The sequence below is a fragment of the Actinoallomurus sp. NBC_01490 genome, assembly GCF_036227085.1.
In the GTDB taxonomy this organism is placed as follows: domain Bacteria; phylum Actinomycetota; class Actinomycetes; order Streptosporangiales; family Streptosporangiaceae; genus Actinoallomurus; species Actinoallomurus oryzae.
Genome location: NZ_CP109433.1, coordinates 6187046 through 6243873 on the forward strand (window position 1 = coordinate 6187046; position 56828 = coordinate 6243873).

Consider the following 56828-nt stretch of genomic DNA (forward strand, 5'->3'; position numbering starts at 1 on the left):
CGCTGATGGCGCAGACAAACGAAAAGTCCGCTAAGGAGCGGCGGGGCCCTCACCGCAGCGCGCTTCAATGCTGTCGACCACCTGCCGACTCCACGCGTGGATGGCCGAGGCCTGCTCGGGCGTGAGCGTTTCGAAGAAGTATCGGCGGATGTTGTCCCCATGCCCCAGGATGGCGTTCTCCACGGCCGTGCGGCCCTTGGCGGTCAGCCTGATCCCGATCCGGCGGCCGGACCGGTTCGCGGTCCGATCGACGAGCTCGCGGTTCTCCATCCGCGTCAGCTGGTGCGCCACGCGGCTTTTCTCCCAGCCGAGTGACTCGGCGAGCTCGCCCACGCGCATCCGGCCCTCGGCCGCCCGTTGAAGGGTCACGAGCACGCTGAACTCGGCCTTGGAGATGCCGTAGTCGCGTTGCAGATCGCGGTCCAGCTCACGGGCCAGGAGGCGCTGCGCCTGCATCCAGCTGTTCCAAAGCTCCCACTGCTCAGGTTCCAGTGTGCGGGGCTTCGTCATGGCACGATCATAACGGCCTGAAGTTGACGTGACAACTAAGCCGCACCTAAAGTTGTCGCGTCAACTTCAGGCATGTCCGGCGCCGCCTCTCGCCTTGATGCGCCGTGCGTGCCGCCCAACCACGGCGCGCTGAGGAGCGAGAATGAATCACGCAGTAATGGTCATCGGCGGAGGGTATGGAGGGTCACTGGTCGCCAAGGAGCTGGACTCCGAGGCGGACGTCACGCTCATCGACCCCCGGGAGGCATTCGTCAATGCCGCCGCGTCGCTGCGGGCACTGACCCGGCCGGACTGGGCGCACAACGCGTTCTTCTCGTTCGCGACGCTGCTCCAACAGGGACGGGTGATCCGCGACAGAGCCGTCTCAGTGGACCCGAAGGGCGTCACACTCGCTTCGGGGGAGCGAGTCGAGGCCGACTACCTGGTCCTGGCCACCGGCTCCGGCTACACGTATCCGGCCAAACCGCACCATGCGTCGACGAGCATCGACCAGCAACTGGACGATCTGCGCGAGACCCACAGGGAGCTGGCCGGAACCGACCGCGTGCTGATCCTCGGCGCCGGCCCGGTCGGTCTGGAGCTCGCCGGAGAGATCAAGGACGTCTGGCCGGACAAGTACGTGGTCGTCCTCGACAGGGCCGATCAGTTGCTCCCCGGCTTCCTTCCCGAGGTGCGGAACGAGCTACGCCGCCGGCTGGACGAACTCGGCATCGACGTGCGGCTGAGTACCGGCCTGACCGCGTTGCCGGCGGTCGAGGCCGGTCGGGCCGGCCGCTTCGCGGTCACTACCGACAAGGGTGAGCAGATCGTGGCGGACATCTGGTTCCAGGCCTTCGGCGTCAAGATCAACACCGGCTACCTGGCCGACGGACACCTCTCGCCGCTGACCGAGCAGAAAACGGTCCCGGTCACCGAGCGACTGAACGTCCAGGGCTACGAACACATCTACGCGATCGGAGACATCGCCGCTCTTCCCGACCCCAAGATGGCCTCCTACGCGATGACACATGCCGACATCGTGGTGAAGAACATCAAAGCCCAGCTCACCGGCGACCACCCGGACGCCGTTCACACACCGACACCCGAGCGAAGAATCCTGCTTCCGCTGGGAACGCGCGCGGGCATCGGCCAGCTCCCCACACCAGACGGCGTCGCCGCGGCCACCACCGAGACGGTCTACCAGCGCAAGGGCGCCGACCTGTTCACCGCACGGTTCGCCTCCCGGTTCGGCCGCGCCTGACAGATCCGCTGGTTCCAGCTCGTCCATTCGCCGCCGGCACCGGGCGACGACGCCACGGCGGGCGGCTCCGCCACAGGCCGCCGCATCTCACGGGCCGGACACGCACTGGCCTGACCAACGGCCGGAGTGATTTCATGCGCGGCATCCCCGACGTAGGAGGAGGCCGCCCATGCCCCAGGAACCGACCGGCCGATCGATCACCGCCCGCCTGGATCGCCTCCCGCTCACCCGCTGGCACTGGACACTGATCGTCGTCGTCGGCCTGGGCAGCTTCTTCGACCTGTACGAGGTCTTCCTCGGCGGCGTGCTCGGCGCGGTCCTGACCGACGAGTGGCACCTCAGCACGAACGAGAAGTCCCTCGTCATCGCCTCCGCGTTCGCCGGCATGTTCGTCGGCGCGATCGCACTCGGCATCGCCGCCGACCGGCTCGGCCGCCGCCGCATGTTCCTGATCAACCTCGGCCTGTACTCCCTGTTCTCCCTCCTCACCGCGTTCGCCCCGAACCTGGAGGTCTTCCTGCTGCTGAGGTTCCTGGGCGGCCTGGCGCTCGGCGCGGAACTCACCCTCGTCGACACCTACCTCAGCGAATTCATGCCACGCCACGTCCGCGGCCGCTGCATCGCCTGGGCCTACACCATCGGCTTTTGCGGCGTGCCGGTCGCGGCGTTCCTCGGCGGCCGGTTCGTCGCCGACGAACACCTGCTGATCGACGGCTGGCGCTGGCTGCTGGTGTTCGGCGCCATCGGCGCGCTCATCGTGTGGATCCTGCGCGCACGCCTGCCCGAGTCACCGCGCTGGCTGCTCGCCCAGGGCCACCCCGACCAGGCCGAAGCGGTCGTCACCGCCGTCGAACAGGCCGCCGCCGTACGAGGCCCGCTGCCGCCCGTACAGGACACCCCCGACGAACCCGTCACCCGGATCACCCTCGCCCAGATGTTCGGCGAACCGTACCGCCGCCGCACCGTCATGCTGTGGGTCTTCCAGATCCTGCAGACCGTCGGCTACTACGGCTTCGGCTCCCTCGCACCGGTCGTACTCGGCGCCAAAGGCTTCGACGTCGTCCAGTCCCTCGGCTACGCCGCCCTCAGCTTCCTCGGCTACCCGATCGGGTCCGCCCTCTCCGTCCCGATCATCGAACGCATCGAACGCAAATGGCTCATCGTCGGATCCGCGCTCGTCATGGCCGTCACCGGCCTGATGTTCGGCTACGCCCGCGACGCCGCGTTGATCGTCACCGCCGGATTCCTGCTCACCTGCGCCTCCAACGTCTTCTCCAACGCCTTCCACACCTACCAGGCGGAGATCTTCCCGACCGGCATCCGCAGCAGCGCCATCAGTGTCGCCTACTCCCTGTCCCGCGCGACCTCCGCCGTACTGCCGTTCGTCGCCCTCAACGCCCTGGACCACCTCGGCGCCGGCACCGTCTTCACCGGCTCGGCCGTCATCCTGGTCATCCTCTGCCTCGACGTCGCCGTCCTCGGCCCCCGCAGCACCGGCCACCGCCTGGAGACCACCGAACGCCCCGCCCCTCACCCCGGCGGGACGTCACCCGCCTCGGAGGACCCGGCGCCCAGCAGCGGATGAGCCCGCATCGCCGCCTCCAGCTCACCCGGCAGATCGTCACGGTAACGACCCAGCGTGGACAGGTCCGAGTGCCCCAGCACCCGGCGTACCGCGTCCATGTCGGTCGCCGCGGCGAGCAGATGCGTCGCCGTGGTGTGCCGCAGACCATGCGGAGTCACACCACGGCGATGCCGCGGATCCACCCGCGCCAACACCCGGTCGATCACCGCCTGCACGTCACCGCGCGCCAGCCGCCGCCCCCGCCACGACAGCAACAGCGCACCCCCACCCGTCTCGCGGGCCCTCCGCTCGGACAGATACGCGTCCAGGACCTCCGCGACCTCACGGGGGAGCGGTACGTCACGCGTCGCCCCGCCCTTGCCGAAGATCCGCCAGTAACGCACCCCGTCGTTGACGAAGAAATGGTCGATGTCGGCGCGGACCAGCTCCGACACCCGCGGCCCGACCGTCGCCAGCAGCATCACGATCAGCGCGTCCCGCAACTCCGTGCGCTGATCGGCCCGTTTACGCCCCTGCGGTGACCCCACGGCCAGCTCACGCGCCGTGCCCAGCAGCCCCTCGGCCTGCTCACGCGTCAACGCCCGCCGCTCCGGACGCAGCCCGCCACGATGGCGCGGCACCACCGTGGCCGCCCGCATCGGGTCCAGCTGCACCCAGCCCGCCACCGTCGCGTGCCGGAAGAACGCCGACACCGACCGGCGGAACCGGCTCTGCGACGCGCCACTCTGCACGGCCTCGCCCTGACCCGCCCCAGCGGCCGAGCCGCTGCGACGCCCATCCGGCTTGGACGCGAACCGCAGCAGCACCTCGTCGACGTCCTCACCGGTCAGATCGTCCAGCACCTGGTCACCGCCGGCCAGCACCGCGAACGTCCGCACGTCACGCGCGTACACCTCAGCCGTACTCGGCGCCAGCGCACCGGTGACGGTCTTGGCACGGACCATGTCGATGTAACGGTCGACCGCCTCATCGACGGTGAGACGGCGGACGTCGGCGGGGCGCATTGTCCAGAAGTTAGCGGACCCCTCCGACATTTCCCCGGCCGAGCGCCCCGAGGCGGACCCACCAGATGAAGGAACCCGTCGGGACACGCGGGAGAGCGGCCGGCGATACAGGCGAGCGCGTGGCGGGAAGTATGGTCTCTGGCGCCGATGGACGGCGCCGTCAACGCGGAGGTGATACGTGCGCGAGGTCGGCGTCGTACGGATCTATGACGAAGCCACGGCGGGGGAGTACCGGGTGCTGGTCGACCGGGTCTGGCCACGCGGCATCTCGAAGGAGGCCGCGCATCTGGACCTGTGGCTGAAGGACGTCGCGCCCTCCACGGACCTGCGGCGCTGGTACGGCCATGACCCGGACCGCTACGAGGAGTTCCGCCGCCGCTACGAGGCCGAACTGGACACCCCACCGGCCGCCGACGCGCTGCGGCGCCTGAAGGAGCTGGCCGCGGACCGCAAGGTCGTCCTCGTGACCGCCACCAAGGACGTACCACGCAGCAACGCCGCCGTCCTGGCCTCTCTCCTGAACCTTACTACGTAAAGCAGGGTGGCGGGTTGTAACAATTCATCTCCGAACAAACAGAAAACCCACACCAGGGGAGAGGGGAGTGCTTCCGCGGGCCCGCGGACGTCGTTGTCGTCACTGGGCAGGCCGCAGTTCGGGGACAGGTGCCGCGACGTGGGCCGGGGCGCGGCGCAGATGTGCCGAGCACAGGCCCACCAGACCGGTGAACGTCGCGGCGCCGGCGCAAAGGCCGAGAGTGAGCGCGGGGCCCGCCGCCGCGGCGACATTGCCCAGGGCGTTGTTCATCGCCAGCAGCGCGGTGCTCTGGACCAGGGTCAGCAGGGCCTGCAGACGTGACAGGTGGGAGTCCGGCGTGGTGGCGAGCACAAGAGGTGCGATGTGAGCGCTGAAAACCCCGGACCCGATACCGATGATCACGGAGCCTCCCGCCGCCACGGCGGGGGAGGGCGCGAGGGCCAGGAGCGCCGTGCCGCACCCACCGATGATCAGACCGAGGGCGGCGGTCCGGCCTGGCCGCGCGCTGCCGCCCCGGCCGGCGACGAGCGCCGCGATCCCGATGACGCCGAGGCTCTGCGCCGCCGCGACGACCCCCGCCGCGCCCGGCCCCCATCCGTGGTGGCGGGCGAGCAGAGGCACCAGCAGTGAAATGACCGGCAGCAGGGACCCGGCCGCCGCCGACACCAGAACGAGCGCGGCACGCAACACCGGATCTCGCCACGCGATCCGGAGACCGTCGGCCACCTCCCGCACGGTGCCCTTCCGCGCGGCGGCCTCCGAGGCCTTCTGAGCGGGGCGGACCGAGGCCATCGACCAAAGGACGATCCCGAACGTCGCCGCGTCGAAGAGCGCGGCCCCCGGAAGGCCGACGGCCGTGACGACGAGGCCGCCCAGTGAACCACCCGCCAGCGCGACCACCTGGCCGCCCGTCTGCCGCAGGGCCAGAGCCCGGGGCAGCTTGTCCGCTCCGACCAGCCGCCGGGGCATGGATCCGGACGCCGGCAGATAGAAGGCGTCCACCGCGCCGATCAGCAAACCCGCACCGATCAGCAGCCATGTCGGCGTCTCCCACCGGAAGGCGACCAGAGCCAGCAGCACCGTCACAGCGATCATCACGCCGTCGCCGATCAACATGATCTTCCGGGCACCGAACCGGTCCCCGGCGGCACCGCCGACCAGCAGGAGCAGCGCCCGGGGCAGGTTGATCGCGGTCAGTACGAGAGCGGCGACGGACCCACCGTGCGCGGACGCGGCCCAGCCCAGCGCGAAGTAGAGGACCGTGTCACCGAGCATCGAGGCGAGCACTCCGCCCAGCCAAACGATGTAGTGGCGGGGGAGCCGCCCGCCAGACACCGGCGCCTCGCAGGAGATCATGGCCAGACCGTACGGGGAGGCGCTGACAGCGCCCGGAGGAGTCAACCGCCGCCTTGGTCGGCCTGACGTTCAGGGGAGTGGACCGATCCGCATCCGCTCACCCGGCCAAAGAGCCGCCACGGTGCCGAACGGCGCGTCGCCCGCTCGAACCGCACACATGTTCGATACCAAACAGAATCCATCTTCTGTCCGGTGTAGCTTCCGGCTTGCCGTCGGGTGGCTGTCGGGGGCAAGGCGAGAGAAGGTCTCCGGCGTACGGCTTCTGACGAGGTACGGCGCGAGCCGTGGTCGCCGGACGGATCAGCCGGATGTATTCAGGGACGTGTATCCGCAGACACTCATCGCCGTGATGACGCGGGCCGTCCCGTGGCGTTCCGTAGATGATCTTGTGCGGCCGGCCTGGACGGCGCGACGGCCGCCGATGCTTGCCCAGGCGTACACGTCTTCGGTGTCGATGCTTCAGTCGGCTGATGGCGTGCGCAGTTCCGTACGGCAGGTCCTGAGTAGGTCTGGTCCCATGCGACTCTCAGGCGGCGCGCTGACCTCTCAGATCACCGCGTTTCATGCATAATTTATATTATGCATGAAACATGGCCGCGACTCGTTTCGACAACGCACGTGTCGTCGAGGTGCTCGAACGGCGCGGTGTCGACGTTGGGGTGTGCTGAGCGAACCGGCCTCTCCCCCGACGGCGTCTTTTATCGTGTGGCGGCCCGGTGGTCGTCCTTGATGAGGGTGAGGAAGAAGCCCCGGACGTCATCGGCGAGCAGTTCCGGTACCTCCATCGCGGCGAAGTGGCCGCCGCGTTCGAATTCCGACCAGTGCCTGATGTCGTACAGCCGTTCGGCCAGTGGCCGGACCGACTGTGTGATGTCGTGCGCGAACACCGCTACGCCGACCGGTACCGGGCACGGCTCGGTCCGCCGTGGGGTCTCGCGGTGCAGCCGTGCCGAGGAGGCCGCGGTGGCGGTCAGCCAGTACAGCGAGATGTCGGTGAGCATCCGATCGTCACTGATCTGCGTGCGGGGGTCAGTCCACTGGGCGAAGCGTTCGGCGATCCAGGCGAGCTGGCCGGCCGGTGAGTCGGTCAGCGCGTAGCCGATGGTCTGCGGGGTGGTGGCCTGCAGGGTCTGGTAGGGCGGGCGGTGCGCCATCAGCTGCCTGACCTTGTCCAGGCGGGCTTGATCCGTTTCGGACAGTTCGATGTCGGCGTCCGGGACCGGCCGGGTCGGCAGGTAGTTGACGTGCACGCCGATGACCTGCTCGGGTGCCACGGCGCCGAGTGCCATTGAGATGCCCGAGCCGAAGTCGCCGCCCTGCGCGCCGTAGCGCTCGTACCCGAGCCGGCGCATCAGCTCGGCCCAGGCCCCCGCGATCCGGACGATGTCCCAGCCGCGTTCGTGGGTCGGCCCGGAGAAGCCGTAGCCCGGGATGGAGGGGATCACCAGGTGGAAGTCGCGTGACAGTGGCTCGATCACCTCGAGGAACTCCAGGAACGAACCGGGCCAGCCGTGGGTGAGGATCAGCGGAAGCGCGTCCGGCCGGGCGGACCGGACGTGGACGAAGTGGATGTTCTGGCCGTCGATCTCGGTGGTGAAGTGCGGAAGCTCGTTGAGTTCGGCCTCGTGCGCGCGCCAGTCGTAGCCGGTGCGCCAGTACTCGGCCAGTTCCTTGAGCCGGGCCAGCGGGAAGCCGTAGTCCCACCCGGCGCCGGCGACCTCGTTGGGCCAGCGGGTGCGGGAGAGCCGGTCGGTCAGGTCGTCGAGGTCGGCCTGGGGGATGTCGATGCGGAACGGCTTGATCATGGTTTCAGCTCCAGGGCAGGTCGTTCAGAGGCGAAAAACGTTCGGTCGTCTAACGTTCGTTGCCCGAACGATAACACAATCATTAGTGCTCCCAACGATTCGTTAGACTTGCCCCATGGAGGACCCATCCGAGAGGACGCCCGCCGGCTGGCAGGGACTGCCCAGCTGGCTGCTCACCCAGACCGCCGGCCACGCGCACCGGCTCGTGGCCGAGGGGTTCTCGTCCGTCCACGCCCGCGGCTACCACTACCGCCTGCTGGCGACGCTGGAGGAGTTCGGCCCGGCCAGCCAGGCCGCGCTGGGCCGCCGTAGCGGCATTCACCTCAGCGACATGGTCGCGACGGTCAACGAGCTCGCCGATCGCGAACTGGTCGAGCGCGCCCCGGACCCCTCCGACAAGCGACGCAACATCGTCTCGCTGACCGCCGCGGGCAGGCGGCAGCTGCGGCGGCTGGAGAAGCGGGTGGCCGAGAGCCAGGAGGAGCTGCTGGCTCCCCTGTCGGCCGAGGAGCGGCAGCGGTTGACCGAGCTGTTGTCCCGGCTGCTGGACCATCACAACCGGCGCACCGGCGCCGCCGACTGACAAGGTGATGCTCCGGCCGGCCGGCACGGTCACGCTGGCTCGACGATGTGATCACTGGGAGAATGCGTGCCCTGATGACACGTGTCGGTGGCGGTAGCGCTCCCCTGGGCGGTCCGGGAGGTGGCCGGTGATGTTGTTCGTGGACGCGAAGGCGGAGTTCTTGTTGTCGTTGCGGCCGGCGAAGCCGGCCGCGGGCACGGTGGCCGGGTATGACAGCGATCTGCGGATCATCGGGGGGATCGCGGCGCGGTTGTGCGATGTTCCGCCGGCGGAGCTGGGTGTGGATCGGTTGTCGGGCCGGGTGTTGCGTGCGGCGTTCGCCGAGTTCGCCGACGACCACGCGCCGGCGAGCATTCTGCGGGCGTGGTCGGCGTGGAACCGGTTCATGAACTTCGCGGTGGCCGAGGAGCTGGTGGAGGGTAATCCGATGGCGGCGGTGCCGCATCCGAAGGCGCCGTCGAAGGCGCCGAAGCCGTTCCAGGGTGATGGGACGGCGCGGACGCTGCTGGAGCGGATCGCGGCGGGTGCGCGGGAGGCGCGGGATCCCTGGGTGGAGCGGGATCTGGTGGCGTTGGCGTTTCCGCTGGTGACGGGGGCTCGGTCGGCGGAGTTGCTGGGGGTGACGCTGGGGTCGTTCGGCGGCTCCCCCGGTGATCGCCGGGTGCAGTTGACCGGTAAGGGCGGTAAGACGCGGAGTGTGCCGGTCGAGGTGCCGTTGGAGCGGCTGGTGGACGCGTATCTGCTGTCGCGGATGGAACGGTTCGGGCTGTCGAGTCTTCCGTTGAGCGCTCCCCTGCTGGTCGACACGAAGAACGAGCCGTTGCGGCGCGGTGGTCTGCAGTATCTGGTGGCGCAGTGTTACCGGTACGCGGGTGTGCACGATCGGGTGTCGCGGGGCGCGCTGGTGCACACGTTGCGTCATGAGTTCGCGACGCGGCTGGCGGAGAACGGTGCGTCGGCGCATGAGCTGAAGGAGCTGCTGGGGCATTCGTCGATCGCGACGGGTCAGCACTATGTGGAGTCGACGGCGCGTGAGCTGCGGATGGCGGCGGGTTCCAGTCCGGCGTACGGGGTGCTGGAGTCGTTGTTGGACTCCTCTCCCCCGGTGTCGGAGCGCTGAGGGGTTCCCCGGGCGGGCCCGCGGCGGGGTTCAGCGGGTGCCTCGCCGGAGCAGTGTCATGGCCTCGGTGAGCCGGTCGCGCGCCCAGTCGTACTGCCTGGTGTCGGTGTGTCCGCGGTAGACGGTCTCGATCACCAGGATGAGTGTGAGGTGGAGGCAGTACAGGCGCCGGCGTGTGCGTTCGGTCGTGGTCAGCGCGCGGTGTCCGTATCCGCGCATGAACGCCGTTGAGTCGCCGAAGGCGGGGAGTTGGGTGGCGACGAATCCGGCTTCGATGAGGGGGTCGCCGTAGAAGGCCCGTTCGTGGTCGATGACGCTGACGATGGCGCCGTCGCGGACCATGACGTTGTTGTCCCACAGGTCCCATTCGACGTATCGGGGGTCGGTGACCTCGTCGAGGCTGTCGGCGTTGGCGTCGAGGACGTCGCGTACGGCATCGTAGTCCCAGCCGAGGTCGACGGCGCGTCGTTCGCCGTCGTTCAGGACGTCTTCGACCATGCGGGTGAACACGGTGCGCCAGCTGTGGTGGCCGGGGCCGGTGAGCGGGCCGAAGGCGGTGCCGCGGATCGTGTTGAGTTCGCGGGTGGCCGCGCCGAGGGCCTCCTGGTAGGCGTCGTGGGTGGCCTGGGGCAGCGTGCCGCGGAGGGTGCCGAGGTTGTCCGCGTCGATGTACGGCATGAAGAAGTAGTCGGCGTCGCAGAGTTCGTGGCTCTGGTCGGCGAAGTGGACGGCCGGTACGGGGACGTCGGTGTGTTCGGGGATGAGCCGCAGCGCGGAGAGTTCGGTCGCCATCGCGTGCCGTTCGTAGGTCAGTACTTCGACGGTGGCGGGGGGTGCGATCTTGAGGGCGACCTGGGTGCCGTCGCGCAGGCGGATCCGGTAGGCGACGTTGAACCAGCCGTGTCCCAGTTCGGTCGCCCAGCCCGGGTCTTCCGTGGGGACCTGGTCGGGGCCGTAGGCGCGCGCGATCATGGCTCGCAGGGTCTGGGGTGGCTGGCGGTTCTTGGTGATGCTCTCCAACGGTCTTCGCTCCTTGCCGCGGCGGATCTCCAGCATCCGGCGCCGGGCTTGGGATCGTCGCGTCCGCTTCCGGCCGTGGACTCCCCCGGGCCGTCGTCACCGGCGTGACGCGGGTGACGGCAGAGTCGTTACGGGTGTGCGCGGACGGTTCGTAATCGGCGGGGCGCAATCCGCCACATGTGTCGTGACCTGCGCAAATGCGGTTTTTCGCGGGTAGGCTGATGCGCACCTTGCTGCACCGTTCCTCCGCGGCGACGCTGCCGCGGCCGGTGGATACGCGTACCTGACGGTGACGACCCCGCCCGCAGGGCCGTGTCGATGGTCCAATGGCACCGGCCGGCTTCGGCCGCACATCCCGGATGAGACCCCTGATGAAACGACTCGTGATGTTGTCCGCGGCTACCGTTCTGGCGGCGATGATGACCACCACCCCCACCTCCGGCGCGACCGCCAAGGCGGTGAGCGCGGCGCCGCGTGCGGCGCATCACGGCACGTTGATCCTGGTCGGCGGGGCGCTGTCGGACGGCAACGCCGAGATCTACCGGCGGATCGTGCAGGCGTCCGGTGGCGCGCGTGCCCGTATCGGTGTGATCACCGCCGCGTCCGTCCCGCCCAGTCAGGATCCGCTGGCCGGCCGGGCCGGTGCGGCGAACAGCGTCGCCAACGGGCGTTTCTACGTCGACATTCTCAGAAGGTACGGGGCGGGGTCGGTGCGGTGGATCCCCGTCGACCTGGATCATCCGGGCGCGGCCGACAGCCGTGAGGTCGCCGCGGAGGCGGCGTCGATGACCGGGTTCGTCTTCGGTGGTGGTGATCAGTATCGGCTGGTCACGACGTTGCTGCACGGTGCCGCGCACACCGATACGCGGTTGATGGCCACGATCCGGGCCCGGTACGCGCAGGGTGCTCTGGTCGCGGGTACGAGCGCCGGCGCGCAGATCCAGTCCGGGCCGGACATGGTCACCGGCGGGGCGAGCTATGAGGCGTTGCGTGATGGGAGCCGCGCGGGTTACTTCCGTGATGACAGTGTGCTGGCCGATCTGCCCGCGGGTGGTTTTGGGTTCTTCACCGACGGGCTGATCGACACGCATTTCTCCGCGTACGGGCGTTTGGGGCGTGCGGTGCGGCTGGCCGCCGACACGGGGCATCGGCGGGTGTTCGGGCTGGATCCGGACACGGCGTTGGAGGTGACGCCGGCGGGTGGCGGTGGTCACACGCTGCGGGTGCTGGGCCGGCATGGCGTGTCGGTGCTGGATCTGCGTGGCGCGAAGGTCGGTTCGCGGGCGGGTCACTGGTCGATCAGCGGGGTGCGGTGGAGCTATCTGACGGACGGTACGGTCTATGACCCGGCGAGGTGGACCGTCCGGATGCCGTCCGGTGCGGTGCCGTTGGCGGCGGCGGATCATGCGGCGGTCTCACCGGTGGAGGACGTGTTCGACGCGGAGGCGTCCGACCAGGGGCGTTTCGGTCTCACGGGGGCCGCGGTGGATCTGGCGGAGGCGGCGCGGTCGGTGACGGTCGTGGGGCACAGTGCGCAGAGCGCGCCGGTGTACGCCGTTGTTCTGCGGAAGGCGGGTGGGTTCGCCGCCTACCGGATCGGCACCGCCGTCGCCTTCGTGGGGTTGACGGTGGAGATGTACGCGCTGCCGGGGTCGGCGCCCGCGGGTCGGTGATCGGTGCGGGGTGATCGGTGCGGCGTGGATGGCGCATAATCTCCGGTGTCATCCGCCTGTTGTGACCCCCGCAGACGCTAACCGAATAAAGGGAGCCCGTGAGCGACACCGTCCGTTACGAGACGAAGGACCGTAAGGCCTACCTGACCCTCAACCGTCCCGACCGGCTCAACGCGATCGACGATGAGCTCGCCCGCGCGCTGCCGCGTGCCGTCGAACGCGCCGATGAGGACCCTGATGTGCACGTCATCATCGTGCGGGGTGCCGGTCGTGCGTTCTGTTCCGGTTATGACCTGAAGGACTATGCCGAGGGTGGTGCCGGGACGCAGGAGGAGGTCTGGGATCCGGTCAGGGACTACCGGATGATGAAGCGTCACACTGATGAGTACTTCTCGTTGTGGCGTTCGCTGAAGCCGACCATCGCGCAGGTGCACGGGTACGCGGTCGCGGGCGGGAGTGACATCGCCTTGTCGTGCGACATGGTGGTGATGGCCGACGACGCCCGGATCGGTTACATGCCGTCGCGGGTGTGGGGGTGTCCGACGACGGCGATGTGGGTGTACCGGCTGGGGGCGGAGCGGGCGAAGCGGATGTTGCTGACCGGTGACACCATCGACGGCCGGCAGGCCGCGGAGTGGGGGCTGGTGCTGGAGTCGGTGCCGGCGGAGCGGCTCGGTGAGCGTGTGGAGGCGCTCGCCGACCGGATCGCCGGGGTGCCGGTGAATCAGCTGGTGATGCAGAAGCTCATGATCAATCAGGCGTACGACAACATGGGTCTGCACGGCACGCAGATTCTGGCGACGCTGTTCGACGGTATCGCCCGCCACTCCCCCGAGGGTCGCTGGTTCCAGCGGTTCGCCGCCGAGCACGGTTTTCACGAGGCCGTACGGTGGCGTGACTCGGGCCGGTGGATTCCCGAGGGTGGCGGTCCGGTTCCGTCCGCGCGTGATCTGGAGGACCCGCGGTGATCACCGAGTCGTACTGGCCGGCCGACACGTCGCGGCCGGTGCTGGAGTTGACCGCGGGTGAGCTGCTGCGTCGTGCGGCCGCGGCGGATGCCGGTCGTACGGCGCTGGTGGAGGTGGCTCCGGTGGGGTCGGCGCTCACCGGTGCGGCGCGTACGGATCGTCGTTGGACGTACGGGGAGTTGCTGGCGGACGCCGAGCAGGCGGCGGCGTGGCTGGGCAGCCGGTTCTCCCCGGGTGAGCATGTCGCGGTGTGGGCGCCGAATGTGCCCGAGTGGGTGATCCTGCAGTACGGTGCCGCGCTCGCGGGGGTGGTGCTGGTCACCGCGAATCCGGCGTTGCGTGCGGCGGAGCTGGAGTATGTGCTGCGGCAGTCCCGCAGTGTCGGTGTCGTCCATGTGGACGCGTTCCGTGGTACGGACATGGCGGGGATCGTCGCCCAGATCCGTGGGCGGTTGCCGGATCTGCGGGAGACGGTCAGTTTCACCGGCTGGGCGGAGCACATCCGGGGTACGGCGCCGCGGCAGTTGCCGCGGGTGGGGCCCGGGGATCCGATGCAGATCCAGTACACGTCGGGGACCACGGGGTTTCCCAAGGGGGCGGTGCTGGACCATCGCGGCATGGTGACGAACGCGTCGTATGTCATCGCGCGGGCGGGTTTTCCCGAGGGTGGGGTGTGGGCGACGGCTCTGCCGCTGTTCCACACGGCGGGTTGTGGGCTGTCGGTTCTGGGGACCGCGTCGGTGGGCGGCACGCTCGTGCTCGCCCAGTCGTTCCAGCCCGAGTTGGTGCTGTCCGCGTTGGAGGAGTGGCGGGCCGGGCTGTTCGCGGGGGTGCCGGCGATGTATTCGGCTCTGCTGGCTCACCCGCGTTTCGAGGACTTCGATCTGAGCGGGTGCCGGATTCTGGCGTCCGGTGGGGATGCCGTGCCGCCGGCGCTGGTCGAGGCCGCCGAGCGGCGGTTCGGTGCGCGGTTCACCACGGTGTACGGGCAGACCGAGCTCAGTCCGATCCTTGCGCAGACCGCCACCGATGATGCGGTCGCGGATCGGCGGGAGACCACGGGGCGGCCGTTGTGGCAGGCCGAGGTGAAGATCGTTGATGGGTCCGGGGCGGTGCTGCCGGTCGGTGCGGAGGGTGAGATCCTGGCCCGCGGCTACCAGGTGATGCGGGAGTACTTCGCGATGCCGGAGGCGACCGCGGCGGCGATCGACGCGGACGGCTGGCTGCGTACCGGTGATCTGGGTGTGATGGACGGGCGTGGTTTCCTGCGTGTCACCGGCCGTCTCAAGGACATGATCATTCGTGGTGGGGAGAACATCTATCCCCGGGAGATCGAGGTGGCGCTGACCCGTCATCCCGGTGTCGCCGGGGCGGCGGTTCTCGGTGTGCCCGATCCGGACTGGGGTGAGCAGGTCGCCGCGGTGATCGTTCCGGCCGGGCCGGTGCCGGCGGCGGCGGATCTGCACGCGCATCTGCGGGCGCTGCTCGCCCCGCACAAGACGCCCCGGCACTGGTATGTCGCGGAGGCGATCCCGGCCAATGCGATGGGCAAGGCGCAGAAGTTCCTGCTGCGGCGGCGGATCGACGCGGGTGAACTCCCGGTGCTGGCCTGACCGCTCAGGTCTGCCGGTCCTCGGGCCGGTCTTCGGCGGGCCGGTCCAGTGGCTCGCCGAAGATCCGGGCGTACAGGTCGGCGGCGTGCGCGGTGGGTGAGGGAGCTCCCGGGGTGAGACGGAACGGTCGTTGGCCGTTCTCGCCGCGCGCGGCGAGGAGGAACAGGCTGCGGGCGGGCCGTTCGGTGAGCATCCGGTGGGCGAAGTCGTGAAGGTGGGTCACGAACAGCACGCGGACGCCTGAGTCGGTGAGGGCCTGGACGATCTCGGCGGCGATGGTGGAGCCTTCGCGTTCGTTGGTCGACATGAACGACTCGTTGCACAGCAGGAGGTCACCGGGGTGCAGGGCGTCGGCGACGGCGCTCATGCGGATGAGTTCCTCCTCCAGTTTGCCGCTCGCCATCGCGTGGTCCTCTTCGCGCCGGAAGTGGGTGTGGAGGCCGCCGGTGACCGAGGCGGTGAGGGCGCGGGCGGTGACGAACATTCCGCTTTGCATCATCAGGTGGGCGACGCCGACGCTGCGCAGGAAGGTGGTCTTGCCGCCGCCGTTCGCGCCGGTGATCACGATGAGGTCGGTGGCGTCGGCGGTGATGTCGTTGCCGACGGTGGGGCCGCGGCGTCGCAGGGCCAGGCATGGTTCGTGCAGGTCCTGGGCGGTGAGGGCCCGTTCGGCGGGTGGGCGGGGGGTGGGCAGGCAGATCGGCAGTCCGCTTTCGGCCAGGGTCTCGGCGAGGTTGAGGCAGCCGATGTAGAAGCCCAGTTCGTCGCGCAGGGCGGTGAAGAAGCCGCGGACGTTGCCCGCGGACTCGGTCGCGGCGTCGGCGATCACCTGCAGGACGCGGCCGCGGAAGGAGGTCAGGGCGCGCCAGTCCGCCTCGTACTGGCCGCGGATGGTGCAGCTGAGGCCGGAGCGTTTGAGGCGCCGGTGGGCGGCGGAGCCGCGGCCCTTGCCGGAGGGTGGTTCCTGGAGCCGGAAGCCGACGCTCTTGTTGCCCTCGCCGAGGTGGGCGGTGGCGATGATGCCGTGGTCGAAGCCGATCCGGCGCAGGAGCGTCTCGAGTTCGCCGAGGTATTCGCCGGTGAGCTGTTCTCGGATCAGCCGGCACAGCCGGGTGAGGGCGGCCGAGCCGAACGCGTGTGCGTGTTCGGCGGTGAACGCGCTGAGCCGCCGCAGGTGGCCGCAGAACAGTTCCAGGGCGCGCAGTGATTGGTTCAGCAGGACCTCGGGGTTCCTGGCGCCCACGCGGGTGATCTGCTGGTCGGCGGTCACCGCCTGTTCGGCCAGGTCGTACAGGGCGCGGGCGGTGGTGGTGTCGCGGAGGCAGTCGGCGAGGACGTCCTGGCGGTGGGTGATGGCGGCGGGGTCGGTGAGGGGGGTCAGGGTCGCGGTCCGGGCGATCAGGTGCAGCCGGCCGTCGCCGCGTGCCATGCCGTCCCACAGCTCGTGGAGTTCGAGGTCTTCGACGAGGTCGTGGTGGGTGTCGGGGGCGGCCGGGGAGAAGTCGGCGTCGGGGAACATCAGCCGTGGTCTCATCGGCCCACCCGGGTGGTGAGCTGGGTGTAGGTCAGCCGGTGTTTCTCGGCGATCGCGAGGGCGTGGGCGTGTCCGTCGGCGGGGCGGCGTACCAGTTTGTAGGTGCGGGTGCCGTCGCCGGTGACGGTGCTGACCATGCTCACCGTCTTGGGGTCGAGGCGGGACAGTTCGTCCAGGAAGCTGACCCACAGGCACTGGGTGTCGAGGCGGGACAGGCGGGTGAGTACCGCGGTGCTCAGCGCGAGGGCGTCTTCGCAGGTGGTGGAGCTGAAGATCTCGTTCAAGACGATGACGCTGTCGGGGGTGGCCTGGTCGAGGATCCGGCGCAGCCGCAGGAGTTCGTCTTCGAGTTCGCCGGTGAGGGTGGCGAGGTTCTCGGTGCGGGGATAGTGGGTGAGGATCCGGTCGGGCAGGAAGATCCTGGCCTGGCGTCCGGGGACGGGGCAGCCGAGGGCGGCCAGGTGGTGGAGCTGGCCGAAGGTGCGGGACAGGGTCGTCTTGCCGCCCTGGTTGGGTCCGGACACCAGCAGGATGCGTTCGCCGTCGCGCAGGTCGATGTCGTTGCCGACGACGCGTCCGCCGGCGGGGGTGAGGGTGGCCGCGAGGGCGAGGTCGAAGACCTCGCGGGCGAGCAGGCCCTTGTCGGTGGTGGTGACCTCGGGGCGGCAGAACGGCAGTCCGGCTTCGCGCAGGGGGGCGAGGAACCGCAGGTAGCCGAGGTAGAAGCGGAGCTCGCGGTCGATCTGGAGGATCTGGTCGTCGATGAGGTCGTGGGCTGCGGCGCGGAAGGCGGCGAGGTCGTCGAAGACGTGGGGCGTGAGTTCGACGACGAGGTCGAGCACGGCGGCTTCGAGGGTGTCCAGGCCCATGTCGGTGGGAGGTTCGTCCGGCCGGTCGGGTGGCGGGTCCGGGCGGAACCGGTCGAACGCGGTGAGGATCCGTTCGGCGAAGTCGAAGCGGTCGGCGGGGTCGTGCCCGGCGATCGTGATCTTGTCGCCGCGCAGCATCAGGTCGTAGTGGATCTGGCCGAGGCGGTCGCGCAGCCGCCGGGCCCGCTCCCCCGGTTCGGTGAACCCGGGGGTCGCGGTGTGTTCGGACAGGTCGTCGTGGAGGGTTCGCAGGCCTGGTGCGGTGGCCGTGCGCAGGGCGTCGAGGAGTTGCAGGACCGTGGTCTCGTACTCCAGGACGATCTCCAGGAACCAGCGGCCGGCCTGGGGCGGGTGTTTCATCCGCTCGACGGCGCCCAGGCGCCGCAGGGTCCGGGCCATCGCGGTGGTGAAGCGTTCGGCGGCCTGGTGCAGCGCGGGTGCCTGCAGGTCCTGGAAGATCTCCTGCCGGAACCGGACCAGTGCGGGGTCGCGTAGCGGCAGGTGGAAGTAGGTTTCCAGGTCCGAGCCGGGGTGGCGGCGGGCGATCGGCGAGATGATCTGGTCCAGGGCCAGGTCGTGGAGGTGTTCCGGTTCGGGTACGGGCCCGGCCGGGGGGTCGTGGTGTGCGAAGAGCAGGCTGTGGATGGTCCTTGCCTTCCGCTCGGGCGGGTTCGTGGCCTGGGGCCGGGGATTCGGATTATCGCTCAGAAGCGGAGGCGTGACGCGTGCCGTACCTGTCCCCCGGCCCGGCCGCGCGTGCGGGGCCGGCGTCGTCGAACAGGGCCGCGGCCCGGGCCGCGGCGCGCAGGGCCCGGGGCCCGGTGCTGACCAGGCCCAAGGCGATGATGCCGGCGCCGAGGGCGAGCACCAGCCACCACACGCGGTGTTCGGCGCGGGTGTAGGCGGTGCCGCCGTGGGTCAGGGACGATCCGAGGGCCGTCCCGGCGATCGCGACGCCCAGAGTGGTGCCGATCTGCCGACCGGCGGAGGCCAGTGAGGTGGCCACCCCGGTCATCGAGCGGGGCATCCCGGAGACCGCCGTGTTGGTGATCGGCGGGTTGACGGTGCCCAGGAAGACACCGAACAGCGCGTAGGTGGCGAGTACCGCCGGCAGCGGGGTGGCCGGTCCGAGGCGCAGCGACGCGGCGCCGCCCAGGGCCAGGGCGGCACCGGAGATCACCAGCGGCAGGCGGGGGCCGCGCGTGCCGACCAGCCGGCCGGTGAACGGCGACAGCACCAGGACCAGGGCCCCGACCGGGAGCAGGCACAGCCCGGCGGTGAGCGCCGGCAGGCCGCGGACGTCCTGCAGGTACTGGGTGGTCACGAACAGGAACGCGCCGAACCCGCACAGTGCCAGCAGCGCCATCACGATCGCCGCGCTGAACGGGACGCTGCGGAACAGGCGCAGCTCCAGCAGCGGGTCGGTACGGCGTGGTTCGTAGCCGAGGATGCCCACGACGCCCAGGACGGCGGCGGCGAGCAGGCCGAGGATGAGCGGTGAGGTCCAGCCCAGCGACGGGGACTCGATGGTCGCGTAGACGACGCCGCCCAGCACCAGGACCATCAGGGCCTGGCCGGCCGGGTCGAACCGGCGTGCGCGGGCGCCGCGGGACTCCGGTACGAACCGTGCGGTGCCGGCGATCGCGACGGCCACGATCGGCACGTTGATCCAGAAGATGGAGTGCCAGCCGAGGCCGTCGACGAGGGCGCCGCCGAGGATGGGTCCCAGCGCCAGCGCCAGGCCGCTCATCGAGCCGAACACGCCGATGGCCCGGGCCCGTTCGGCCGGGCCGGGGAACGCGTTGGCGACGATCGCCAACGCGACCGGGTTGAGCATGGTGCCGCCGGCGGCCTGCAGCGTGCGGGCGGCGATGAGCCAGCCGATGCCCGGGGCCAGGCCGCACAGCAGCGAGCCGAGCCCGAAGGCGGTCAGGCCGAGTTGGAAGACGCGCCGGCGGCCGATCCGGTCGGCGGTGGATCCGGCCAGCACGAGGAAGCCGGCGAGTACGAGGGTGTAGGCGTCGATGGTCCACTGCAGGCCGGACGTCGAGGCGTGCAGGTCGGCGCGGATCGACGGCAGTGCGACGTTGACGATGGAGATGTCCATGACGACGACGATCATGCTGGTGCAGCAGATCGCGAGGATCAGGACGCGGCGGCGGCTGAGGTCGCCGGCGGTGGTGTCCGGCGGTGTCGGGGAACTCATGATCGACGACGCTAGGATTTAGAGCGTGCTCGAAGTCAACCCGGCGTTCCGGGCGCGCCCGCTGCCGCACGAACCGCCGGGGCGCTGGAAACCCCGTTTCCGGGCGTGCCCGGACGCCGATAACGTGCGGGCCATGAGTACGAGCAGCTGGTTCGACCGCCCGCCGCTGGCCGGGGACCACGTCCGCCTGGAACCGCTCGGCCCCGAGCACGCCGAGGGGCTGTACGAGGCGGGCAAGGACCCGGAGGTCTGGCGGTGGCTGAACGTGCCGCAGCCGGCCGACGTCGCGCAGACGCGCCGCATGATCGAGGCGGACCTGCGCGCGATGGACGCCGGCCGGCTCCTGCCGTGGGCGCAGATCGACGCCGTCACCGGGGAGGTCGCCGGCACGACGTCGTACTACGAGATCGAACCCGCGCACCGGGGCCTGTGCATCGGCCACACCTGGATCGGCGTCCGCTGGCAGCGTACGGCCCTGAACACCGAGGCCAAGCTCCTGCTGCTCGAACGGGCGTTCGAGGTGCTGGGGGCCATCCGGGTGGGCTGGCACACCCACCACCGCAACGAACGCTCCCAGCGCGCGATCGAACGCCTCGGCGCGCGCCGTGAGGGGGTGCTGCGCAGCCACCGCATCCGGCCCGACGGCTCGGTCCGTGACACCGTCTGCTACTCGATGCTCGCCGCGGAGTGGCCCGCCGCCCGCGACCGGCTGCGCGCCCGCCTCGCCTCCGCCTGAGCCCCGCGTACGGTCCCGGCGGAGGCGAGGCGGGTCTCTCAGGCGCCGACGTAGGTCGCGAGGTGCTCGCCGGTGAGGGTGGAGCGGGCGGCGACGAGGTCGGCGGGCGTGCCCTCGAAGACGACCCGGCCGCCGTCGTGGCCGGCGCCGGGGCCCAGATCGATGATCCAGTCGGCGTGCGCCATGACCGCCTGATGGTGCTCGATCACGATGACCGACTTGCCGGAGTCGACGAGCCGGTCGAGCAGGCCGAGCAGATGCTCGACGTCGGCCAGGTGCAGGCCGGTGGTCGGCTCGTCGAGGACGTACACGCCGCCCTTGCCGCCCATGTGGGTGGCGAGCTTGAGCCGCTGCCGCTCACCGCCGGACAGGGTCGTGAGCGGCTGGCCGAGGCTGAGGTAGCCCAGCCCGACGTCGGCCATCCGGGTGAGGATCTTGTGCGCGGCGGGTGTCCTCGCCTCCCCGGCGCCGAAGAACGCCGCGGCCTCCTCGACCGGCATCGCCAGTACCTCGGCGATGTCGCGGCCGCCGAAGGTGAAGTCGAGCACCGAGGCCTGGAACCGCTTGCCCTCGCACTCCTCGCACACCGTGGCGACCCCGGCCATCATCGCCAGGTCGGTGTAGATGACCCCGGCGCCGTTGCAGCCGGGGCAGGCGCCCTCGGAGTTGGGGCTGAACAACGCCGGCTTGACGCCGTTGGCCTTCGCGAACGCCTTGCGGATCGGGTCGAGCAGGCCGGTGTAGGTCGCCGGGTTGCTGCGCCGTGAGCCTTTGATCGCCGTCTGGTCGACCGCGACCACCCCGTCCCGGCCCGACACCGAGCCGTGGATCAGTGAGCTCTTTCCCGACCCGGCCACACCGGTCACCACCACCAGCACGCCGAGCGGGATGTCGACGTCGACGTCCCGCAGGTTGTGGGTGGCCGCGCCGCGTACCTCCAGCACGCCCGACGGCGCCCGCACCGAGGGTTTGAGGGCGGCGCGGTCGTCCAGGTGCCGCCCGGTCAGCGTCCCGCTGGCCCGCAGCCCCTCGACGCTGCCCTCGAACACCACCTCACCGCCCGCGGTGCCGGCGCCGGGGCCGAGGTCGACGACGTGGTCGGCGATCACGATCGCCTCCGGCTTGTGCTCGACGACCAGCACGGTGTTGCCCTTGTCCCGCAGCTGCGCCAGCAGGTCGTTCATCCGCTGGATGTCGTGGGGGTGCAGCCCGATCGTCGGCTCGTCGAAGACGTAGGTGACGTCGGTGAGCGAGGAGCCCAGGTGACGGATCATCTTGGTGCGCTGGGCCTCACCGCCCGACAGCGTGCCCGACGGGCGGTCGAGGCTGAGGTAGCCCAGCCCGATGTCGACGAACGAGTCGAGGGTGCGCTGCAGCGTCGCCAGCAGCGGCGCGACGGACGGTTCGTCCAGGCCGCGCACCCACTGGGCCAGGTCGCTGATCTGCATCGCGCAGGCGTCGGCGATGCTGATCCCCTCGACCTTGGAGGAGCGGGCCGTCTCACTGAGCCGGGTGCCGTCGCAGTCCGGGCAGGTCGTGAAGGTGACCGCGCGTTCCACGAACGCGCGCACGTGCGGCTGGAGCGACTCGACGTCCTTGGACAGCATCGACTTTTGGATCTTGGGGATCAGGCCCTCGTAGGTCAGGTTGATCCCCTCGACCTTGATCTTCGTGGGCTCCTTGTAGAGCAGGTCGTTCAGCTCTGTCTCGGTGAACTCGCGGATCGGTTTGCCGGGGTCGAAGAAGCCGCAGCCGCTGAAGATGCGCCCGTACCAGCCGTCGACGCTGTAGCCGGGGATCGTGAGCGCGCCCTCGCTGAGGGACTTGCGGTCGTCGTACAGCTGGGTCAGGTCGATGTCGTTGACCGAGCCCCGGCCCTCACAGCGCGGGCACATGCCGCCGGTGATGCTGAAGCTGCGGCGCTCCTTGACGGTCCGCCCGCCGCGTTCCATGGCGACCGCTCCGGACCCGCTGATCGAGGCGACGTTGAAGGAGAACGCCTTGGGTGAGCCGATGTGCGGCTTCCCGAGCCGGCTGAACAGGATGCGCAGCATCGCGTTGGCGTCGGTGGCGGTGCCGACCGTGGAGCGGGGGTCGGCGCCCATCCGCTGCTGGTCGACGATGATCGCGGTCGTCAGCCCGTCGAGCACGTCGACCTCGGGCCGCGCCAGCGTCGGCATGAAACCCTGCACGAACGCGCTGTAGGTCTCGTTGATCAGCCGCTGTGACTCCGCGGCGATCGTGTCGAACACCAGCGAGCTCTTGCCCGAGCCGGAGACCCCGGTGAACACCGTCAGGCGGCGCTTGGGGATCGCGACGCTGACGTCCTTGAGGTTGTTCTCCCGCGCGCCGTGCACGCGGATCAGGTCGTGGCTGTCGGCCACGTGCGGCGCAGGCGACTGCGTGTCGTCCATGCTCATCGTGTCCCCTCTGTCAGGCGGGGCCGCCCTCGCGGCCTCCGCCGGTGTCGCCTGGCTCGGTCTGACCAGCGTCGATGAGAAGTATGTCGGTTCTCCGGCGCTTCGGCCCATCGGCCCGTCGGCGGCCGAAGCACCCGCGGCGGCCGGTCGTCGACGGTGGCGGCCACGCTAGCCGTGGCGCGCCGGCCCGTGCTTCTCCGATCCTGACCGATGAGGTCACCGGCTTCCGCGGCTCCGACTCCTCGCGTCCTCGTCGCCGTACGAGCGCCGGAGCCGGCCGTGGCCCCGTGGTGAAGTCAGTCGTGCGGGGGAAGATGGCCGAGCTGATGGTCGGCCACGCTCAGCGCCTCGTGCACCAGACGCTGAATGTGGCCGTGGCGCAGCGCGTACACGACCCGGCGGCCGTCCTTGCGCGTGGTGACCAGCCCGGCCAGGCGCAGGCGGGCCAGATGCTGGCTGACCGAGGTACGGCTCGCCCCGCACGCCTCGGTCAGCGTGCTCACGTCCGCCTCCCCGTCGCACAGCCGGCGCAGCAGGACCAGCCGGGTGCGGTCGGCCAGCAGGCCGAGCACCGCGACCGCCGCCTCCACCCGCTCACCGGCCGGTACCTGCGAACCATGCGCACCTGATAGATGCATGCGTGCGCTCATATGCACATAATGGGGTCATGGCCGGTACGGTGTCCAACCGGCCGCCGCCGATCGTCCACAGCCGTCCCGCGCGTCTTCCGCCACCCGCCCCCGCCCCTGGACACTGGAAGTGGGCTGGAGCCCCCGGGCGGGAGGGGCGTGGGTGCGTCCGCTCGCGCAGAAGGGGCAGGTGCCAACGTGTGCGAGACCCTCGCCGGCGGCCCGCCGGAGCACCGGCCGCCACGCCACCACGCCGGGGCGGCCGCCCACGACCACGAGCACGCGGCCGCACCTCATGACGTCGATGCCCATGGCCCTCTGGCCGATCACCACGTCGGTGCGCATGACCACGACGGTGGTGGTGGCGGTGGGTCCGCCGGACGCGGGCATCCGCACGGTCACCATCTCCACGGTCACCGCCCGGACGCGCACGCGGCGGGGCGGGGGCATCGCCACGACGGGGCCGGGCGTGCGGCGCGGCTGGGGCACCGGCTGCGGCACCTTCTCCTCCCCCACGGTCACGAGGCCGCCGACAAGGTCGACGGCGCGATGGAGTCCTCCGCCGAGGGCATGCGGACCCTGTGGGTCTCCCTCGCCGTCCTCGGGCTCACCGCCGCGCTGCAGGCCGCCGTCGCGGCCTGGTCCGGCTCGGTCGCGCTGCTCGGCGACGCGTTGCACAACGCCGCCGACGCGCTGACCTCGCTGCCGCTGGCGCTGGCGTTCGTGCTCGGCCGCCGGGCGGCCACGCGCCGGTTCACCTACGGGTTCGGGCGCGCCGAAGACCTCGCCGGCGTCGTCATCGTCGCGGTCATCGCCGCCTCCTCGGTGCTGGCCGCCGTCACCGCGATCCACCGGCTGACCGGCCCCCACGCCCTGGCGCACCTGCCGGCCGTCGCGGCCGCCGCGCTGATCGGGTTCGCCGGCAACGAGTGGGTGGCGCGCTACCGGGTCCGCACCGGCCGCAGGATCGGCTCGGCCGCCCTGGTCGCCGACGGCCTGCACGCGCGCACCGACGGGTTCGCCTCCCTGGCCGTCCTGCTCGGCGCCGGCGGCGCGGCCCTGGGCGTGCCCGTGGCCGACCCGATCGTGGGCCTGCTCATCACCGTCGCCATCGCGTTCGTGCTCAAGGACGCCGCCCGGGAGGTCCTGCGGCGCCTGATGGACGCCGTCGACCCCGCCGTCGTCGACCGGGCCGAGGCGGCGCTGCGCGCCGTACGGGGCGTCCAGGACGTCGCCGAACTGCGCACCCGCTGGATCGGTCACCGGCTCCGCGCGGAGGCCACCGTCGTCCTGGACGGATCACTCACCCTCCACGCCGCCCACCACATCGCCGTCGAGGCCGAACACGCCCTCCTGCACGCCGTGCCCCGCCTGACCGCCGCCCTCATCCACGCCGACCCCGCCCGTACGGGCGCCGAGGACCCCCACGCCGCACTGGCCCACCACCGGCCCTGACCCCTTACCGGCCCCGCACGGGCCGGTGAGCGGACGTTCGGCAGGGACGGGCCCCCTCGCTCGGATGCGGGGTGGTGATCTCGTGGCGGAGGTTCGGGCCGTCTGGGTGGGGAAGCCGTGGTCGCGGAGTCGTTGCAGCATGGTGTCGAGGGGCTGGGCGGCCCGACGGCCAGGGAACAGCCATCGCGCGTGGAAGTTGGTGGCGGTTTCCATGGCTGTTGGGCGGGCGGCGTCAGCCGGGCATGCGGCGGTTGTTCATGGCCCAGAGCAAGAACGCCCGAAGGACGCGGCGGCGGTGCTCGCCGTGCGTGGCGTTCCAGGCGTCGAGGTCGGCCTGGGTGAAGGTGGCCAGGGTGAAGTCGCGTTCGTCGAGCCAGGTCGGGAACTTGCGGGCCGCGGTGAATCGCTCACCGGCAAAGCGGCCGACGTTGGGTGTGAGCGGTCGCCGGCGGGCCCGGTCCCGCAGCCGGGGCGGCACATGCCAGGTGGCGAACCGGTGCAGCGTCTGCTGGTGCGGGTGGCCGTCGAGTCCGGCGAGGCGGTGCATCAGCCAGGTCTCAAATGCAGCAACTGCTTGTCGACGGCAGGCAGGACGCCGCTGGCCATGAAGAGTCGGCGGCTACTCCTTCCAATTGCCTGACCTGCCTGGGGGGCTTGCGGCCGCTGCGCGACGAGGACGCCGCCGAGGAGTGACGAGCCGCGGCGGGCGGGGAGCTGAGCTCTCCCCGCCCGCCGCATGGGCCGGCTTGCCCGCGGACAGAGGACTGTGCGAGCCTCTTACGTCATCTCTTGAAAGGGCTGGTCGTGACACTCGGCATGGTTCTCGGCGACTTCTCCTCTCGCGCTTCGACGCGGGAGCGGTAGCCCTACCTGTCCTGACACACGCCCGTGCCGTAGCACGGGCCGTTTGCCCTGCTCCTCGTCGAAGTGCTCTTCGTGCCCCTGCACGTTCGATCACGAGGAGTACGTGGTGTCCACGATCCACTGGACCGAGACGAACACCCCCCGTTCCGCCCACTGGCATTCCGAGAGCGCGACCCCGCCTCCCCGCCGGGTCATCAGTGCGGACGACTATTTGAAAGCCGACACCGCCTACCGTCTGGCCTGCGAAGGCACTGCTCTACTGTGGCGAGGCGACTTCCACAACGCACGTCAACTACTGCAAGCGATGAGTCGCCGCATCGACCGGAAACCTCCCCGGCAGGCTGACAACCCGGCAGAGTCCTTCCACCTGCACCGCCGGTCCCGCAGCCACCGTGCCCGCGTGCTGGGCAGGCTCGTCGTTCTGCTGGAAGACGACTACTGCCTCAACCTGCGCAGAGCCCCCGACGTGCGCCAGGCATGCACCGAAGCGTACGGTCCCCCGTCCGAGCCAACGGCCGTCTCGCTCACCGAACTGCTGGGCGTGATCGGAGCCCACCAGTGGCGCACGAAGGGTGTGGACGTACCGGCCCTCGGCGCTCGAATTCACCCGCACTACGGCGTGTTCTCCCCAACCAGGGGCGAGTACGTCGACCTCGTCGCACATGCGCCGCTGCCCGCACCGGCGGAGCACCGCGCGGGTCCCCGCACCGCGTTCGACCTCGGTACGGGGACGGGAGTGCTCGCAGCCGTCCTGGCCCACCGGGGAGTCGACCACATCGTGGCCACCGACATCAGCGCGCGGGCTCTGGCCTGCGCACGCGCGAACGTCCGCCGACTGAACTTCAGCGGGCGCATCGACATCGTGGGCCCCGACCTCTTTCCCGACGGGCGCGCGAACCTCGTCGTCTGCAACCCGCCCTGGATTCCAGCCCGGCCGACCTCCGCCCTGGAGCAAGGCGTCTACGATCCGGGCGGCGCCATGCTCCGCGACTTCCTGGCCGGACTCGCCACGCATCTCGAACCGGGAGGTGAAGGATGGCTCATCCTGTCGGACCTGGCCGAGCGCCTCGGGCTCAGGACACGCGGTGAGCTGCTGGCCGGCATTGAGGCAGCGGGCCTGCGCGTGGTGGACAGGACTGACACCGAGCCGCGGCATCCACGAGCGAGGGACACTGCTGATCCCCTGCACACCGCCCGGGCTGCGGAAGTCACTTCGCTTTGGCGTCTCGCCGGCGATTGACGTTCGGCGGCGGCTGGCGTCGGCAGCGAGCAGGCTTGTGACCTCGGCGATCGCCTCGGGGAGGAACGGTAGTGAACACTGTGGGGCATGGAGTTCTTCTGCTACCACCGCGACCGGCCCGGCTCCATGGCGCTGCGCCACGGGCTGCTGGAAGAACACTGGTCCTACATGGACCGATACGAAAAGGAGCTGATCGCCCGCGGCCCGACCTTCGCCGGCGACACGCTCACCGGCAGCGTGCACATCGTCGACCTGCCCGATCCCGCCGCCGCCCGCGCGTTCGCTTTCGACGAGCCCTGCTACCAGGCCGGCGCGTACCGGGACGTGCTGCTGCGCCGGTGGCGCAACATGCTGGGGCGCACCATGGCGGATTTCCCCGGTGGCCGGACCGGTGGCGACCGGTTCCTGGTGCTCGGCCTCGGCCCGGAGAAGGGCGCCGACCTCGCCGTTCCGCCGGACCAGGACGAGCTGATCGCCTACGGGCCACTGCTGTCCGACGACGGTGCCACCTGGCTGGGTACGGCGGCGCTGGTCAGGGCACCGGATCCGGACACGGCACGCGCCGTCCTGGCCCCGGGCCGGTACGCCGACATCGAGGTCCACGCGTGGGAGTTCGGCGGACGCCGGTAACGCCGTCGTCCGCGCCCGCTTCATCACCAGCCATCGGTCGGCTTGTTCAGGACGATCCCGGCGCTTGATGCCGAGGGCCTTGGCCGGTTCGGCCGCTGCTCAAGCCCCGCCTCCGGCTCGAGCGCGGCGACCATCCCACTGCCCAAGGCTCCGTTACGGTGGCTGAGATGGCTGAGTCTTCCAGCAAAGATCGACTCGCTGCGGTGCGGGCTTACGCATCTGAGGCGATGGGCCGGGCCTTCTGAGGCCGTCACTGCCGTGACCCCGTTCGAGGACGGCAACCGCCACGCGGTACACCGGGTCTCCTTTCGCGACGCATCAGATGGCATCCGGGACGTTGTCGTCAGAGTCTCCTTCGACGGTGACGCCTCCGAGCTCGCCCATGCTGAGCGCGAGGCCGCGGTCCTTGAGAACGTGGGTGGCGTCGCAGCCCCCGAGCTGTACGACTTCCGCCGCACGAGCGATTGGTTCGACACGCCGGCGATGTGCATGCAGTTCCTTCCCGGCCGCCGGCAGGATTTGCCGACGGTGGGCTCGGCACAGATCGGGCAACTCGCCTCGCTCGTGGCCTGGGTCCATGAGCGCCCCGTCGACGGCCTGGGCGAGTCGATGGGGACGAGGACCACGATCGCCTCGTATGCCGGCGACCGGCTTCGTGTGATCCTGTCGACCCTCGCGTGGGCTCGTGACCCATTGCCTGAACCGCTCCAGGACCGGTTGCGCAGCGCCGCCGGCTCGCTGGCAGACAGCTTCGAAGCCTCCCGGGACTCCGGCGGTTTCGACTCCGGTGAGACCCTCGCGCTCCTGCACGGTGACATCGGTCCGGGAAACGTGCTCTGGAACCCCGGCCCCTGCCTGATCGACTGGGAGTACACGCGGCTCGGAGACCCCGCCGACGAGCTGGCGTACACGTTCGACCAGAACGCGCTCACACCATCCCGGCGCCGGGCGTTCTGGGACGGGTACCAGCAAGGCATGGGCAGCCGCTCGCGACTGGCCCACATCATTGAACGCGTCAACTGATGGGAACCGGTGACCCTGCTGGGTTCCGCCCTCTGGTGGGTCGAACGATGGGTGCGCCGCACAGAACTCGACACCGAAGGCAAGGCCGATCCGGGAGTGCCGCGCGAACCAGGCTACTACTTCGGCCACGTCATCAGCCGCATTGATCGGCTGGATACCCTCCTGAGCCCGCGCCGTGCCCCGGACCGGGACCCCGGCCGCCGCCCGAACGGCGTGTAGGCCCCGTGACCTGGGAGGTGCTGGGTACCAGCCTGCTCAATGCCAGCGAGGGCTTCTCGCGCGTGTGGCCCACCGTGGCGTGCCTCGTCGCCTACGCCGGGTCCTTCCTCGCCCGGTCGGTGGCGCTCGCCCGGGGCATGCAGGTCGGCGCCGGGTACGCCGTGTGGTCGGGGCTGGGCACCACGCTGATCGTCGTGATCGGCGCGCTGTTCCTGCACGAACCGGTCACCGTCGCCAAGGCCCTCGGCGTCGCGCTGGTGATCGCCGGGGTCGTCGTGCTCAACCTGGGCGGCGCGCATTGACCGGCCGCCGTGATCCCGAGGGGCGGCGCCGTGCCATCATCGAGGCCGCGTGCGCGCTGATCCCCGAGGTCGGCGTCGGCGGCCTGACCCATCGCGTGGTCGCCGCCCGCGCCGGCGTGCCGCTGGGGGCGACGACCTACTACTTCACGAGCCTGGACGACCTCAGCCAGACCGCCCGGTCGGCCGCCGAAAGCCTGCGCGCCTGGCGCCGGTCCCTGCGCGCCGGCGACGACGTCGCGGACACCATGGCGGCGCTGACCGAGGAGTACCTCGCCGACCGCGGCCGCGCGCTGACCGAGACCGAGTTGTACCTCGCCGCGGTCCGCCGGCCCGAACTGCGCCCGCTCGCCCGTACCTGGTTCGACGGTCTGGTCGGCCTGCTCGGCGAGTACGCCGATCCGGCCGCGGCCGCAGCCGCGGTCTTCCTCATCGACGGGGCCCTGCCGCGCGCGCTCGGCGACCAGCAGCCCCTGGACACCGCCGGGCTCGCCACCGCCCTGCGAGCCGTCCTGCGGCCCGCACCCTGACCGGCGGCCGCGATGGTTCGAAAAGTGCCGTGGCGGGACCTGACGACACCCTGCTCAACGGGCCGTACGACCAGTGCGGCGAACTCCCCGGCCCGTCGGAGCGGCCGGTGACGCCGCCCTCATCACGGTCATCAATCGGGAAGGACTCCGTCGACCGGTGCACCTCACAGCCTGGGGCGTTGCGGGTTTTGCATTTTCGTCAGCAGCGCGAGCAGGGTGTTCTGTTCCTGCGCGTCGAGACCGGTGAAGAGGCCGGAGGCGTGCAGCCGCGTTCTCAGCGCCTCCCACAGTTCGTGCCCGTGTTCGGTGAGGGCCAGGGTGCGCTTGCGGCCGTCGGCGGGATGAGGCTGACGGGCGACGAGTCCCATGCTCTGGAGTTTGTCGGCGGCGAGACTGACCGTGGAAGGGTCGCAGCGCAGGCGAGCCGCCACATCCCGCATCGTCGGCGGCTCGGTTCCCGGGGCCAGCGCCCACAGCGTGCCGGCGACGGAGGCCGGGACCCCGAACTCGCCGAGCACCTGGGCCACGACCGCGTCCGCAATGTTCGCCACCTCCACGAGAACACGGACGATCTCGGACTTCCGCTCGACGTCCGCACGGTCGGTCGCCGGTGCCTCCGCGCCACTGCCCATGGTCATGAGGCCATGATACGCTCCCAAATATCAATGAGAAACTCAATGATTTTGGGGGATAAATGGACTCCGGCCACGCCGGCCAGACGGTGCTTGTCACGGGCGGAACCGGCAACCTGGCCGGCTGGGTGATCGCGGGCCTGCTCCAGCGTGGCTACCAGGTGCGCACCACAGTGCGCAGCCTCGACAAGACGGGGCAGGTGCGGGCCGCCGTCAGCGAGCAGGCGGGCGAACGAGCCGCCGGGAAAATCGAGTTCGCGGCCGTTGACCTTCTTCGCGACGACGGCTGGGACGAGGCGGTCGCGGGCGCCGACTACGTGCTGCACACCGCCTCGCCGATGCCCTTCGACTCGGGCGCGGACCTCATCACCACCGCACGTGAGGGCACCCGCCGCGTCCTGGGCGCCGCCGCGCGCGCCGGGGTGCGGCGTGCCGTGTTCACGTCCTCCGGCAATGCGGCCGGCAGCGCCGACCCGGACACGCCGGTGACCGAGACGATCTGGAACGAGCCGTCCGGCACCCCGCCTCGGGCCTACCCCGACTCCAAGATCCTCGCCGAGCGCGACGCATGGGATCTGGCCGACGCGACCGGGCTCGAACTGACCGCCGTCCTCCCGACGTTCATGTTGGGCCCCCTGCTGGGCACACCGAACAGGCCGGGAACGGCCGTGGTCATCCGCCGCCTGCTCACCCGCGAGATCCCCGCCGTGCCGAACATCGGATGGAACGTCGTCGACCTCCGCGACATCGCCGAACTCCACATCCTCGCCATGACGAGCCCGGCCGCCGCAGGCCGGCGCTTCCTCGGCTCGGGCACCTTCCTGTGGTACCGGGACATCGCCCGCATCCTGCGCGAGAAGCTCCCGGACGACGCCGCCAAGGTGCCCACGCGCGCCATGCCCGACTTCATCGTCAAGCTGCTCGCGCGACGGAACCCGCGGATAGCGATGATTCGCCCCGAACTGGGCCGCACGAGGCTCGTCGACAGCGGCAAAGCACGCACCGAACTCGGCTGGCGTCCCCGCCCCACCGAACAGACGATCATCGACACCGCCATCGCGCTCATCGCCAACAACGCACTGGGCGGGTAGCCGCCGTCAGCGCGACCTGGTTCCACGGCAGGGAGTCGCTCGGATCGTCATCGTCGGCGCGCGTAACCCCGTTCTTCGGAGCCGGATCCGAACCCCCGCATCCCCACCGAGTCAGGGGTCATCCCCACCGCCCTCGGCGAGGCGATCGCCTCCTACGGCCGCATCGCCAGGACCCCGCACGTCTGCACCCTGGCCACCGAGGAGCCCTACCGCCGCGACATCAACGCCATCCGCAACCTCCAGGAGGGCCGTCACGCCCTGGCCGCAATCGCGCGGAGGGTCAGGTGGTCCATCGGCTGTCGTTCTCCTTTGGGCGGTGCGGCATGGTGATATCCCCTACCGCGGCCCGGATCTCCTCAAGGAGGAGGGCGAGGTCGGCTTCGGCGGTGTCGGGATGGAGAATGCAGGCGCGCAGGGCGGCCGTGCCGGATAGACGGGTACCGCTGATGAAAGCGCGTCCGCGCCGCTGCACGGCGGCCGGGATCGCCTGGTTCAGCGCCTCCGCTGTTCCTTCGTCCAGGCCCGCGGGCCGATACCGGAAGGCGACGATCGAGGTCATGGCCGGAGTGATGAGCTCGAAGTCGTCAGAGGCGTCGAGCATGGTGGCCAGCGAGCGGGCCAGCCCAGTGGTGTGCCGCACCCGGCGTACGATCCCGTCCCGTCCCAGGTGGGCGATCGTGGCCCATACCCGCAGGGCTCGGAAGGGGCGGGTCTGCTCGGGGCCGTACTCGGAGAACCAGCCCAGCTCGTCCGCGCCGTCCTCGCGCAGGTAGGGCGGCACGAGGCTGAAGGCGTCCCGTGGACCGGCCGGATCGCGGAACAAGACGCAGCCGGCGTCGACCGGGACACCGAGCCATTTGTGCGGGTCGAGGGCGAGGGAATCGGCCAGCTCCATCCCGGCATAGGCCCGGCGGGAGTCTGGGGAGTCGGCGAGGACGCCGAGCGCACCGTAGGCGCCGTCGACGTGGAACCACAGCCCGTGCTCACGCGCGACCTCGGCGATGTCGCCCAGGGGGTCGATCGCCCCGGTGTTCACCGTGCCCGCGCTTGCCCCGACGGCCAGGGGCCGCGCGCCCGCCTCCTGGTCCGCCCGGATGAGATGGCGTAGTGCATCGATGTCCATGCGGAACGCTCGGTCCACCGGGACCGTGCGGATGTACCGGCCGCCGAGACCGAGGAGCTCGGCCGCCTTGTGCACGCAACTGTGTACCTCGGCCGACACATAGATCGCCAGCGGACGGTGCCCGTACAGGCCGGCCTCGCGTACGTCACCGACCGCCCGCTGCCGGGCCGTGGCCAGCGCGATGATCGTGGCCATGGACGCCCCGCTGGTGAGCAGTCCGGCCCCTGGAGGGTGTGGGAAGCCCACGAGTTCCGCCAGCCACCGCACAGCGGTGCGCTCCAGAAGGGCACCGGCGTGCTCTCCTCCGGCGCAGCTCGGGTTCATCGCCGCGGCCAGCGGGGCGACCAGTACTCCGGCCGGTGAGGGCGGGGAGTTGACCCAGCCGAAGAACCGGGGATGCCCGTTTCCCATGGGGTAGGGCAGCACGCGGTCGCGCACGTCGTCCAGCAGGTCGGCCATGGGACGGCCGGCGGCGGGCAGTGGCTGCCCGGTCAGCCAGCGGCGGTCCGTTTCGGCGACCGGCTGCCACACCGGCCGGCTGGGCACGGCGGCCAGGTGGTCCATCGTCGTGTCCGCAGCAAGCCGGGCCGCCCGGCGCAGGTCATCCATCACGGCCTCCATGACCGATATGGCGGCGTCCGTCACCCGGTCGGTCCAGCGTCATGACCAGGTAGTACACGCACGGGTCGGCAGAGTCGTTGGCGAAGGCGTGCCGGCGGTTGCCGGGGAAATAGGCGGCGTCCCCGGCTTCCAACCGGTACGGCACGCCGTCCACCGTCAGGCGCAGGCGCCCGGTCTCCACCACGGTGTACTCGTGCGATCCTGGGGCATGGGGCGAGAACTCGCCCGCGTCCACACCCGGCCCCAGCATGGTCCGCATGAACTCGAACTCGACGCCCGGCAGGACGGGGGAAAGGATGCGGCGCTCCCAGCCGGACGGATCGCGAACGACCCGTTGCCCCTCTCCGGGCAGAATCACCACATCGGGGCGGACCGGCTCGTCCAGGAGCCGGGCGATCGAGGTGCCCAGCGCGGTCGCCAGCCGGTCCAAAACCAGCACGGTCGGTGTCTTGGTGCCGCGCTCCACCTCCGACACCATGCTCCGGCTGACCCTGCTCAGCTCAGCGAGCCGTTCCAGGGCCATGCCCCGAGCCCGCCGCTCGGCCCGGATCCGCGCCCCCAACTCGGCCATGGACAGGCCACTGGACAGAGCTTCACCTTCACCCACTCTTCCACTATAGCGACATACATCCACTTTGGTGGAGGTCGACTAATCGCTCCGCCCCGGCTTCCCCCGCCGTAGAGGGGAACGCCGGCGGCAGGTCGTCGGCGTGCTTGCCATCGTTCACGCGGTCTCCCGTCGCTGCGCGCTCGATGATGGCGCTGGCGTCACAGCACGGTGAACACGATCCCGGACGGGTCATGCGACCCCTGCGGAAAAGGGTCATCGACGGGCCCCGCCTCGAGGCGATTGCCGCCGTCCTCCGGAGCGGTGGGCGCAGTCGTCCAGGGCCAGTGCAAGGCGGTCTACGGCGGTGGCCAGCGCGTGCTCGGGGATGTCGAGCGGTAGGCGTAGAGCTGAGGAAAGCAGGTTGTGCGGGCTGAACCGGGCCACATCGGTGAGGCGCAGCCCGCGGTGGTGGGCAGCGGCGGTGATCGCGGTGCTGCTGATTCCGGTTGGGAGGCGGCACCACAGACTCGGCCCGGCCGGTGCCGACGGGACGGTCAGGGTGGGAATTCGTTCGGCCAATGCGGAGGTGAGCCGTGCGGCCGCCGCGTGCAACTGTTGGCGGCGGGAATGGAGAACGTCGTCGTACTGGGCCAGGACGGCGGTGGCGGCGAGCTGCTCGAGCACTGGGGTACCGAGGTCGACGCGGGTGCGGGCGCGGGCGAGGAGTTGGGCGGTTGCGCGGTCGCTGCGGACCCAACCCACCCGCAGGCCTCCCCAGGCCGTCTTACTAAGCGAACCCACTCGCACGAGGCGTGCCGCGCGGTGTGTTGCCAGTGGCCCCGAGCCGCCTTGCTCGGTCAGGTCGGCGAGGGTGTCGTCGAGGATGATGAGGGCACCGGAGCGGGCAGCGGCCTCACACACGGACTCCTGCTGCTCGTCGCTCATGGTCTGGCTGGTCGGGTTGTGTAGCCGTGGCATGAGATAGGCGAGCTGGACGGTGGGGTCGCGGAGCCCGTCGGTGAGCGCGGACATGGACCAGGTGTCCTCGACCGGCACGCAGGTCAGCTGGGCCGGCCGTGCTCGCAGTAGATCCAGGAACCCTGGGTAGGTCGGGGTCTCGAGGAGTACCCGGCCGCGACCTTGGACGGCTTGCTCGAGGAGCAGGCTCAATGCTTGTTGGGCACCTGCGGTCACGCAGATCTGGTCGGGGCTGGTGTCCAGCCCCGAGCTGGTGTACCGGTCGGCGATGGCGGTCCGCAGTTCGGGCAGGCCGGCGGCGCTGTAGCCGGTACCGGCGAACGGCAGGCGCGTCAGGGCCTGCTCATAGGCCCGCAAGATCGCCGGCGACGCCGCCGGAGGGGTAGCCGCTGACCAGTCGATCTCATCGTGCACATGTGCGGCGCCCGGCGTGCCGCCGGCGGCGGTCCACGCGGTGACCGAGGCCAGGGCGGTATGCGGCGGTAGCCTGACGAGACTGCCGGCGCCGTGCCTGGTGCTCAGCAGGTCACGGGAGCGCAACTGGTTGAGCGCGGCAACCACCGAGGCGCGGCTGATGTGCAGTACGTCGGCCATGATGCGTTCGGCGGGCAGCCGCGTGCCGACCGGCAGCCGGCCGTCGAGGATGAGACCGGACAGAGAGTTCGCGAGGGCGGTGGGCACCGCCGACCCGGCGTTGCGCCAAGGGCCGAGTAGCCGCACGAGCTCAGCAGGAGGGATGCGCACGCGTTCAGTCCAGCAACTGCGAAGTGGACTGTCCAGTGGCCTGAGGCTTCAGCAAGAGTTGTTGCTGGACTCGCGCCCGGTAGGCGGGTCGGGCCAGGGCAACCGGCAGGAGCGGTAGGTGGACAGCATGCGGGTAGTGGTCCTTCCCCAGGAGGTTCCCGACATGGGGCCGGCCGAGTTCGTCGAGCCGGTGGCGGCCTCACTGCGCGCCTACAGTGAAGGCAAAGTCCGGGCTGTGCCCATGATGCTGTTCGACCTGGTCGGCGGTGAGGTACATGTCAAGGCCGCAGTGTTGGACAGGGCACCGTACTGGTCGGTGAAGGTTTCGGCGAGCGTGCCGGGCAACGCTGAGCAGGGCCTGCCGGCGGCGCACTCGACCGTCACCCTGTTCCATGTCGATAGCGGCCGGCCCGAGGTACTCCTCGTCGATAGCGGGGGGCTACTGACCGGGATGCGGACGGCCGCGGCCGGGGCGGTCGCCGCGCGGCTGCTTGCACCGGCGACGGACACCTTGCTGGTGGTAGGTACCGGCCTGCAGGCGCGGCTGCAGGCGCAGGCGTTCTGGATGGAGCGGCCCTTCGAGCGTTTGCTCGTGTGGGGCCGTGACCCTGGCGCCGCTGAACGAGTGGTGGCTGACCTACGGTCCGTTCTGCCCGAGGTTCGGATGCAAGTCGCTCAGGACCTGCGAGCTGCGGTCGAGCAGGCGCAGAGCGTGGTCACGGCGACGGCCAGTGACCGTCCTCTGCTGCTGGGTGAGTGGCTGCGCCCAGGTCAGCACGTGACGGCGGTTGGCGCTGACGTTGCGGGCAAGCGCGAGCTCGACGACGACGTGCTGACGCGCGCCGGGCGTCTGTACGTTGACTCCCTTGAGCACAACATGCAGGTCGGCGACCTCGCAGGAGCGATCTCGGGCGGTCGGTTGAGCGCGAGCGACGTGACAGGCGAGTTGGGTGCCCTGGTCAGTCGACCGGTGGCACGCGGCGAGCAGGAGATCACCGTCGCCAAGCTGGTCGGGATCGGCGTGCAGGACCTCGCCGCGGCCTTGACGGTTCTTGACCGCATCGACCGCCCGCACCCGCGAAGCTCGCAGGTTACGGCGGCTGGGCTGGAGGTCCGGTCATGACGGGAGGCTCGTTCAGCTACCGCCTTGCTGACGTTTTCGCTCGTCGCCGGTATGAGGGTAATGGAGTCGCGGTCTTCCTCGACCCTCCACGGATGTCCTCAGCGGACCTGCAGGCCGTGACCGTAGAGATACGCCAGTTCGAGTCCGCCTACGTGTGGTCGACTCCAGCCCCGGCGGTGTTCGACACCCGGATCTTCGTGGTCGACCGTGAGTTGCCCTTCGCCGGCCATCCCGTCCTGGGCACCGCCGCGGTTCTGCACGAGCGACAGCTGGCAGCGGATGTCCCCCCGAACGGCGTCAGTCGGGCCGATGCGTCGGCGCGGTGGACCCTGCGGCTGGGGCAACGGGAGGTGACGGTCACCAGTGTGCCGGACGGCGCGGGTGGCTTCGATGTATCGATGGACCAGGGGCGACCGGAGTTCGGCAAGCCGATGCCGCCGGCCTATCGGGAACAGGTCGCCAGGGCGCTGAGCCTGCGGCCGGAGGATCTGCACGAGGATCTGCCGATGCAGTGGGCCAGCACCGGTCTGGCGTACCTGATGGTTCCGGTGCGTGGCCAGGCGCTGTCTCGCGCCCGGATCGGTACCGGCGACTTCGGCGCCCTACTCGCCGAGGCCGGAGCGCAGCTCGCCTACGTCCTGGACCCAGACGCCCGGGAAGGTCGTAACTGGGTAAACGACGGCAGCGTGGAAGACATCGCCACGGGCAGCGCGTCGGGACCGGCTGCGGCCTATCTCGTCCGGCACCGCCGCGCCGACCCGGCGCTGACCGTACAGCTCCATCAAGGCCGCTTCCTAGATCGCCCCAGCGTGATGAACGTCCAGGTGATCGGTGGCCCGGAGCAGATCACCCACGTCACCCTGAGCGGACACGTCTGCCTGACGGGCACCGGCACCCTGGACGAACCACCGGGCACATGAGCACACGCCGACCGCCCCGAACCGGCGCCGGCGAACACACTGCCTCGGGCCCACTCGAGGCGGTATTCGGGCCCGCGGTCTGTCTCAAGCTCGCAGCGGACCGGTCATGGGAGACTGCGCTGACCCAACCGTTGCACCGCACCCAGCGCCACGACCACGAGGTGCGGAGGTGGCTAGCGGCAGCCGGCGACGACATAGCCGCAGAGATCGGCTTCGCCACCGGCGCCTTCATCGGACTACGACTGCGCCCCGTCGAACGATCCAACGCCGGCGAACTGCTGCACGTCCTACTGACCGGCATCCTCGCCGACCATGCCGCTCCCGGCGTGTGGGAAGTCCTGGGGGCGCTCGACAATGCGGCGCAGCCCAGGTTCGCCGGCCGGCAACCGGCTCGCGCCGAGATCGGGGTACTCGACAGGTGGCTGACCTTGCCGACTGTGGACCTCGGTCCACCACCGTGGACGGATCTGAGGGGCGCGGCGGCTCGACGGCCGGACGGGCGGTACCTGCTCACCGCGACACTTCCAGCGCCACTCATGTTGGAAATGCTCTACGGCCACCAAGGTGACGGATGGCTTGCCGCGCCAACCTCCCGCCCTGCACCCGATGCGGCTGGGAACCGCAGCGCACACCGCGCCGACCCCGACAGCCTCACTCCCGTCGCACGCCTGCTTGGAACCGCCGGGGGGTGGCCGGGCAGGCGGCAGCCCCCGGCGGAGCGATAGCGGAGCCGGGTTGTGGGGCTGTTGGGTCAAGCCGCCTCGTGGAGGGTGACCTTCTTGCGGGACAGGCGTTCGAGTTCGCGGATCAGCCGGCGTTTGCGTCGTCGAGGCGCCAACCGATCGTGGTCGTCTTTCTTCTTCCCGGTGGTGATGACGAGCCGGGAGGCGATGTCGCGCTGCAACGTCGGCCGACATGATCCTTGAGCCCGGAATGTCCTTCGCCTTCGAACCAAGCTGCGGAATCGGCGACCACATGGTCACTCACCATCGGCGGGACGGTTCTCGTCGGCCCAGGGCTCCCGAAGCTCCGGCGAGGGGCAAGGTAGGGATCGTCGCGGTCAGCCGGTGGGCAACTCGACGCGAGCGGTCGGGGCGCCAGGCTCGAGTTGGGGGCGCGGGCGGCGGCCAGGCCCTCGTGGGTGTCCTCGACGATGAGCTCGCGGATGAACTCCGCCAGGGCGGCGAAGACGTGGAAGACCAACCGGCCGCCGGGAGTGGTGGTGTCCAGGGCCTCGTGCAGGGACCGGAACCCGATGCCGCGCTTGCGCAGCCCGGCGACGATCGCGATCAGGTCCTGCAGCGCGCGACCGAGCCGGTCCAGCGACGGCACGACGAGGGTGTCGCCGGCGCGCAGATAGTCCAACGCTTTCCACAGCTGTTCGCGTTCGACGTTCTTGCCGGACTTCTTATCCGCGAAGATCCGGATACAGCCCGCTTCGGTCAGGGCGTGCGTCTGAGGGTCCAGGCGCTGCCCGCCGGTGGAGACCCGGGCGTATCCGATCAGCGCGCCCATCGATGCGGCCGGTTCGGCGGCAAGGGGGTTCTCGCCGAGCGAGCCCTCCAGCAGCGGGCCCTCGGGAAGCGCAGCGCTGGTCACCACGATCTCCCGCCCGGGCGTAGCAGGGTGACGGTCGCGGCCGGCGGCGCACCGGGTGACAGGTCACCGGGCCGGGCCATCGCCATGGTGGCCATCCACCGGCCGATGCAGCCCTGGCAGAACCGGCGAGCCTCCCGGCCCGTCCAGTCCGGCGGATCCAGTGCCTCCTCCATGATCTCGACGTCGCGAGGCGCGGAAGGACGGTCCGGAGTTCGGTGGGGCGAGGTGTTGTAAATCGAACGATTCTCAACACTCGGCCGGGCGTGCGGCACCGGCGAGCGCCCCGTCGGGGGTTGCTTGTCCCATCCGGCGAGGACGGCCTGCAGCCGTTGAGGTCATGCCACTCCCCAAGCTCAACCGCTTCTCGGTTTCTTATTGGAAACTTGGTTGTGGGCTATTCCGCGGTCTTTCCGTCACTCTGCAAGGGTGGCGGGTTTCCCGGGGAGCTCAGGGCCGCCAGTATTCGCGGTCCCGGCAAGAAGGACGGCGAGCACCCTGTCCCGCTGCGCGGCGCCAGTGTGGAGGTCCAGACAGTTCTGCGTCATCCCCGCCGCGGCGGCGGCGAGGAATGGTACGTCCGTCCACGACAGGTCCGGGCGCACGGCGCCGACCCGCTGCGCCCGTTCGGTCGCCCGGCGGATGAGATCGCGCAACCGTTCGCGCGCCTTGTCGGCCTCGGGGCTTCCGCCCTGCGCGGCTAGTACGTCCGACAGCCCCTTGTTCTCCACCTGGGACAATGTGAACGCCCGCAGCAACTCGGCGAAACCCCGGCCCGGATCGGGATCCTCGAGCGCGGCCCGTGCCTTGTCCTCGAGTTCGCCGATGACTTCCAGCAAGATCGTCTCGAGCAACGCCTGCCGCGACGGGAAGCGCCGGTAGAACGTGCCTGGTCCAACACCGGCCCGCTTGACGATCTCGTTGGTCGACACCTCGAGCCCGACTTCCGCGACGGCCTTCCGCGCCGCCGCGACCAGTGCCGCCTCGCTTCGCCGGGCGTCCGCTCGCAGCTTTCCCATGCGCTCGATGCTAGACGGAGAGGGGCTCTCCGTCTAGCATCGAGCGCATGGGAAGACGAGTCTGGCTGATCACTGGCGCGTCCGGCGGCCTCGGTACGGCGCTGGCGCGAGCGGCCTCGGCAGCCGGGGACGAAGTGGTCACCATCAGCCGGAAATCCGTAGACATCACCGATCCTGCGCAGGTTCGGCGGGCCGTCGCCGAGGCCGTCGCCACCTTCGGCCGGATCGACGTCGTGGTGAACAACGCCGGCTATGCGGCACCCGGCGCCTTCGAGGAACTGTCCGACTCGGAGATACGCGAACAGTTCGAGGTCAACTTCTTCGCTGCAGCCGACATCCTGCGTGCGACGCTGCCGTATCTGCGGGCCGCGCGCTCGGGCCACATCGTGCAGATCAGCTCGCTCGCCGGCCAGATCGGTACCCCCGGCATGAGCGCGTACACGGCGAGCAAACACGCGCTCGAGGGGTTGTCGGTGTCACTCGCCGAGGAACTGGCCCCGTTCGGCGTCCGTGTCAGCATCGTCGAACCGGGCTCCATTAGCACAGGCTTTCGCCGGAGCTGGGCCGAACGCGAGCGCCCCGGGACGATCGCCGATTACGACGACCTCGCCGTCCGGCTGGACCGCATCGGGCGCGACGCTCGCCGGGCGACCGAGCCAGAGGAAGCGGCGGCCGCGATCATCGCGCTGACCGACCTGCCGGAACCACCATTGCGGCTCGTCATCGGCAGTGACGCCGCGGCCGGGATCCGCGCCGCTCGTACCCGCCAGCTAGCAGACTTGGAGACCCGATGGATCGCCTGACCGGAAAGACCGCGTTGATCACAGGCGGCAGCGAGGGAATCGGCCTTGCCATCGCCACGGCGTTCGCTCGGGAAGGGGCAAACCTCGTGCTCCTCGCCCGCGACAAACGGAAGCTCGACGCCCTGACTTTGACGAACACGCGCACCGTTGCCGTCGACCTCAACGACGAGGATGCACTCGTCGCCGCCGTCGAATCCTTGGATGTCGACGTGCTCGTGAACAACGTCGGTCTCTCACACATGCCGCCGCTGGCCGAACTCACCAAGCCCCAATTCGATGCGATGGTGCACCTCAACCTGCGCGTGCCGGTCCTGCTGACCCAGCTGCTGTGCGAGCGGCTGACCGCGATCGTGAACATCTCCAGCTACTGGGCGGACAAGATGGTCGCGGGCCGCCCGTCCTCGGTCTATTCGGCCACCCGCGGCGCGCTCAACTCGCTCACCAAGGCGCTGGCCAACGAGCTCGGCCCGCGTGTCCGGGTCAACGCCATCGCACCCGGCTCAATCCACACTCCGACGTTCGAACGCATGTACCTGGGACAGATGACCGCGGACCAGCGCGCGGATTACGAGCACTACGTCCACAACGCGTATCCGGCACAGCGGATCGGCGAACCCGGGGACGTGGCCGAAGCCGCCGTTTATCTCGCCTCGGACGACGCCCGCTGGGTGACCGGCACAGTGCTGCAGGTCGACGGTGGATTGACGGTGAGATAGTACGCCGTAGAAGATCTTGTCGCTGGCGCCGTTCCAGTTCTCCACGACCTGCAGGCCGCTGTTGATCTCCCGGCGGAGGGCTTCGCCGGCGAGGTGGTCGCAGGCGAAGATCGTGCGCACCACGCGGCCGAGTTCTTCCACGGCCAGGTAGACAGGCTGTTCGGGGCCGTCCTTGGTGAAGCGGCGCAGGACCTGCTCGGCCTCGGCGGTGCCCAGCCGCAGCGCGGTGGCGTACTTGATCATCTGGTCATGGTGGTTGGCGATCAGCTCCCAGTTGATCGGCGGTTTCTTGATGATGCGCTCCAGCTTCGACCAGGCGGCCGGTCCCGCCTCGGGTGAGTAAAGCCGGATCGAGCCGATGTTCTTCAGCCTGGGCAGCAGCTTGAAGCCCAGCAGCTCGGTGAAGGCGAACCCGACCACGGACGCGCCGTGGGTGTCGGTGCAGACCCTCGATCATCGCCGCGACCTCGGTGGAGGAACACGACTTGAGCTGGGAGTAGATGCAGGCCCGGCCCTTGTCGACGGGCCAGTAGATCATGACGCCGTAGTTGCCGTAGCGGGCGCGGAACTCCGTCATCAGGTTCGACTCCCACGAGCCGAACCTTTTGGAGTCCGACGCCGTGGTGGTCGCCTGGCCCCACCATTCGACCTGGCGGACGGCCAGGGGCTCGTTGACGACCCGGGCGATCGCGGCCCGCAGGTTCTCCCGGGTGATGCGGCTGGCCCGCACCCGGCGCAGCGCGCCCTCGTGCTCGCCGTGCTCGCCGTGCTCGCCGGTGGCGGCCATCTGCCGGATGCCCATGTTCGTACCGAGGGCGAAAAGGCACAGCAGCAGCCGCCGACGCAACGTTGCCTTGTCCAGGGCCTCACGGGTGGCGACCGAGGTGAACTCGTCGATGGAGCCGGTCAAGAATGCGGTGTCCTTGAGGATGTCGAGCAGGTCGATGGTGCCCCACCGTCGTTGGGACCTCGGCCTTGAGCGCGGCCAGGTTCTTCGGCTCGGGCGGCTTCTCCAGCTTCGGCACGCTCACCACGGCTGCCCCTTGCGGGTGATGACCCGCACTCCACCGGCCGTGTCCTTCGCCAAGGCGTCGTTCAGCCGGTCCAGCCCCGAGCTCATCCGGTTCTTCAGGTCGGCGATGAACGCCGCGGCGTCGACCGGCTTGGCCAGCGCCGCGTAGTGGACGTCGCGGTTGTCCTCGAAGTCTCCCGGAAGATCTTCATCCGGGTCCCGCCACCGGCCTGCGCCCTCGACGTAGATCTCCCGGCGGCGTAGCGCCTCCCGCAGTCGGACTTCAGCTCCGCCAGCAGCCCGGGTTTGCCCAGCAGGTCCTCAAGGCGGCCGCACGCCACCGGGCCGAGCCGGGCGGCCACGCCGGCGGCGAAGGCCTCCTCGAACCGGTGCGCCGCTGAGGCGACCACCCGCTCCAGCTGCCCGTCGGTCGGCGACTCGACGTGCTCGCTGCGGCACCGCTGCGGCACCGCTGCGGCACCGCTTCGGTCAGCCGGCCCCGGTCGGTCTCTACCGGGCACACCTCATCGGCCAGCCACTGCGCCCAGCGTTCCTCATCGGCCTCGGTCGGCGGCCGCGTCCCGTACGCCTTGCGGATCTGCACCCGGTGATACCGGAGCTTCGGGAGTCCTGGGCCTCGTCGGCGAGGACGAGCCGGCCGAGCTCAACCCGCTGACCGCAGAACTGCTGCGGGTCGCATAGTGCCTTGTCAGGAGTGTCGCTCCAGCTCGTCTTCATCCAGCGTGCGCGCCGCGGCATCGGCTCTCTCGCAAGCCGGCGGCCGCCCCGCTCGGATGCGGCACGGCGGCCGCGCGCCGCATGTCAGCGCGGCGGCGCCACCAGGCCCGCCTCGTAGGCGATGATCACCAGGTATACGCGGTCGCGGGCGTGCAGCTTGGTGAACAGGCGACCCACGTGTGCCTTGGCGGTGGCCACGCTCACCACCAGCTCGGCGGCGATCTCGGCGTTGGACATGCCGCGCCCGACCAGGGTGAGCACCTGCCGCTCGCGGTCGGTGACGCCCGTCAGCCGGCGCCGTGGCGGCGCGGGCTCGGGACGGCCGGCGAACTCCTCGATCAGCCGCCGCGTGACGCCCGGCGCGATCAGCGCGTCGCCGGCGGCGACCACCCGGATCGCCGCGAGGATGTCCTCCAGCGCCATGTCCTTGACCAAGAACCCGCTCGCGCCGGCGCGCAGCGCACCGTAGACGTACTCATCGTCGTCGAACGTCGTCAGGATGAGCACGCGCGGCGGATCCGCGCCCGCGGTGATGCGGCGGGTGGCTTCGATACCGTCCATGCCGGGCATGCGGATGTCCATCACCACCACGTCCGGAGCGGCCGTGTCCGCGACGTCCACCGCCTCGGCGCCCGTGCCCGCCTCGCCCACGATGACCAGGTCGGGATGGTCGGCGACGAGGACGCGCAGGCCGGCGCGAACGAGCGGCTGGTCGTCGGCGAGCAGCACCCGGACGCTCACCCGGCCACCGCCGGCACCGGCAGCTCCGCCGCCACCCGGAACCCGCCTTCAGGCAGTGGCCCCGCGCTGAAGCCGCCCCGCAGCAGACCGGCCCGCTCACGCATCCCCGCGATGCCGAATCCCGCGCCCGGCACCGCCGCGCCCGGCCCGTCGTCGGTGACCTCGATGGCCAGCTCGTCGTCGCGGTAGTCCAGGCACACGCGGCACTCGTCCGTGCCCGCGTGGCGGATCACGTTCGTGACCGCCTCCTGCACGATGCGGAACGCCGACAACTCGATGTCGGCGGGCAGCGGACGCTCCCGGCCCAGCCGCCGCACCCGGACCCGGACGCCCGCGTCGAGCGACCGCGCGACCAGGCCGTCCAGGTCCGCCAGGGACGGTGACGGGCCCAGCGGCGCGGCCTGCGGCTCGGCGCCACGCAGCGCGCCGAGCATCCGCCGCAGCCCGGCCAGCGTCTCCCGGCTCGTGTCCTCGATGGCGTTCAGCGCGTTGCGGGCCTCGACCGGCTGGGTCTCGATGACCCGCCCGCCCACGCCGGCCTGGATGGCGATCACCCCGATGCTGTGCGCGACCATGTCGTGCAGCTCACGGGCGATGCGCAGCCGTTCGGCCTGGACCGCCTGGACCGCGGCCTGCGCGCGCCGGGCCTCGGTGTGGTCCCGGCGCTGCCGGATCGAACGGCCGACCTGCCAGGCGAGCAGGAGCCCCAGGACCAGCACGGCGGCGGTGTTGAGCTGCGTCGGCCGCCCGGCCCCGGGCGGCCGCCACGGGGTGTAGTAGACCGCGCACACCAGTTGCAGGAGCAGGGCCAGACCGAGCGCGGGCCCGGCGGTGCGGCGGGGATGGTAGGCCGCGATGACCCCCACCGCGAGGTCGAGCATCACCAGCTGGAGGTCCCGGATGTCCCACAGGTACGGGCCCTCCCCCGGATGGAAGGCCACGGCCACGGCCAACGGCGGCAGGATCATCAGCGTCAGGCCCGTCAGCGGGCGGCGCCACAGCAGCCCGGCCGGCAGGACCATCACGAGCACGGGCAGCAGGTACGCCGCCGCGGGCAGGGGAATGCCGGGATCGCGCGGGCCGACCGCCACCATGGCGAGCAGGGCGAGGGGGAACAGACCGGCCCCGGACCACGCCAGGACGGTCCGCGCCCGCGGCGAGAGCCGCCGCAGCAGCGGAGGGCGAGGAGCGCTGGACATGCGGCGATCGTAACCAGCCGGTCCCGGCCCAGGCATCGGCCCGCGGGCGTACGCCCACGGGCTACCCGCGGCGCCGCCGATGCGGCCACCGGGCCGATGCCGCGGGCACCGCCGCACCGGCACCGTGGGCCCCGTGATCCGCAACGAACCGCCCACACCGCACCACCGATCCGGCCGGCCCGGGACCGCCCCCGCACGGCCGGACGCCGCCCAGACCCGCACCGAACCCGCACCGGCGGACGCCTCGCATCCCACCGAGCGTCCCCGCCCGGCCGCCGGGCGCGGCGGTGAGCGGTGAGCGCCCGTACGGCGCTCGCCGCCGTCGTGGTCGCGGTGGCGCCGGCGGCGTGCGCGCTGCTGGCCGTGCCCGCCCAGGTGCGCGCGGCGACGCCGGTCGGCGTGGCGGCCTGGCGGGCCGACCCCCGGCACCTGCCGGACCCGGTGTCCACCGCGCCCGCCGCCGTGCACCGGTTCCTGTCCGCCGCCGGTCCCGCCGAGCAGCGTGCGCTGGCCGCCCGGTACCCCGGCGTACTGGGGAACCTGGACGGCGCGCCCGCACCGCTGCGGTACGCCGCGAACCGGCAGGCGATGCGCGCGGCCGGTGCGCCCTACGAGGGACGCCAGGGCCGGTTCCTGCTGTTCGACCCGCGCGGTGACGGGCGGGTCGCGCAGGTGTTCGGCGACCTGAGGTCCGCGGACCGGATCGCGGTGCTGGTGCCCGGCTCCGGCGTCCGCGGCGCGAACTTCTGGCGTGGCGTGGGCGGGAACCCGCTCCACTCGCTCGCGGCGCAGGCGGCCGGCCTGTACCGGGCGGCCGGCGCCGGCCGCCGGCTCGCGGTCATCGCCTGGCTCGGCTACGACACCCCGCGGGGCGTCCAGGCCGCCGAGGCGCGCGAGGACCTCGCCCGGGCGGGCGCCGCCGCCCTGGACCGTCTCGTCGCCGGGCTCGTCGCCGACCGCCCGGACGCGACGATCGCGCTGCTGGGGCACAGCTACGGGTCGGTGGTGATCGGGCTGGCCGCGCCCCGCCTGCCCCGGCAGGTGACCGACATCGCGGTGTTCGGCAGCCCGGGGATGGGCGTGGCCGACGCGGCGCGGCTTCACACCCGCGCGCGGATCTGGGCCGGGCGCTCGCGCCGGGACTGGATCCGCTGGGCGCCGGGCGTGCGGATCCTCGGGCTGGGCCACGGGGCCCGGCCCACCGGCCCGTCCTTCGGGGCCCGGGTGTTCCCGACCGCGGACGTGACCGGGCACGACGACTACCTGACGCCCGGTACCGACTCACTCGCCGCGCTGGCGCGCATCGCGGCCGGCGGGCGGCGGCCGTGAAGGCGGCCGAGCGGGCGCCGCGGTGGCGTCGGTCTCGCGCGATGCCACCCGGGCCGGGCCGAATCCGCCGGCCGCGGCGCCCGGCCGGAGACGGGAGCGGCGTTCCCCGTCCGCGACGGCCGGCGACGGGATGGTCGGCGCGGATCGAGGCGGCGACACCGGCCGGCCGGGACCGTACGGTCGACGCGGCCCGGGCGGTGGCGATGGCCGGGGTCGTGCTCGGGCACTGGCTGGTCTCGGCGCTGGTGAGCGACCCGTACCGGCCGGCGGCGCTGCGCGGCGCGAGCCCGCTGGCGTACACGCCGGGCCTGTCGCCGCTCACCTGGCCGCTGCAGACACTCGGCCTGTTCTTCTTCGCCGGGGGGTTCGCGGCGGCGCGCGGCCTGCCCGCCGCGGGCGGGCTGCGCCGGCTGGGCATGCGGGTCGCCCGGCTGACCCGGCCGGTGGCGGTGCTCCTGGCGGTCTGGCTGCCGGCCCTGCCGCTGCTGTCCGCCGCGGGCGGCACCCGTCAGGCGGTCTGGTCGCTGGTGTCGCACCCCCTGTGGTTCCTGCTGGTGTATCTGATGCTGACGGCCGCGGCGCCGCTGCTGCGCGCGGCGGTCCTGCGCTGGGGTGCCTGGGCGGCGCTGCCGCCGGCCGGGATCGTCGCCCTCGCCGATGGGTTCCACCCGCCGTACCGGCTCGGCCTGGTGACCGTGCCGGTGGCGTGGGCCGCGCCGTACGTGCTGGGCATCGCGCTGGCCGAGGGCCGGCTGCGCCGCCGGGCCGGCGCCGTGCTGGTGCCGCTCGGCGTGGCCGGCGGTGCCGTGCTCCTACTCTGGGCCGGCTACCCGGCCAGCGCGGTCGGCGTCCCCGGCGCCGGCCGGTCCAACCTCGACCCGCCCTCGCTGTTCACGCTGGCCCTGGCCGCCGCGCAGATCGGGGTGTTCCTGCTGGTACGGCCGTGGCTGGCCCGGCTGTTGCGCCGCCCGGCCCGCTGGGCGCCGGTCGCCGTGCTCAACCTCGGCGCGATGACCGTCTACTGCTGGCACCAGACGGCGCTGCTGCTCGTGACGTTCGCCGCGCTGCCGTTCGGGCGCCCGCCCGGCCTGCTCGACGCACCGGCCGGTGACTGGCCGTTGCACCGGCTGGCCTGGCTGCCCGCGTTCGCGCTCGTCCTGGCCGGACTGTGCGCGGTGTTCCACCGCGCCGGCCATCCCCGCAGTCGCCCCGCCCGGCCGGGGACCGCCACGCGGGGCGTCATGGGGCGGTCACGGCCGGGTCGGTGCGCAGATCGCCGTGTTCGGCGCGGACCATCGCGCTGACCGCCTCATCCTTGGTCCACACCCCGCGCCGCCACGACAGGACCCAGCCCTCGCCGGGGATGGCCATGGCCACCTGCGGGCAGCGATCGCTGCTGATCCACTCTTCACTGATCCTCAGGGCCATCCTTCCAGCCTACGTCGGTGGCCGCCGCGGGCCGTTCGTCCGCGATTACGGGGCGGTGTTTCGGCCCGCCGGAACCCGGGGGCGCCCCTGGTGCGGCGTCGCCGGGACGCCCGGGGACCGGTCTCAGTCCGACGCGGTGGCCGCTGCGCGTTTCTGGTTGACGTAGACGCGGGCCACGATGGTCAAGAGGGCGGCCATGGGCGCCCAGACGCCTGCCAGCCACCACGGGTTCTCGGCGTGGTCGCCGAGCAGGAGCAGGCAGAACAGCGTGCCGATCAGCAGCCCGGCGGCCAGCCCCCCGGTGGCGACCATCCCCGGGGTCGGGGCCGCGCGCAGGCGGCACAGCCGCCACACGCACGCGGCCGTCAGCAGCAGACCGGCCGGGATGACGATCAGCGCGAGGACGAGGACCCGGGCGCGCATGTCGGCCGGGGCGTCCAGTGTCTTCTGGGACACGTCCCCGGAGGCGATCTCGGTCAGCAGACCGCGCCAGATGGTGCCGGTGACCCGGTCGCCCTCGCCGATGCCGTACAGCAGGGGGCCGCCGGAGGAGTAGGACGTCCTCCACCGGGCCCCGTCCGGCCCGGTCAGCAGCACCCGGAAGGAGTCGTTCCTGCCGCGGGACAGGTGGACGCCGGACACGGTGAACTCCTGCGTCCAGCGGCACTCGGCGGGCGCGGACGGAGCCGCCGGGCAGCGCCCGGCCGCCTGATAGGCGCGCAGGTCGCGGACGCCGTCCGGTGCCGTCGTCACGACGATGAGGGTGACGACCGACACCGAGGCGACGGAGCACAACAACAGCAGGACGGTCGTGACGGCGGCGCGCAGCTTCCCCCCACCGGACGTGCTAGGCATGTCCGCATTGTCCCATTCGGAGGATCATCGTGGTGACCTCGCACGGCCGCCGCCGCGCCGCCCCGCGCGCCCCCCGCAGGGGTCGCGACAACCAGAATCAAGATTCTGAGAAACCGTACGCCTCCGGATGTCGAGAACGCGGCACCGGCTCCGTCCCAGGGATGACAGCGGCCCCCACGGGCCGCCACCACCGAGGAGGACCACCGTGAAGTACCTGATCCTGAAGCACTACCGGGGCGGCCCGGCCCGCACCGTCGACTACGGGTCGATGGACCAGTGGACGCCGGAGGAGATCGACGCGCACGTGCAGTACATGCGCGACTTCGCGGCCCGCCTGGAGGAGACGGGCGAGTTCGTCGACACCCAGGCACTGGCGCCCGAGGGCACGTTCGTGCGCTACGACGGCGAGGGGCGCCCACCGGTCACCGACGGCCCGTTCGCCGAGACGAAAGACCTCATCGCGGGCTGGATGGTCATCGACGTGGAGTCCTGGGACCGCGCGGTCCAGCTGGCCGGAGAGCTGTCCGCCGCCCCCGGGCCCGGCGGCGAGCCGATCCACGAGTGGCTCGAGCTCCGGCCGTTCCTCACCGGGTCGCCTACATTGACCCAGTGAACGAAGCGCTGCTGCGGGAGCTGGTGCCCGCGGTGATCGGTGTCCTCGTCCGCCGCGGAGCCGACTTCGCGTCGGCCGAGGACGCCGTGCAGGAGGCCCTGATCCGGGCGCTGGCGACCTGGCCGGACGATCCGCCGCGCGATCCGAAGGCATGGCTCGTCGCGGTCGCCTGGCACCGGTTCCTCGACGCCGCCCGCGCCGAGGCGTCACGCCGGGGACGGGAGCTCGCCGTGGACGCCGAGCCTCCCGCCGGTCCCACGCCCGCCGCGGACGACACGCTGCGGCTGTACTTCCTGTGCGCGCACCCCACCCTGCCGCCGGGCTCGGCCGTCGCCCTGACACTGCGCGCGGTCGGCGGCCTGACCACCCGGCAGATCGCGGCGGCCTACCTGGTGCCCGAGGCGACCATGGCGCAGCGGATCAGCCGGGCCAAGCGGCGGATCGCGGGGCTGCCGTTCGACCGGCCCGGCGATCTGGGCACGGTGCTGCGCGTGCTCTACCTCGTCTTCAACGAGGGGTACGGCGGAGACGTCGACCTGGCGGCCGAGGCGATCCGCCTCACCCGCCAGCTCACCGCCCTGACCGGCGAGCCCGAGGTCGCCGGGCTGCTCGCGCTCATGCTGTTGCACCATGCGCGCCGCGCCACCCGCACCGGCCCGGGAGGCCGTCTCATACCGCTCGGCGAGCAGGACCGCTCCCGCTGGGACACCGCCCTGATCGCCGAAGGGGTGAGCATCCTGCAGGCCGCGCTGGCCCGCGACCGGCTGGGCGAATACCAGGCACAGGCCGCGATCGCCGCCCTGCACGCCGACGCCCCGAGCACTGGTGAGACGGACTGGGTGCAGATCGTGGAGTGGTACGACGAACTGCTGGCAATCACCGGCAGCCCGGTGGTGCGGCTCAACCGCGCCGTGGCGGTCGGGGAGGCCGACGGGCCGCAGGCGGGCCTGGCGGCGCTGGCCGAGGTGGACCCCGGCCTGCCCCGCTACGCCGCGGTAACGGCGTACCTGCACGAACGCGCCGGTGACCTCCCGCGCGCCGCCGAGCTGTACGCCGAGGCCGCCCGCGCCGCCACCAGCTTGCCCGAGCACAACCACCTCACCCGCGAGGCCGCACGGGTGCGGCAACGGCCGCGCCCCTGAGCCCCCGCCGTACCGGTGCCCGCGCACGAACCCGCGACGCGGCGGATCTGCACCAAGCCGGCCGCCCTGCGTCGGCGCCCGCCGATCGCCCGGCACTACCATTCCCTGACCGAACACAGGCAAGGGGCGGGGTGTGGAACGGGCCTTCCAGGTTGATCTTCGGGGCGTGGTTGATCTGCTCAGCCGCCACCTCTACACCAGTCCTCAGGTGTACCTGCGCGAACTCCTGCAGAACGCGGCCGACGCGATCACCGCTCGCCGCCAGGCCGAACCGGACGCACCGGCCGTGGTGACGATCGACCCGCCCGAGGCGACCGGGGACGGGACGCTGCGGGTACGCGACAGCGGCATCGGCCTGACCGAGCGCGAGGTGCACGAACTGCTCGCCACGATCGGCCGCAGCTCCAAACGGGACGAACTGGGGCTGGCGCGGCACGAGTTCCTCGGCCAGTTCGGCATCGGCCTGCTGTCGTGCTTCCTGGTGGCCGACGAGGTACACGTGCTGACCCGGTCCGCCCGCGGCGGCCCGACCGTGGAATGGACCGGCCTGTCCGACGGCCGGTACCGCGTGGCGCCCGCCGCCCGGGAGCGGCCAGAACCCGGCACCACGGTGACGCTGCGGCCACGGCATGGCACCGAGCAGTGGCTGAGCGGCGCGATGGCCGGCGACCTGGCGGTACGGTACGCCGACGCGCTGCCGGTGGAGATCTCCATCGCCGGCCGGCGGGTGAACTCCGGGACCCTGCCCTGGCAGCGCGGGCACCCCTCCCCCGCCGCACGCGCCGCGGCGCTGCGCGAGTACGCCGAACGCGTCTTCGGGTTCGCGCCGTTCGACGTGATCGACCTGGCCGTCCCCGAGGCCGGGCTGACCGGCCTGGCGTTCGTGCTGCCCATGGCCGCCAACCCGGCCGCCCGAGCGGGCCACCGGGTGTACCTGCGCCGCATGCTGCTGTCCGACAGCGTGGACACGCTGCTGCCCGAATGGGCGTTCTTCCTCCGATGCGTCGTCGACACCACCGAGCTGCGCCCGACCGCCGGCCGCGAGGCGCTGTATGAGGACGACCTGCTCGCCGACACCCGCGAGGCGCTGGGCGCCCAGGTACGCGACTGGCTGGTCCGGCTCGCCGCCACCGCGCCGGACCGGCTCCAGCGGTTCCTGTCCGTCCACCACCTGGGCGTCAAGGCGCTGGCGCTGCACGACGCGGAGATGCTGCGGGTGGTGGACCGCTGGTGGCCGATGGAGACCGCGGCGGGGCCCATGACACTCGCGGAGTTCCGCCGGCGGCACCCCGTGGTGCGCTACACCGCGACGGCCGATGAGTTCCGTGAGCTGGCCGCGGTCGCCGCCGCCCAGAACCTCGGCCTGGTCAACGGCGGATACGCCTACGACATCGAGATCATGCGGCGGCTGCCGGTGCTGGACCCGGCGATCAGCGTACGGCGCCTGGAACCCGCCGAGCTGACCACCTGCTTCGAGCCGCCGGACCCGGACCTGGAGACTCGCCTGCGGCCGTTCCTGCGGCTCGCCGCCGACACCCTCCACGCGCTCGGCTGCGCCGTGGTGCCCCGCTCCTTCGACCCGCCGACGCTGCCGGCGCTGTACATGCTGAGCCGGGAGGCGGCCCAGGCGCAGGAGATGCGGTCGGCGCGGTCGGCGGCGAACGACCTGTGGGCCGGTGTCCTCGGTGCGGTGGACTCCACCGCCGAGACCGACCGGCCCCAGCTGATCCTCAACCTGCGCAACCCCGTGGTACGGCGCGTCGCCGAGGCGCCCGACCCGTCGCTGGCCGCCCTCGGCGTCCAGGCCCTGTACGGTCAGGCGCTGCTGTCGGGCCACCATCCGCTGCGGCCGCAGGACAGCGCGCTGCTCAACCATTCGTTCCTCGGCCTGCTCGACTGGGCGATGGCCGCCGGAGGTACCCGATGAGCCGGACCGAGGCCGAACTGGCCGCCATGCTCGACCAGGCCCGGCAGATGCACTACGGCGAGGCGCAGACCGCGCTGATGGAAGACGTGGTGCGGCACGCCGACGCCGGCGGCCTGCACCGGCTGGCCTTCGCCGCGCGCCGCGACCTGGCCAACGCCTACAGCGTCGGCCGGCAGTGGGACAAGGCGTTCCCGCTGTTCTCCCGGTGCCTGAGCGAGTACGACGCCCGCCCGGGCGAGTTCGGGCCCGAGGCGGACTACGCGCTGCGCAACTGGTACGCCCACATCGCCCAGTCGATGGCGGAGTTCCCCGAGATCAGCCTGGCCCAGATCTACGGCGCCTTCGAGGACATGGAACGCCGCTTCCGCGCCGGCGGCCACAGCCTGCGCAAGGTCCACGACGCGCGCCGCTGGGTCGCCCAGCTCGCCCGCGACTGGCCCGAGGAGGAACGCTGCTACCGGGCGTGGAAGGCCGCCGGCGGCCCGCACCCGGACTCGGTCTGGGACTTCGAGGCCGAGATCGAACGCCTCGTCCTGCGCGGCGACGACGCCTCCCTCGAACGGGCGCTGGCCATGGCCGGGCCGGTGCTGGCCGGGCAGATCACCTTCACCGAACCGCCCGCGCCCATCCAGTGCCTGATGCTGGTGCCGCTGGCCCGCGCCGGCCGCTTCGAGGAGGCCGCCCAGGCCTTCCACCGGGCCCGCCGCGCGATGTACCAGGACGTCTACCGGTTCGAGTACGGCGGCATGAAAGTGGAGTTCTGCGCGCTGACCGGCAACGAGGAGACCGGGCTGTCGGCGCTGCGCGAACACCTCGGCGGCTACCCCACGCTCAACCGCCCCAACGGCAAGATGGAGTTCGCCACCGCCGGGGCCGTGCTCCTGCGGCGGCTCGTCGAGGCGGGCCGGGGCGATGAGACCGTCCGCGGTGCCGGCACCGACCTCACCTGGACCGTGGCGCAGCTGCACCAGGAGATGGACACCACCGCGCGCGAGCTGGCCGCCCGCTTCGACCGGCGCAACGGCACGACCAACCAGGGCGACCGGATCCGCGCCCGCCTGGCCGCCCCGCCGATCGCCGACTTCCTGCCGCTGACACCGACCGCCCGCAAGGCCCCCCGCCCGGTGCCGATCCCGCCCGGAACACCCCCCGAGTCGCTGCTGGACCAGGCCGAATGGCACGAACAGCGAGACGAGCACACCCAGGCCGCCCGATGCCTGGACGCCGCCGGCACACCGCCGCCGCACCTCGCCGCACGGCACGCCGAGCTCACCGCGCTGATCGCCGGAGGCGACGACGCCGAAGCCCGGTTCCGGTGGGCCGCCGAAGCCCACCGCCAGGCCGGGGACCACCTGCGCCACCTCGTCTGCCAGTGCCGGCTGGGCCACTGGCTGAGCCGTCACGGCCAGGTCAAGAAGGGACTGAAGACGGTCGCGCGGGCCGTCGGCGAACTCCACCGCACCGGCGACCACCAGATGATCGCCTACGGTGAGCTCCTGCACGCCCGCGCACTGGTGCAGGCCCGCGACGACAACGCGGCCTACAGCGCGCTGGCCCGCGGCGCCCAGCACGCCCGGATCGCCGCGAACCCGGTCCTCATCGGCGCGCTCGCCCTGACCGAGGCACACTGGCGCGAGATCGACGCGGCCCCGCCCGCGCAGGTGATGGCTTTGGCCGACGTCGCACGCGGCGCCTACACCGCCGCCGGCGCACCCGGCCGGCTCGTCGCGGCCCATGAGGTGACGCGCAAGGCCCACGAGCGGGCCGGCACACCGGGAGTCTTCACCGCCTGGGTCGAAACAGAACTCGCCGCGCTCCCGCCGACGGCGCCCGCGCAGCTCCGCGGCTACCTGCGTTACCGGCGCGGCCTCGCGCTCATGGCCGCCGGGCGGCCGGCCGACGCGCTGGAGGACCTCATCGACGCGGTCGGCGAGGCGCGCTCACGCGACGACGACACCGCCGAACAGGGATATCAGCTCGCGGTGGCCTACCGCGCCGCCGGCCGCGTCGAGGACGCGGTGCAGGCGGCCGACGACGTCGCCGCGTGGCTGGACCGGCTGCGCGAACTCGGCCGGCTGGAGCGCCCCCAGATCGCCGACGACAACCGCCTCCTGCTCGCCGAGGGCTACCGCATGCTCGGCGACCACTCCCTCGCCAAGGAGGAGTACGACAAACTCGCCCAGAACGCTCGCGCGCAGGACGACCCGCGCCTGCTCGTCAACGCGCTGATCCCGACGGCCCAGATCTACGACCTGCTGGACCAGGACGCCGAGGCGGCACAGGCCTACCGGGCGGCCGGCGACGCCGCGGCCCGGCTCGGCGACCGGCACCTGACCGCCCTGTGCCGCGCGGCCGAGGCGCTGTCCCTGCACTGGGCCGGCGAGGGACAGCGGGCACTGGCCGCCCTCGCCCAGGCGGAGGAGGCCACCCGCGCGCTGCCCGCCGAACCCGCCGCCCAGCTCACCCTCGGCTGGGCGCTCACCTTCCGCAGCGCCGCCCACATCCTGGCCGGCGCCGGCCGGACACCGCAGGCCCTGGACCGGGCGGCGCGCGCCGCGACGGCGTTCCGGCGGCTCGGCCGGACCGCCGACGCGGCGGAGATGGATCTCCTGCACGGCGGCATGCTGCTCGACGCCGACCGCCCCGACCTCGCCGAACCGATCCTGCGCGCGGCGCTGAACGCCGCCCCGGCCGGGACCGCCCTGCACCTCTCGGCGTCCCAGGCGCTCGCCCTCACCCTCGAACGGCTGGGCCGGACCGCCGAGGCCCGGCAGGTCGCCGCACCCCCGGACTGAAACATCGCGCGGCCGGTCAGTACACGTCGCGGACGTAGCGTTTCCCGGCGGACAGCCGCCTGAGGTACGCCGCGGCGGCCTCCGGGCTCAGACCGCCGTGGGTGACGGCGATGTCGCACAACGCCCGGTCGACGTCCTTGGCCATCCGGGAGGCGTCGCCGCAGACGTACAGGTGGGCGCCGTCCTGAAGCCAGGACCACAGGCGGTGGCCCTGCTCGCGCATCCGGTCCTGGACATAGATCCGGGCGCGCTGGTCGCGGGAGAAGGCCGTGTCGAGCCGGTCGAGGTGGCCCTCATCACGCAGCGCGGTCAGCTCCTCCTCGTAGTAGAAGTCACCCGCGCGGTGCTGCTCGCCGAAGAAGAGCCAGTTCGGGGCGCGGTGCCCGCGGGCGCGCCGCTCGTACAGGAAGCCGATGAACGGCGCGATCCCGGTGCCCGCGCCGACCATCACCATCGGGGTGCCCGGGTCGGCCGGCGGCCGGAAGTGCGGGGAACGCCGGACACGGACCGGCACCGGCGAGCCGGGATCGGCGCCGGCGAGGAAGGCCGAGCAGACGCCCGTACGGGCGCGGCCGTGCGGGCTGTCATAGCGGACGACCGAGACCGTCAGCGCGACCTCGTGCGGCTGGGTGAGGGGACTGGAGGAGATCGAGTAAAGGCGCGGGCGCAGGCCGCCCAGGACCTGCGCCCATTCCTGGGCGGTGGCGCGGACGGGATACTCGGCGATCACGTCGACGGCCTGGCGGCCCCACGACCACTGCGCGAGCTGCCCCTCGTTGTCCGGGCGCAGCAGCCGCCTGAGCGTCCGGTCGCCGGTGCGCTCGGCGATGAAACGCAGCAGGCCCGCGGTGATCCCGGTGATGTCCAGGTGCCGGTGCAGGGCCTCACCGAGCGGGACCGGGCCGATGCGGTCCAGCTCCACGGCGGCGCCGGCGTCCAGGCCGGTGACGGCCAGCCACTCGGCCACCAGGTCGGGACGGTTGACCGGGCGCACCTCGAGCGCGTCGCCGGCCTGGTAGGTGAGCGGGACGTCACCGCCGCGCAGGTCGAAGGTGAACCGCCGCACCTCCTTACCCGATCCCGGGCCGCTGAGCAGCCGGTTGCCGGTGAGCCGGGCCGTGGTCACCCCCGATCCGCCGTCGGCCGTCCGGGCGGCGGGCCGTAGGGCGGGTGCGGGCGGCGGAGCGGCGGCCTGCGGCGAGGCCGTCAGGGCGGACAGGACCCGGTCGAGCCAGGCCTGGGCGGAGGCTTCGTAGTCGGGTTCGCAGTCGGTGCGCGGGGCCAGCCGCGCGGCGCCCAGTTCCTCCAGGCGCCGGTCGAGCCGGCGGCCGTGACCGCAGAAGTCCTCATAGGAGGAGTCCCCGAAGGCCAGAACGGCGTAGCGGGCCCCCTCCAAGCGCGGGAGGTCCTCGGCGGCCAGCGCCCGCCAGAAACCCGAGCCGTTGTCGGGCGCGTCCCCGTCACCGA

The 56828-nt window shown here is 71.5% G+C and carries 53 protein-coding genes and 1 pseudogene (1 of these 54 cut by a window edge); 29 read left to right on the plus strand and 25 right to left on the minus strand.

Translation table 11 applies throughout. The features are described 5' to 3' along the window. Positions 1-30: 30 nt before the first annotated feature. On the minus strand, positions 31-510 hold the full coding sequence (locus OG417_RS28875; protein ID WP_329234984.1) for a MarR family winged helix-turn-helix transcriptional regulator: 480 nt from the start codon (positions 508-510) through the stop codon (positions 31-33). Positions 511-652: 142 nt separating this feature from the next. Between OG417_RS28875 and OG417_RS28880 the strand changes: the two genes are divergently transcribed. Together OG417_RS28880 and OG417_RS28885 are read left to right on the plus strand one after the other, a co-directional pair. Continuing rightward, a complete protein-coding gene (locus OG417_RS28880; protein WP_329234987.1) occupies positions 653-1750 on the plus strand; it encodes an NAD(P)/FAD-dependent oxidoreductase in 1098 nt (365 codons plus the stop codon). A 169-nt stretch (positions 1751-1919) separates the two neighbouring features. Beyond that, positions 1920-3335 (plus strand): MFS transporter, encoded by a 1416-nt coding sequence (locus tag OG417_RS28885; protein WP_329234989.1) that lies wholly within the window; start codon positions 1920-1922, stop codon positions 3333-3335. On the opposite strand, the gene OG417_RS28890 is transcribed toward OG417_RS28885, so the two are convergent. Continuing rightward, positions 3281-4339 carry a tyrosine-type recombinase/integrase gene (locus OG417_RS28890; RefSeq protein ID WP_329234992.1) on the minus strand — a complete coding sequence of 353 codons (1059 nt, stop codon included), beginning with the start codon at positions 4337-4339 and terminating at the stop codon, positions 3281-3283. The genes OG417_RS28885 and OG417_RS28890 overlap by 55 nt on opposite strands. A gap of 178 nt (positions 4340-4517) precedes the next feature. Between OG417_RS28890 and OG417_RS28895 the strand changes: the two genes are divergently transcribed. Further along, positions 4518-4874: a DUF488 domain-containing protein gene (locus tag OG417_RS28895; RefSeq protein WP_329234995.1), complete on the plus strand. Its 357-nt coding sequence runs from the start codon at positions 4518-4520 to the stop codon at positions 4872-4874. 99 nt (positions 4875-4973) lie between these two features. Here the strand turns inward: OG417_RS28895 and OG417_RS28900 are convergent, their stop codons facing one another. Next, positions 4974-6230, minus strand: a complete 1257-nt coding sequence (locus OG417_RS28900) for an MFS transporter (RefSeq protein ID WP_329234998.1) — start codon at positions 6228-6230, stop codon at positions 4974-4976. 698 nt (positions 6231-6928) lie between these two features. Next, a complete protein-coding gene (locus OG417_RS28905) occupies positions 6929-8035 on the minus strand; it encodes an epoxide hydrolase family protein (protein WP_329235001.1) in 1107 nt (368 codons plus the stop codon). A 115-nt stretch (positions 8036-8150) separates the two neighbouring features. Between OG417_RS28905 and OG417_RS28910 the strand changes: the two genes are divergently transcribed. Beyond that, on the plus strand, positions 8151-8618 hold the full coding sequence (locus OG417_RS28910; RefSeq protein WP_329235004.1) for a MarR family winged helix-turn-helix transcriptional regulator: 468 nt from the start codon (positions 8151-8153) through the stop codon (positions 8616-8618). A gap of 130 nt (positions 8619-8748) precedes the next feature. Continuing rightward, positions 8749-9738 (plus strand): tyrosine-type recombinase/integrase, encoded by a 990-nt coding sequence (locus OG417_RS28915; RefSeq protein WP_329235007.1) that lies wholly within the window; start codon positions 8749-8751, stop codon positions 9736-9738. A 30-nt stretch (positions 9739-9768) separates the two neighbouring features. Here the strand turns inward: OG417_RS28915 and OG417_RS28920 are convergent, their stop codons facing one another. Further along, positions 9769-10758 carry a phosphotransferase family protein gene (locus tag OG417_RS28920; RefSeq protein WP_329235010.1) on the minus strand — a complete coding sequence of 330 codons (990 nt, stop codon included), beginning with the start codon at positions 10756-10758 and terminating at the stop codon, positions 9769-9771. A gap of 371 nt (positions 10759-11129) precedes the next feature. Between OG417_RS28920 and OG417_RS28925 the strand changes: the two genes are divergently transcribed. From OG417_RS28925 to OG417_RS28935, 3 genes are all read left to right on the plus strand, one after another. Next, positions 11130-12431, plus strand: a complete 1302-nt coding sequence (locus OG417_RS28925; protein WP_329235012.1) for a cyanophycinase — start codon at positions 11130-11132, stop codon at positions 12429-12431. Positions 12432-12529: 98 nt separating this feature from the next. Further along, on the plus strand, positions 12530-13399 hold the full coding sequence (locus OG417_RS28930; RefSeq protein WP_329235015.1) for a crotonase/enoyl-CoA hydratase family protein: 870 nt from the start codon (positions 12530-12532) through the stop codon (positions 13397-13399). After that, entirely contained in the window at positions 13396-15012 is a 1617-nt protein-coding gene (locus OG417_RS28935; RefSeq protein ID WP_329235018.1) for an AMP-binding protein, read from the plus strand. Before OG417_RS28930 ends, OG417_RS28935 begins: the two co-directional genes overlap by 4 nt. A gap of 4 nt (positions 15013-15016) precedes the next feature. On the opposite strand, the gene OG417_RS28940 is transcribed toward OG417_RS28935, so the two are convergent. From OG417_RS28940 to OG417_RS28950, 3 genes are all read right to left on the minus strand, one after another. After that, entirely contained in the window at positions 15017-16546 is a 1530-nt protein-coding gene (locus OG417_RS28940; protein ID WP_329235021.1) for a MutS-related protein, read from the minus strand. After that, positions 16543-17814, minus strand: coding sequence for a MutS-related protein (locus OG417_RS28945; RefSeq protein WP_329235024.1), 1272 nt, complete (start codon positions 17812-17814; stop codon positions 16543-16545). Before OG417_RS28945 ends, OG417_RS28940 begins: the two co-directional genes overlap by 4 nt. 298 nt (positions 17815-18112) lie before the next feature. Further along, the gene (locus OG417_RS28950) at positions 18113-19621 is read right to left on the minus strand and encodes a DHA2 family efflux MFS transporter permease subunit (protein ID WP_329235027.1); all 1509 of its coding nucleotides are present in this window, start codon (positions 19619-19621) and stop codon (positions 18113-18115) included. A 133-nt stretch (positions 19622-19754) separates the two neighbouring features. Here OG417_RS28950 and OG417_RS28955 point away from each other — a divergent pair, with 133 nt between their 5' ends. Then, positions 19755-20357, plus strand: a complete 603-nt coding sequence (locus OG417_RS28955) for a GNAT family N-acetyltransferase (protein WP_329235030.1) — start codon at positions 19755-19757, stop codon at positions 20355-20357. A gap of 38 nt (positions 20358-20395) precedes the next feature. Here the strand turns inward: OG417_RS28955 and OG417_RS28960 are convergent, their stop codons facing one another. Together OG417_RS28960 and OG417_RS28965 are read right to left on the minus strand one after the other, a co-directional pair. Further along, positions 20396-22771, minus strand: a complete 2376-nt coding sequence (locus OG417_RS28960; protein ID WP_442875770.1) for an ATP-binding cassette domain-containing protein — start codon at positions 22769-22771, stop codon at positions 20396-20398. 302 nt (positions 22772-23073) lie between these two features. Continuing rightward, the gene (locus OG417_RS28965) at positions 23074-23427 is read right to left on the minus strand and encodes an ArsR/SmtB family transcription factor (protein WP_329235036.1); all 354 of its coding nucleotides are present in this window, start codon (positions 23425-23427) and stop codon (positions 23074-23076) included. A gap of 177 nt (positions 23428-23604) precedes the next feature. Here OG417_RS28965 and OG417_RS28970 point away from each other — a divergent pair, with 177 nt between their 5' ends. Continuing rightward, positions 23605-24861, plus strand: coding sequence for a cation diffusion facilitator family transporter (locus tag OG417_RS28970; protein WP_329235040.1), 1257 nt, complete (start codon positions 23605-23607; stop codon positions 24859-24861). Positions 24862-25093: 232 nt separating this feature from the next. Here the strand turns inward: OG417_RS28970 and OG417_RS28975 are convergent, their stop codons facing one another. Further along, positions 25094-25408 (minus strand): hypothetical protein, encoded by a 315-nt coding sequence (locus OG417_RS28975; protein WP_329235043.1) that lies wholly within the window; start codon positions 25406-25408, stop codon positions 25094-25096. Between the two features lie 423 nt (positions 25409-25831). Here OG417_RS28975 and OG417_RS28980 point away from each other — a divergent pair, with 423 nt between their 5' ends. The 6 genes from OG417_RS28980 to OG417_RS29005 all read left to right on the plus strand — a co-directional run bounded on the left by OG417_RS28980 (position 25832) and on the right by OG417_RS29005 (position 29666). Next, positions 25832-26965, plus strand: coding sequence for a class I SAM-dependent methyltransferase (locus OG417_RS28980; protein WP_329235046.1), 1134 nt, complete (start codon positions 25832-25834; stop codon positions 26963-26965). A gap of 87 nt (positions 26966-27052) precedes the next feature. Beyond that, positions 27053-27595 (plus strand): YciI family protein, encoded by a 543-nt coding sequence (locus OG417_RS28985; RefSeq protein ID WP_329235049.1) that lies wholly within the window; start codon positions 27053-27055, stop codon positions 27593-27595. Between the two features lie 42 nt (positions 27596-27637). Beyond that, positions 27638-28618, plus strand: a complete 981-nt coding sequence (locus tag OG417_RS28990) for a phosphotransferase family protein (RefSeq protein WP_329235052.1) — start codon at positions 27638-27640, stop codon at positions 28616-28618. Between the two features lie 9 nt (positions 28619-28627). After that, complete coding sequence (locus OG417_RS28995) at positions 28628-28837, plus strand: hypothetical protein (RefSeq protein ID WP_329235055.1); 210 nt, start codon at positions 28628-28630, stop codon at positions 28835-28837. A 5-nt stretch (positions 28838-28842) separates the two neighbouring features. Continuing rightward, entirely contained in the window at positions 28843-29139 is a 297-nt protein-coding gene (locus OG417_RS29000; RefSeq protein WP_329235058.1) for a DMT family transporter, read from the plus strand. Further along, on the plus strand, positions 29136-29666 hold the full coding sequence (locus OG417_RS29005) for a TetR/AcrR family transcriptional regulator (RefSeq protein ID WP_329235061.1): 531 nt from the start codon (positions 29136-29138) through the stop codon (positions 29664-29666). The genes OG417_RS29000 and OG417_RS29005 overlap by 4 nt, the downstream gene beginning before the upstream one ends. Positions 29667-29830: 164 nt before the next feature. On the opposite strand, the gene OG417_RS29010 is transcribed toward OG417_RS29005, so the two are convergent. Next, positions 29831-30304, minus strand: a complete 474-nt coding sequence (locus OG417_RS29010) for a MarR family winged helix-turn-helix transcriptional regulator (protein WP_329235064.1) — start codon at positions 30302-30304, stop codon at positions 29831-29833. A 56-nt stretch (positions 30305-30360) separates the two neighbouring features. On the opposite strand from OG417_RS29010, the gene OG417_RS29015 reads away from it, so the two are divergent. Together OG417_RS29015 and OG417_RS54460 are read left to right on the plus strand one after the other, a co-directional pair. Continuing rightward, positions 30361-31389 (plus strand): NAD-dependent epimerase/dehydratase family protein, encoded by a 1029-nt coding sequence (locus tag OG417_RS29015; RefSeq protein ID WP_329235067.1) that lies wholly within the window; start codon positions 30361-30363, stop codon positions 31387-31389. A 120-nt stretch (positions 31390-31509) separates the two neighbouring features. Beyond that, positions 31510-31719: a Tn3 family transposase gene (locus OG417_RS54460; protein ID WP_442875771.1), complete on the plus strand. Its 210-nt coding sequence runs from the start codon at positions 31510-31512 to the stop codon at positions 31717-31719. On the opposite strand, the gene OG417_RS29020 is transcribed toward OG417_RS54460, so the two are convergent. The 3 genes from OG417_RS29020 to yczR form a co-directional block, all read right to left on the minus strand. Next, positions 31670-33121, minus strand: coding sequence for a pyridoxal phosphate-dependent decarboxylase family protein (locus tag OG417_RS29020; RefSeq protein WP_329235070.1), 1452 nt, complete (start codon positions 33119-33121; stop codon positions 31670-31672). The genes OG417_RS54460 and OG417_RS29020 overlap by 50 nt on opposite strands. After that, entirely contained in the window at positions 33114-33740 is a 627-nt protein-coding gene (locus OG417_RS29025) for a helix-turn-helix domain-containing protein (RefSeq protein ID WP_329235073.1), read from the minus strand. Before OG417_RS29025 ends, OG417_RS29020 begins: the two co-directional genes overlap by 8 nt. Before the next feature lie 216 nt (positions 33741-33956). Continuing rightward, on the minus strand, positions 33957-35405 hold the full coding sequence (yczR, locus tag OG417_RS29030; RefSeq protein ID WP_329235076.1) for an aminotransferase-like domain-containing protein: 1449 nt from the start codon (positions 35403-35405) through the stop codon (positions 33957-33959). Between the two features lie 127 nt (positions 35406-35532). On the opposite strand from yczR, the gene OG417_RS29035 reads away from it, so the two are divergent. After that, complete coding sequence (locus OG417_RS29035) at positions 35533-36528, plus strand: ornithine cyclodeaminase family protein (protein WP_329262680.1); 996 nt, start codon at positions 35533-35535, stop codon at positions 36526-36528. Then, positions 36525-37448: a PhzF family phenazine biosynthesis protein gene (locus OG417_RS29040; RefSeq protein WP_329235078.1), complete on the plus strand. Its 924-nt coding sequence runs from the start codon at positions 36525-36527 to the stop codon at positions 37446-37448. The genes OG417_RS29035 and OG417_RS29040 overlap by 4 nt, the downstream gene beginning before the upstream one ends. A gap of 807 nt (positions 37449-38255) precedes the next feature. Here the strand turns inward: OG417_RS29040 and OG417_RS29045 are convergent. The 3 genes from OG417_RS29045 to OG417_RS29055 all read right to left on the minus strand — a co-directional run bounded on the left by OG417_RS29045 (position 38256) and on the right by OG417_RS29055 (position 40063). Next, positions 38256-39047, minus strand: a complete 792-nt coding sequence (locus OG417_RS29045; RefSeq protein ID WP_329235081.1) for a recombinase family protein — start codon at positions 39045-39047, stop codon at positions 38256-38258. Then, positions 39044-39220: a hypothetical protein gene (locus tag OG417_RS29050; protein ID WP_329235084.1), complete on the minus strand. Its 177-nt coding sequence runs from the start codon at positions 39218-39220 to the stop codon at positions 39044-39046. The genes OG417_RS29045 and OG417_RS29050 overlap by 4 nt, the downstream gene beginning before the upstream one ends. A 240-nt stretch (positions 39221-39460) precedes the next feature. Beyond that, positions 39461-40063 (minus strand): TetR/AcrR family transcriptional regulator, encoded by a 603-nt coding sequence (locus tag OG417_RS29055; protein WP_329235087.1) that lies wholly within the window; start codon positions 40061-40063, stop codon positions 39461-39463. Between the two features lie 47 nt (positions 40064-40110). Here OG417_RS29055 and OG417_RS29060 point away from each other — a divergent pair, with 47 nt between their 5' ends. After that, positions 40111-40866, plus strand: a complete 756-nt coding sequence (locus OG417_RS29060; protein ID WP_329235090.1) for an SDR family NAD(P)-dependent oxidoreductase — start codon at positions 40111-40113, stop codon at positions 40864-40866. Next, positions 40854-41582 carry an SDR family NAD(P)-dependent oxidoreductase gene (locus OG417_RS29065; protein WP_329235093.1) on the plus strand — a complete coding sequence of 243 codons (729 nt, stop codon included), beginning with the start codon at positions 40854-40856 and terminating at the stop codon, positions 41580-41582. The genes OG417_RS29060 and OG417_RS29065 overlap by 13 nt, the downstream gene beginning before the upstream one ends. 57 nt (positions 41583-41639) lie before the next feature. Here the strand turns inward: OG417_RS29065 and OG417_RS29070 are convergent. The 4 genes and pseudogenes from OG417_RS29070 to OG417_RS29085 all read right to left on the minus strand — a co-directional run. Continuing rightward, positions 41640-42492 (minus strand): annotated as a pseudogene (locus OG417_RS29070) (Tn3 family transposase); the annotation flags it as partial. Between the two features lie 218 nt (positions 42493-42710). Beyond that, positions 42711-43064 carry a hypothetical protein gene (locus OG417_RS29075; protein ID WP_329235098.1) on the minus strand — a complete coding sequence of 118 codons (354 nt, stop codon included), beginning with the start codon at positions 43062-43064 and terminating at the stop codon, positions 42711-42713. Between the two features lie 352 nt (positions 43065-43416). After that, a complete protein-coding gene (locus tag OG417_RS29080) occupies positions 43417-44073 on the minus strand; it encodes a response regulator transcription factor (RefSeq protein ID WP_329235101.1) in 657 nt (218 codons plus the stop codon). After that, on the minus strand, positions 44070-45272 hold the full coding sequence (locus tag OG417_RS29085) for a sensor histidine kinase (protein WP_329235104.1): 1203 nt from the start codon (positions 45270-45272) through the stop codon (positions 44070-44072). The genes OG417_RS29080 and OG417_RS29085 overlap by 4 nt, the downstream gene beginning before the upstream one ends. A 133-nt stretch (positions 45273-45405) precedes the next feature. On the opposite strand from OG417_RS29085, the gene OG417_RS29090 reads away from it, so the two are divergent. Genes OG417_RS29090 through OG417_RS29100 form a run of 3 tightly spaced genes read left to right on the plus strand, consistent with a single transcriptional unit; the run spans position 45406 to position 47905 of the window. Further along, the gene (locus OG417_RS29090) at positions 45406-45570 is read left to right on the plus strand and encodes a hypothetical protein (protein WP_329235107.1); all 165 of its coding nucleotides are present in this window, start codon (positions 45406-45408) and stop codon (positions 45568-45570) included. Continuing rightward, positions 45567-46601 carry an alpha/beta hydrolase gene (locus OG417_RS29095; protein ID WP_329235109.1) on the plus strand — a complete coding sequence of 345 codons (1035 nt, stop codon included), beginning with the start codon at positions 45567-45569 and terminating at the stop codon, positions 46599-46601. Before OG417_RS29090 ends, OG417_RS29095 begins: the two co-directional genes overlap by 4 nt. Positions 46602-46642: 41 nt before the next feature. Continuing rightward, positions 46643-47905 carry an acyltransferase family protein gene (locus OG417_RS29100; RefSeq protein WP_329235112.1) on the plus strand — a complete coding sequence of 421 codons (1263 nt, stop codon included), beginning with the start codon at positions 46643-46645 and terminating at the stop codon, positions 47903-47905. Here the strand turns inward: OG417_RS29100 and OG417_RS29105 are convergent. After that, positions 47841-48029, minus strand: a complete 189-nt coding sequence (locus OG417_RS29105; protein WP_329235115.1) for a hypothetical protein — start codon at positions 48027-48029, stop codon at positions 47841-47843. The two genes, OG417_RS29100 and OG417_RS29105, sit on opposite strands and share 65 nt — an antisense overlap. Positions 48030-48152: 123 nt before the next feature. Then, the gene (locus tag OG417_RS29110) at positions 48153-48884 is read right to left on the minus strand and encodes a hypothetical protein (RefSeq protein WP_329235118.1); all 732 of its coding nucleotides are present in this window, start codon (positions 48882-48884) and stop codon (positions 48153-48155) included. Positions 48885-49089: 205 nt separating this feature from the next. Between OG417_RS29110 and OG417_RS29115 the strand changes: the two genes are divergently transcribed. From OG417_RS29115 to OG417_RS29130, 4 genes are all read left to right on the plus strand, one after another. Next, positions 49090-49497, plus strand: a complete 408-nt coding sequence (locus OG417_RS29115) for a YciI family protein (protein WP_329235121.1) — start codon at positions 49090-49092, stop codon at positions 49495-49497. Beyond that, positions 49494-50639, plus strand: coding sequence for an RNA polymerase sigma factor (locus tag OG417_RS29120; RefSeq protein WP_329235124.1), 1146 nt, complete (start codon positions 49494-49496; stop codon positions 50637-50639). Before OG417_RS29115 ends, OG417_RS29120 begins: the two co-directional genes overlap by 4 nt. 133 nt (positions 50640-50772) lie before the next feature. Then, a complete protein-coding gene (locus OG417_RS29125) occupies positions 50773-52566 on the plus strand; it encodes an HSP90 family protein (protein ID WP_329235127.1) in 1794 nt (597 codons plus the stop codon). Continuing rightward, entirely contained in the window at positions 52563-55361 is a 2799-nt protein-coding gene (locus OG417_RS29130) for a hypothetical protein (RefSeq protein ID WP_329235131.1), read from the plus strand. The genes OG417_RS29125 and OG417_RS29130 overlap by 4 nt, the downstream gene beginning before the upstream one ends. Before the next feature lie 16 nt (positions 55362-55377). Here the strand turns inward: OG417_RS29130 and OG417_RS29135 are convergent, their stop codons facing one another. Continuing rightward, a protein-coding gene (locus OG417_RS29135; protein ID WP_329235134.1) for a bifunctional nitrate reductase/sulfite reductase flavoprotein subunit alpha crosses the window boundary here: on the minus strand, positions 55378-56828 show its 3' end. Its footprint extends 2623 nt past the window's final position; 1451 of the gene's 4074 nt are visible here — the last part of the coding sequence; its start codon lies beyond the right edge, outside the window; its stop codon occupies positions 55378-55380.

Excerpts from the sequence above, each read along its gene's own strand:
- OG417_RS29085 (WP_329235104.1), bottom strand. The coding sequence starts at position 45,272 with ATGTCCAGCGCTCCTCGCCCTCCGCTGCTGCGGCGGCTCTCGCCGCGG.
- OG417_RS28885 (WP_329234989.1), top strand. The coding sequence starts at position 1,920 with ATGCCCCAGGAACCGACCGGCCGATCGATCACCGCCCGCCTGGATCGC.
- OG417_RS28965 (WP_329235036.1), bottom strand. The coding sequence starts at position 23,427 with ATGAGCGCACGCATGCATCTATCAGGTGCGCATGGTTCGCAGGTACCG.
- OG417_RS28890 (WP_329234992.1), bottom strand. The coding sequence starts at position 4,339 with ATGCGCCCCGCCGACGTCCGCCGTCTCACCGTCGATGAGGCGGTCGAC.
- OG417_RS29020 (WP_329235070.1), bottom strand. The coding sequence starts at position 33,121 with ATGGATGACCTGCGCCGGGCGGCCCGGCTTGCTGCGGACACGACGATG.
- OG417_RS28945 (WP_329235024.1), bottom strand. The coding sequence starts at position 17,814 with ATGGCCCGGACCCTGCGGCGCCTGGGCGCCGTCGAGCGGATGAAACAC.
- OG417_RS29050 (WP_329235084.1), bottom strand. The coding sequence starts at position 39,220 with ATGGAGGAGGCACTGGATCCGCCGGACTGGACGGGCCGGGAGGCTCGC.
- OG417_RS29065 (WP_329235093.1), top strand. The coding sequence starts at position 40,854 with ATGGATCGCCTGACCGGAAAGACCGCGTTGATCACAGGCGGCAGCGAG.
- OG417_RS29040 (WP_329235078.1), top strand. The coding sequence starts at position 36,525 with ATGACGGGAGGCTCGTTCAGCTACCGCCTTGCTGACGTTTTCGCTCGT.
- OG417_RS29055 (WP_329235087.1), bottom strand. The coding sequence starts at position 40,063 with ATGGGAAAGCTGCGAGCGGACGCCCGGCGAAGCGAGGCGGCACTGGTC.
- OG417_RS29060 (WP_329235090.1), top strand. The coding sequence starts at position 40,111 with ATGGGAAGACGAGTCTGGCTGATCACTGGCGCGTCCGGCGGCCTCGGT.
- OG417_RS29010 (WP_329235064.1), bottom strand. The coding sequence starts at position 30,304 with ATGACCATGGGCAGTGGCGCGGAGGCACCGGCGACCGACCGTGCGGAC.
- OG417_RS28950 (WP_329235027.1), bottom strand. The coding sequence starts at position 19,621 with ATGAGTTCCCCGACACCGCCGGACACCACCGCCGGCGACCTCAGCCGC.
- OG417_RS29110 (WP_329235118.1), bottom strand. The coding sequence starts at position 48,884 with ATGCCTAGCACGTCCGGTGGGGGGAAGCTGCGCGCCGCCGTCACGACC.
- OG417_RS29015 (WP_329235067.1), top strand. The coding sequence starts at position 30,361 with ATGGACTCCGGCCACGCCGGCCAGACGGTGCTTGTCACGGGCGGAACC.
- OG417_RS28880 (WP_329234987.1), top strand. The coding sequence starts at position 653 with ATGAATCACGCAGTAATGGTCATCGGCGGAGGGTATGGAGGGTCACTG.
- OG417_RS28985 (WP_329235049.1), top strand. The coding sequence starts at position 27,053 with ATGGAGTTCTTCTGCTACCACCGCGACCGGCCCGGCTCCATGGCGCTG.
- OG417_RS29035 (WP_329262680.1), top strand. The coding sequence starts at position 35,533 with ATGCGGGTAGTGGTCCTTCCCCAGGAGGTTCCCGACATGGGGCCGGCC.
- OG417_RS28910 (WP_329235004.1), top strand. The coding sequence starts at position 8,151 with ATGGAGGACCCATCCGAGAGGACGCCCGCCGGCTGGCAGGGACTGCCC.
- OG417_RS29100 (WP_329235112.1), top strand. The coding sequence starts at position 46,643 with ATGCCACCCGGGCCGGGCCGAATCCGCCGGCCGCGGCGCCCGGCCGGA.
- OG417_RS28905 (WP_329235001.1), bottom strand. The coding sequence starts at position 8,035 with ATGATCAAGCCGTTCCGCATCGACATCCCCCAGGCCGACCTCGACGAC.
- OG417_RS28925 (WP_329235012.1), top strand. The coding sequence starts at position 11,130 with ATGAAACGACTCGTGATGTTGTCCGCGGCTACCGTTCTGGCGGCGATG.
- OG417_RS28900 (WP_329234998.1), bottom strand. The coding sequence starts at position 6,230 with ATGATCTCCTGCGAGGCGCCGGTGTCTGGCGGGCGGCTCCCCCGCCAC.
- OG417_RS28940 (WP_329235021.1), bottom strand. The coding sequence starts at position 16,546 with ATGAGACCACGGCTGATGTTCCCCGACGCCGACTTCTCCCCGGCCGCC.
- OG417_RS28955 (WP_329235030.1), top strand. The coding sequence starts at position 19,755 with ATGAGTACGAGCAGCTGGTTCGACCGCCCGCCGCTGGCCGGGGACCAC.
- OG417_RS29130 (WP_329235131.1), top strand. The coding sequence starts at position 52,563 with ATGAGCCGGACCGAGGCCGAACTGGCCGCCATGCTCGACCAGGCCCGG.
- OG417_RS28915 (WP_329235007.1), top strand. The coding sequence starts at position 8,749 with ATGTTGTTCGTGGACGCGAAGGCGGAGTTCTTGTTGTCGTTGCGGCCG.
- OG417_RS28960 (WP_442875770.1), bottom strand. The coding sequence starts at position 22,771 with ATGGACGACACGCAGTCGCCTGCGCCGCACGTGGCCGACAGCCACGAC.
- OG417_RS29105 (WP_329235115.1), bottom strand. The coding sequence starts at position 48,029 with ATGGCCCTGAGGATCAGTGAAGAGTGGATCAGCAGCGATCGCTGCCCG.
- OG417_RS28875 (WP_329234984.1), bottom strand. The coding sequence starts at position 510 with ATGACGAAGCCCCGCACACTGGAACCTGAGCAGTGGGAGCTTTGGAAC.
- OG417_RS28975 (WP_329235043.1), bottom strand. The coding sequence starts at position 25,408 with ATGCACCGCCTCGCCGGACTCGACGGCCACCCGCACCAGCAGACGCTG.